Here is a 57,671-nt window from a genome sequence, read left to right as displayed (position 1 = left end):
CCCGATTGTGCAGGCACGCCCAATGCCGGCACAGCTACTGCATCGGCCAGTACGGTTTGTATAGAACCATTTACGATAAATGCAACAGGCATCAGTACCGGTAATGGCATCAGCTACCAATGGGAGCAATCAGCCGACAGCCTTGCCTGGACACCTGTTCCTGGAGCAACCAATATCTCACATACTGTATCGCAGGTAGGCACCCATTGGTACCGCCTGGTCACTACCTGTGCATTGAGCAGCACTTCAGTGAGCTCAATACCGGTAAAAGTAATTTCACCCACACCGGTATCCGGCGTATTTGAGATTGATAATACCCTGCCAACCGGTGGTATCAATTTCAATTCTTTTAATGATGCCTACAACCATATCAAATGCGGCATCAACGGACCGGTAACATTTAATGTAAAAACGGGTACGGGCACCTACAATGAACAGCTGATCATGACGGCAGTGCCAGGCGCCTCGGCGGCCAACACCGTTACCTTTAAAGGGGTGGGCAGTGCCGTGCTTCGCTTTGCTGCTACCAATACGAACGAACGTGCCGTCATAAAACTGAAAGGCACACGCTATATCATTTTCGACAGCCTGAATATAAATGCCAGTCTGGGTACCTATGGTTACGGTGTGCAACTAATGAGTAACACCGATTCCAATGTGATCAGGAACTGCAACATCGTACTGTCTACAGCTTCTACCACCCAGAACTTTGCCGGTATCGTTGTAAATGGTTCCGATGCAGGACCTGTAGCCACCGGGGTGGTATTGAGTGATTACAATGAGTTCAGCGGCAACACCATCACCGGCGGTTATTATGGCATTACCCTGGCCGCCAGTTTCAATAACGGCGCCAACGGCAACAACAGGATCATCAGGAACACTATAAAGGATTTTTATTCCATTGGCATTTATATGGCGGGCAGTTATGCAACGGTCATAGAGAAGAATATGATCAGCCGGCCAACCCGTACCAGTGTGACTGACTTCTATGGCATTTATTTCACCACAGAGAAAAATGCAGGTTGTATTGTATCAAAGAACCGTATTAGCAATCCCTTTGGCGGCGCCCCCACAAGTACAGCTGCTTTCTACGGCATCAATTTCAATAATTCCAGTGGTTCTACCGGTGGTACGAACAATGAGAATATTGTGAGCAATAATCTGGTCTACGAGGTGAATGGGAACGGATTGGCGTATGGAATAATGAATACAGGATCGGGCTATGCCTGGTATTTCCATAATACCATTTCTTTGGATAATATCACATCCACGGCTACTGCAGCCACAAGAGGCTTTTACCAAACAACGACTGCCGGTGGTATCTTCTTCTATAACAACAATATTTCCATAACGCGCGGCGGTACAGGTACAAAGCATTGTATCTACCTGGCTTCGAACCTGCCCGCCGGCGCTGACAACAACAACTATTATATCAATGCAGCGGCCGGTACAAATGCCCTCGGCTTCTTTAATGCAAACCAGGCGCAGATCAACAATTGGAGAACAGCTACCGGTCTGGATGCTAATTCGCTGGCCATTACACCTGCTTTTGTTGATCCTGCTGCCGGCAATTTTACACCCGGTAATGCCGGCATCGATAATAAAGGAACCGGTATTGGAATTACCGATGATATAAACGATCAGCCGCGCAGCGGCACAACACCGGATATCGGCGCCTATGAATTTACGCCATCGCCATGTACTGTTCCGCTGGTAAATGGTACTGTAACCATTACTCCTGATACCATTTGCCAGTACAATCCCGTGTACCTGCATGTGAATATTGGCGCCTTTGGGTCGGGACAAACATTCCAGTGGCAACAGGCGAAATCGTCGGCTGGCCCTTATGTTAACGTGGGTACACCCATGCTGACACCCGATACAACCATTATTGCTGATACCACCAGCTTCTTCCGTGTGCAGATCTCCTGTGGCGTAAATACCGTATATACCGACACGGTGCAGCTGGTAGTGGATCCCGTACTGCCAACAGGCACGTATACGATCAATAAGAATGGACAAAGCTCTTATGTGCCCGGAAAACCAGGTGGTAATTTCCTGTCCTTTGCCGATGCCAAAGCGGCCATGGGTTGCGGTATCGGTGGTGCGATCGTCTTTAACGTTGAACCCGGTTCAGGACCCTATACAGAACAATTGATCCTGGATAGCATACCGGGTACATCGGCTATCAATACCATTACATTCAATGGTAATGGCAACACCATTACCTTTAATGCTACGGCCAACGGTCAGCGGGCGGTTGTTAAACTGAATGGCGCCGACCATATTATATTCGACAGCCTGGTGATTGAAGCCGGAGGCGGCACCTACGGCTATGGGGTGCAGCTGATCAATAACGCCGATTCAAACACCTTCCGCAGGTGTACCATCAATACATCAATTACTTCAACCAGTAACAGCTATGCAGGCATTGTCATAAACGCTTCTCATACCGGCGCGGTTTCAACAGGAACCACGCTCTGTGATGGCAACCTGTTCGACCGCAATACCATTACCGGTGGTTATTATGCAATTACCCTCGTAGGTAATACAACAACAGCCGGTTTCCTCAATAATAACAGTTTCACCAACAATACGGTACAGGACTTTTATAACTATGGCTTGTATGTAACAGGTACCAATTTTACTGCCATAACCAGGAACACATTTACCCGTACTGCCAGAACCAATACCGCTACCAGCGTATATGGCGTTTATATAACAGCAGCGCCGAGCAACCGGTTACATATTTCGAAGAACAGGTTTACGAAGTTCTTTGGCGGCATTAGCGCCAATACCGCTACATTCTATGGGGTGTATCATAATGCAGAAGATGCTGCCAATGCAGATACCGTCAGCAATAACCTGTTCTATGACCTCGATGGCAATGGGCCGGTCTATGCCCTGTACAATACCGGATCGAATAATGTCTGGTACTATCATAACACGATTTCCATAGACAATACGTCGAGCACGGCTGCCGGTGTAAGTGTGGGCTTCTATCAAACGACGACAGCCACCGGTATCCAGTTCGTGGATAATATCGTTACCATTACCCGTGGCGGTAATGGCGCCAAACACGCCATTTACCTGAACGCCCCCAACAGCGAAGTGTTATCTGACAATAACAACCTGTATGTGAGCGGAACCAATGCCCATGTTGGTTTTTATACGGCCAGCCGCACGACGCTGGCCGACTGGGTAGCAGCTTCCGGCGATGACGCCAATTCCCTCAGCGCGAATCCGCTGTATACAGATATGGGTGCCGGCGATTATAAACCGATGTTAGCGGCATTGGACAATAAGGGTATGCCGGTAAATATGGCAACAGATCTCCTGGATGTGGTGCGTTCCACTACTACACCTGATATCGGCGCCTATGAATTTGCACCATTGCCTTGTCAAACACCACCGGTGGCGGGTGCTGCGTTGGTAACACCGTCGAGCGGGTTGTGCCTTGAAATGCCAATCGAATTAACCGTAAATGGTCATTCACCCCTGGGTGCAATTACCTTCCAGTGGCAGTCATCACCGGATGGCGCCACCTGGACAGACATCAGCCCCGTGCAATATTTCCCGGAATACAAAACAAAAGCCGGGTTAAGCACCTGGTACCGTGCGGCGGTAACCTGTAATAACAGTACCGTATATACACCACCGGTACAGGTGACCCTGAGCAATATTTTGCTTGCCGGCACCTATACGATCGATCCGGCAGCTGCACCGTCAGCCACTAATTTTACTTCCTTCCAGGCTGCAGTAGATGCCTTGTTATGTGGCATCACCGGCCCGATCGTATTCAATGTGGCAGCCGGAACTTACAACGAACAGATCAGGATTCCCTATATCCCCAATACATCAGCTGTGAACACGGTGACATTCCAGAGTGCCAACGGCGTAGCCAGTTCGGTGAACCTGACCTTCGACGCAACGGCTACAGCTAATTATACCCTGAAGCTCGACAGTGCCCGTCATTTCATTTTCAAAAACCTGACCATCTCAGGCACGAATGCAACGAATGGCAGGGTAGTGGAACTGGCGAATACGGCTTCTTATGACAGCATCGTGACCTGTATCATTGCAGCGCCGGTAGCTACCAGTGCATCCAATAGTTTATCAGGCATCTATGCCCATCAGTTAAAGGGAACCAATATCGTTATCAGAGGTAATACCATCAATAACGGTTCAACAGGAATTCATTTTACAGGCACCGGAAGCGGCGCCAATCTTACACCCGACCATGTAATAGATAGTAATAGTGTGAGCGGCGCCTGGCAGTATGGTATCTATACGGCCAATATCAAACGCCTGCAGCTTAATAAAAATACGGTGAATGTAAACGGTCCCGTGAACGCCTCCGCCTATGGCATCTATGCAACAGATTGCGATTCGGCTTATACCGTTACCGGCAATCATATCACTATTAAAGATGCTACTACCATTGTGTATGGTTTGGCGCTCCTCAATTGCGACACGTCGACAACCGCACGGGGTAAACTCTTTAATAATATAATTACGGCAGTGACCAATAACGCGGGTACCCTGTATGGCTTGTATCTCTCCGCCTCACCGGGTGTATCAGTAAAAAATAATGTGGTGGCCATCAGTACATCCGGTCCTGGTTCGTATGGAATATATCATAATAATTTCAGCCTGGCCGAATACTTCAATAATACCGTTCACAGTACTTCTGCCACAGCAGCCAATAACTATGCGATGTACCTGTTGAATACAACCGCTACCCGCATTCAGTTGCGCAATAACATCTTCTCGGCAAAAGGCGGCGGTGTGGCTTTGTTTGTAAACAATACGAGTCAATCGCTCACCAGCGAATACAATATGTTGTATACAACCGGCACAACCCTGGTGCAAAGGGCAAATCCTGCTGCAACATTTGCCACGCTGCCCGATTGGATAACGGGTTCATACTGGGATACCTGGTCTATCAGTCATGCGCCTGCTTTTGTAAGCGAATTTGATCTGCGGCCCGATCTAACCAACCCCGATGTGTGGGCCATGCATGGCCGTGGCGTACAGCTGCCAGGTAATGACCGGGATATCGAGGATAATCAAAGACCCGTAACCCTTACTGAAGGTGTGCCCGACCTGGGCGCCTGGGAATTTTACCCAACTGCATTGCCAACGGTGTTGACCGCGATACCGGCTACACCGGCAGCCAATCAGCAGCAAACATTTATGTACGGCACCGATACGGTGATGAAGATCACCTGGGGACCAACCGCGCCCGCTTCCCTGGAAGCACGCCGCTTCTCCGGTGTGGTACCCGCAGGGTTGCAATCACGGCCTGATTCCATGTTCTTCTATACAAAAGTTGATATACCGGGTGGCGGCAATTACGACTACAATATGGAACTGTTCTACCTGGATCCATGGCAGGGATCGATACCTGATCAGCACCAGCTGGGCCTGGGAAAAACAACGGTGTCGAACGCCTGGATAGTAGGGTTCAGCAGCCGCGTGGATGTGCTGAAGCGGAAGATCACGCAAAACCCGGTGAATTATATGGACCGCTTTACCGGACTGATAAATCCATACGCACCACCGGTGCTGCCTGAGAAAGACAGTTCGAACCGCGGCAAACGGTTCTGGGTAGGGTATCAACGAAGCTATGATTTTAACCCTGGTGGTAATTCACAGGAAATGGTGATCTATATGAGCACTACCGATCAGCCGGCCAATGTGCAGATCCGCATCAATGGAACGAACTGGGTGCGTAACTATACCATTCCGCCATTTACGACAAGAGCGTCGGATTTCATGCCTAAAACGGGTTTGGACGATGCCCGCCTGCTGGATGAAGGATTGTACAACCGCGGTATCAGCATCGTAAGCGATGTGCCCATTACAACCTATGCGCATATTTTCGCCAGCGCCAACTCAGGCGCCACCATGTTGTTCCCGGTAGGCGTATGGGGATACGAATACTATTCACTGAACAACCGCCAGAATTACAGCAGCACCGGCGCTTATACAACCATTATGGTGCTGGCCGATAAGAATAACACCGTGGTGGAGATCACGCCTTCCGTTCCTACATTGGGTGGGCGACCTGCCAATGTACCGTTCCAGATAACGCTGAATGCCGGGGAAGTATACCAGGTGCTGGGCGCCATGCAAGGGGGTAGTGAAGGTTACGACCTCACCGGTTCCATCATAAAATCAATTCCAAATGCCAATAACGAATGTCATGCTATAGGGGTGTTCACCGGAAGTTCGCGTACCGGTTTGGGTTGCAACGAGACCGGTTCATCGGGCGACCTCTTCCTGCAACAGACCTTCCCGTATTCAGCCTGGGGTAAAACTTACTTAACTGCACCTACCTCTACCAGCGGCAATATCAGTACACTGATGACGAATATTTACCGGATCCTCGTGAAAGACCCTACGACCGTAGTTAAACGGAACAATATAGCATTCCTGCCAACGCAACTGATCAACAACAGATACTATCAATATGAAAGTAATACAGCAGATATTATTACCGCTGATAAGCCGGTTACCATGGTACAGTATATGTCCTCCTCAGGCAGTTGCCCCAATACCAGCGGCCTGGGTGATCCCGAAAGCAATATCTTAAGTCCGTTGGAACAGGCGATCGATGGGTTCTCCGGCTTTTACAGAAACAACCGCGACGCCATCACGTTGAATTATTTAACGCTCATCGTTCCGGATGCCGGTATGAGCTCGCTCAAGATCGATGGCGTGCCCTGGAGTGCAATACCTGCTGCTGACAAACATAGTTATGCGCATTCGCAACCCGGTTATACAGTTGCCATCAAAAAATGGCCGGCCGGGGCAGGACAAAGCTCCGTTGAAAGTGATTCTGCCTATTTGGGACTGGTATATGGGTTAGGCAGTGTTGAAAGTTATGGGTACAACGTGGGGGCCATGGTGAAGACCCTGCAAGGGCTCGGAACCATTTCCAATACATTGAACAATGGAAACAAAGCAGAATATACCTGCGCAGGAACACCGTTCCGGTTTACCGGTTACCTGCCGTTCATTCCGAATACGCTGACGTGGAGATTCAGTCGCGTGCCTGGCCTGTCGCCCAATGCAGATGTAACGGTGAATACGCCGGTGCCCGGCGACAGCCTGATGATCAACGGCGTTAAGAACTATGTATTCCCGCTGAACCAGGATTACAGGTTTGCCAATCCGGGTGTATATACCATCGAGATCGTGTATGATCACCCGGATATTGAAAGTTGTGATCATACCGGCCGCGACCTCATCTATGTACAGGTGGTGCCGGCGCCGAAAGCCGACTTCGCCGTCAATTTTGCAGGTTGTGTAAATAATGTAGCTGCGTTCACCGGTGAAACTACTGCGCAGAATGGCATTGCCGTGAACCAGTGGAAATGGGAGTTCCATGACGGCAGCAAGGCCAATGGCCAGCAGGTTAGTTTCAACTACAATACGGCAGGTACCTACACGGAGAAATTACAATCCATCACCGCCGACGGTTGTGTGGGTGATACCACCAAAGAGATCGTCGTAAACCCCATACCGCTCGTCACCGTTAATTCTGTAACCGTATGTACCGGTGCCGATACCACGCTACAGGTGCAGAACCCGGCTGCCGGAGTTACCTACACCTGGTATGCATCGCCCAACGGTGGCGCCGCCCTGGGTAGCGGACCATCATTAACACTGACCAATATAACAAGCGGCACAGATTACTATGTGCAGCAAACGTCAACAACCGGATGCAGCTCGGCAATGACCAAAGTATCAGTGGCTGTGCAAAGCGCCATTCTACAGCCGGTGGTATCGGTTGATTCCCTCGCGAGCAACCTCGTGCGGTTCAAGTGGAATGTTGTGCCGGGTGCAACCGGCTACCAGGTTTCACTGGATAATGGTAATAACTGGTCAACGCCAAGTGCAGGCGCTGCAGGTTTGACCCACACTGTAGCCGGCCTGCAACCATTACAAACCGTAACCATCATCGTGAAAGCGGTGAGCGCCTGCGTGGAAAGTGTATCGGCCCCGGTTTCGCAACAGGTATTACCCGATGGTGTATTCATCCCGAACAGCTTTACACCGAATGGCGATGGCCTGAATGATGTGTTAAAAGTATATGGTTACAAGATCAGGGAAATGAAGCTGATGGTGTTTAACCAGTGGGGTGAAAAACTGTTTGAATCCGCTGACCAAAACAGGGGCTGGGATGGAACACACAAAGGTAAACTGCAGCCAAGCGGCGTGTACATGTACGTATGCCGGATGATATTGACAGATGGGACCGTGCTGGATAAGAAGGGGGCAATCAATCTTATAAGATAGGAAAGGCAATTAGCAAATTAGCAAATCCCGGCTAAAGTCGGGACAAGTTGTGCAAATGCAATACACTGCGGCGCGGTGGCAGGAGCGGTCATTAACTAAAAATGTATTAAACACAGGCAATATGGTATGCAATCACGAACATACATTGGGAAGGCGAATGCTGCTGGGATTTGTGATGCTGTTAAGTTGCGTATGGGCCACAGGCCAGGCGATCTCGAACCGGGGCACCGAGTTCTGGGTTGGGTATGGGCATCATCAGTTCATGGAACAGGGATCGAATGACATGAACATGGTGTTGTACCTGAGTGCCGAAGACCAGCCTGCTACGGTTACCGTAACACTCGACAGCAGCGGACCGTTCTTCAACACCTGGTGGCGTAAAACCTATACGATACCGGCCTTCACCGTCATTGCTTCTGACATCATTCCAAAAGGACCGGTGAATGTAGCTGCAGCACCGGGCGATCCGCTCAGTGACCCTAACTATGATGCACGCCTGTTTTCAGATCCGCCACCGGCAGGTACGGGTGGGGCAGGTGTTTTCAGAAAGAAAGGGATACACATCGAAAGCAACGTGCCCATTGTTGCCTATGCGCACATTTATGGTTCTGCTTCCTCAGGCGCTACCATGTTGTTGCCGGTCACCGCCTGGGGTTATTCCTATGTGTCGTTGAACAGCCGGCAAAGTTATGCCAGCAACTGTTATAACTGGCTGTATGTTATCGCCAGCAAAGACAATACGGTCATCCAGGTTACACCTTCTGTGCAAACCCGGGCGCAAAACAGAACAGGCCTGCAGCCCGGCGTTACGTCAACCATTACTTTAATGAAGGGACAGATATACCAGATCGTAGGCGCCAACGACGGCGCCGATGCCAACGGTAATGGCGGTAATTCCGGTACGGGCAAGGAGCTAACGGGCACCATCGTTCGATCCATGGCCAACGGCGCCAACGATTGCAATCCCATCGCGGTATTTGCCGGCAGCAGCCGCACGGGCAATCCCGCTTCCTGTGGCACCGGCGGTGGTGATAATGATAACCAGCAATTGTTTCCACGGCATGCCTGGGGCAAACGGTATTTGACCGCGCCTTTCTCGGGGTCGGGTACGCCTTTGTCGTTTGCAAGGAGTTTGTATAAAGTGGCGGTGAGTGACCCGGCAACCGTAGTACGGGTGAATAACCAGCTGATCACGGCGCCACCGCTCAACGCTACACTGGTGAACGGTAACTATTATGTATATGAAAGCGCTACAGCCGATCTCATTGAAGCAGATAAGCCTATTGAAGTAATGCAATTCATGACTGGCGGTGGTTGCCTGGGTAATGGTGGGCTCGGTGATCCCGAAATGGTAGTACTCAGCCCGCTAGAGCAGGCGATCAAACGTGTGGGCTTCTTCCGCAATAATAAAGAACGGATAGAAGTGAACTATGTAACCGTGGTAGTGCCCACGGCCGGTTTGACCTCTTTGCGGATTGATAACAGCGCTGCGTTCACCTCTTATACACATCCCAATATGCCGGGTTATTCTGTCGCCATAAAAAGATGGGATTGTCCCATTCCGCCGGCAGCGCCCTTAGGGCAATGTATGGTCACCTGCGATTCAGCCTTTACCGGTATTACCTATGGATTGGGCAGTGTGGAAAGTTATGCTTATAATATTGGTACTTACCTGAACAACCTCAATGCCGTGGGTAGTGTACATAATCAACCTGATACCACCAACGGCGGAAAGAACAGCCATCCATTCACCTGTGTAAATACACCGGTGAAATTGTCGGCACTGATCCGTTATCAGCCATTAAAACTGGTTTGGAATATCAGCAGCCTGGGTGCTGTGGTTACGCCCAATGCCGACGTGGTCTTAGATCCCGCCTCAACGGCCTATGACGGTACGGAATCCATCAACGGCATTACCTACTATAAATACACGTTGCCTGGTGACTATATTTTCAATACACCCGGCACTTACACGATACCGATCAGATCAACCAGTTTATCGCTGGATAATTGTAATAATACCGAAGAATTAAAGATCTCCATCGAAGTGAAGCCACGGCCAACCGCCGATTTTACTTTCTCGCATCCGACGGGATGTATAAAAGATGCCGTTGAGTTTACAGGTCCCGCTTCTACGGGAGCCTACACGATCGGGCAATGGCGTTGGACTTTTGCCGACGGCAGCAAAGATGGTGCGCAAAATCCTTCTAAACTGTTGGCCACCGTGGGTACGCAGAACGTACACCTGGAAGTCGTCACCGGCGACGGTTGTGTGGCAGATGTTACCAAAGTTATTACTGTATATGCACCACCGGTAACAACGGTAAGCGCCACACCACTGGCAGATTGTGAAGATGGCACCATTACATTCAGTACAACATCATCGTATGGCGGTCCGGCGCCGGTAAATAGTTGGTATTGGGATTTTGGAAATAATACAACGATCACTGCAACTACCGGTGATCCGCAATCTGTCGCATACCCGGCTTATGGTATGTACACAGCCAGACACGTAGTGAAAGTGAGCAATGCCTGTGTGAGTGACACGGCTCTGGTTCCTGTTACCGTATATGCCAAGCCACAGCCTGGTTTCAGCTATCCGGCCGGCTGTTTGCCCGACAATGGAATTGTTCAGTTTACCGATACGACCAAAGTTCCGGATGGACAAACACTGACCAGCTGGAACTGGAATTTCGGTGATCCGAGTGCAACGCCAGGTAACCCGAACACATCAACGCTCCGGCATCCTGAACACACGTACAGCTTTGGCAACTATTCTATTCAACTAAGTGTAACTACTGCCAATGGCTGTACAAAAGATATTACGGTGCCGGCAAGCTTCAGCTTGCGGCCCCGGTTAAGCTTTTCATCACTGCCGGCCGTTTGCGGCAGCATCGCTTCATCGGTCTCTGTGGCCACAGCCACAGTCACCAATGGTGTTCCCGGCACAGGAGTGTACAGTGGTCCGGGCACCACGGCAACCGGTGGTTTCAATCCTGCCATTGCAGGCCCCGGCACCCATACAATTACATACACATTTACAACTACTGGTGGCTGTACCGAGTCAATCACCAGTTCCATTACGGTATATCCCAAACCGGTGGCTGCCTTTACGGCCAACAGCGATATCTGTTTGAACCAGTCAGCCACGTTCACCGATCAGTCAACCATACCATCAGGCACTATTACATCCTGGCGATGGAATTTCGGTGATGGCAACTGGGTTACGCATACCAACAGTAATGTCTTTACACACACATGGTCATCATACAACACGTATGCTGTAAAGCTGGTAGCAGTGAGCGATCAGGGGTGCATCAGTGATACAGCAACCCGGACAGTAACAGTACATCCGCTGCCGGTAGCTGATTTCAGTTTGCCAGCAGCGGTATGTATGCCGGGTGGAGCGGCCGACTTTAAAAATGCATCTACAGTGGCTGATAATTCGTCGCTTGCTTATACCTGGGATTTCGGTGATAACAGCGCGGTGTCGCATGCTGTTAATGCAAGTCATGTGTATGCAGCCGCCGGCACATACCCCGTGCATCTCAACGCTACTTCTTCCTGGGGCTGTAGCAGCGAGGCTTCTAAAACATTGACCTCATTCTTTGATAAGCCTGTTGCGGCCTTTACGGTAGCGCCTGACACCTTGTGCCAGGGCGCCGATAATGCATTCAACGATGAAAGTATTACCAATAACAGTTCTATTCAACAATGGAACTGGCGTTTTGGTGATGGTAGTTCTTCCACTGTACAGGACCCGGTGAACCGATATAAGCTACCGGGTACCTATACGGTGCAATTACAGGTGACCACCGCTGTTGGTTGCGTTTCGCAACCCTTTACCAAAAACGTGGTGGTCTATCTGCAGCCGGTGATAGATGCCGGTCCATCCTTCACCGTACCACAGGGAACGGTGGTGCAGTTCAATCCGACTGCCAACGACTCAACGGTGCTTAGGTTTAACTGGTCGCCCGGGACCGGCCTGAACAATGCCAATGTATTACGGCCGGTACTGCAGGCGATGGCCGATGAAACGTACACGCTTACGGCGCTGGGCGAGGGTCAGTGCACAGCATCGGATTTCCTGAAAGTCAAAATCCTGAAACCGGTAAAAACACCCAATGCCTTTTCACCGAACGGAGACGGTATTCATGATACCTGGAACATCACCAACCTGAGTGATTATCCCGGCTGCACCGTGGAGGTCTTCAATCGCTATGGACAACGGGTATTTTACTCGGCCGGTTATGGAACACCGTGGGACGGAACTGTGGGAGGTAAGGTATTGCCGATGGCTACATATTACTATGTTATTCATCTGAAGAGTGGGTTCACCCCTCTTACAGGGTCTGTGACTATTGTGAAGTAGGTAGTATGAAGTAGGAAAGGACCCTGCCAGCCATTTGCCGCTAGCCACTAGCCTGTTCACGAAAAGATACTATTGATCATAAACAAAACTATACGTAATGAGAAGAAGTATAATACTGTTAATCGTAGTTTGTTTGGGCGCCCATGTAGTGAAGGCGCAGGTGGATCCGCATTTTTCGCAATACTACGTTTATCCTGCCTGGCTGAACCCGGCCCTTACCGGCGCTTTTGACGGTGATTACCGTATATCGGGCATCTACCGGTCACAGTGGGGAAATATCAGTAGTCCATTCACCACCCCCGGCGTTGCGGTTGATTTTACCACCAACAGGAATTCCAGTTTCGGCGCCAATGTATTGAACCAGACGGCCGGCGATGGCGGCTATAATTATCTTACGGCATACGCCAGTTATGCCTATAACGGAGTTCGTTTCGGACCGCAGGAATATCATCGGGTAGTGATGGGTATGCAAATAGGGGTGATACAACGGCGATTCAACCGGTCGAAGCTCTCCTTTGGCGATCAGTGGAACCCGATCACTGGTTACAATCCCGGTGCTACTTCTGCAGAATCGTTCAGCAGAACATCTTCCACTTCATTCGATGCAGCTGCCGGTATCCTGTATTACGACGCACAGCCGGGTAAGAAATTGAATTTATTTGGCGGGTTCTCGGTTGCCCATCTTACGCGGCCCGATGATCATTTCAGCGCCTCCGGCAATTCGCGCCTGCCCATGCGTTTCACCGGCCATGCAGGGTTGCGAATAACGTTGTCGGATGTACTAAGCCTGACACCGAATATCTTATACCTGAAACAGGGAACAGCTACGGAGAAAATGGTAGGTGCTTATGCCCGCCTCATAGCGGCGCCCGGCACCGATGTAATGCTGGGTGCGAATTACCGCTTTAAAGATGCTTTGTCGCCCTATGTCGGTTTTGCCCATAAAAATATAGTGCTGGGAGTGAGTTATGATGTGAATACTTCCGATCTGGGAAAGATGGCCAATGGGTCGAACAGCTTTGAGATCTCCTTATCCTTTATTGGAAGAAGATCGGTTAAAACACCAGAAGTTGAATTTGTCTGTCCGCGCTTATAGTCATAGGTACACCAATGTCCAGGAAACCGGCGGTTGGTTTCTACCAACCGCTATTTTTTAGAAAAACAATTCCCTGCTATATAGAACACGCGATTGCTGCCTATGAAAACCAGGATTTGTGAATTATCAAACTTATCACATGAAGAAGATCATTGCTACCGGTATTATAGCTTGCTGCATGCTGGCAGCCAAAGCTCAGTTTACATATGATTATTTGCGGGCAGCAGATAATTATTATAAAAAAGCTGATTATTTTTCTGCGGCCCGGTATTACGAGAAATATTTAGGTGCGGCCGACCAAAAATTAAAGAAGGATGAGTATAGTCCGTATTCAGTTCCGTCATCCGCCGCCAAAAAGAATCATGTGCCGGTAAGCAGCCGCCAGCAGGCGTTGTACCGGGTAGCTGAAAGTTACCGCCTGTTGCATGACCATACCAAGGCTGCTACGTATTATGGTAAAACGCTGGAAGCCGGCGCCGGCGAATTTCCGCTGGCCCGTTATTACTATGCTGTTGAACTACGGGCGCTGGCGGATTATGAACAGGCCGAAAAAGAATTCAATCTTTTTCTTGATGAACATACAACCGACGATAACTATACAGAGTCGGCCAGGAAAGAACTGATGAGCCTTCGGTTCATTCAAACCCAGTTAAAAAAGAAAGACCTGAAACTGTACAATGTGCAAAAGGCCGCTGCCCCGGTGAATACGGAAGGCGCCAATTACGCACCGGTATGGTTGAATGAAAATACGTTATTGTTTACCTCCACCCGGGTAGATACTACCGCGGGCAGGAAGCAGTCGCACATCAACCGCGTGTATACAACGGCGGTAAATGAAGGCCTGGCAGGCGAAGTACAACCGCTGCCCTTACCACAGGCCGGCAGTACGCACCAGGGCGTAGTGAGTGTAACGCCTGATGGCAATACACTCTTTCTTACCCGGTGGATGATCTCAAGCGGCAAAAAGGTATCAGGTATTTACAGCAGCCGCAAAAGCGGTAATGGGTGGAGCGAACCGGTACTGTTGGATAGCTTGGTCAATGCTGCCGGTTATAGCACGCAACAGCCTTTCGTAATGCCCGATGGTAAACACCTGTTGTATGCCAGTGACAGGCCCGGCGGATTTGGCGGCTTTGACCTGTGGATCGCCGAACTGGATGAAACCGGTAAACCGGTGCATACCGCTAATCTCGGAGATGTGATCAATTCTGTAGCTGATGAGCAGGCGCCTTATTACCATCTTCCTTCCTCAACGCTTGTATTCTCGGCCAATGGCCGTGTGGGCATGGGCGGCTACGATTTCTTTTACAGCAAGGGTTCGCTGGATAAATGGACAGCGCCCGTCAACTTTGGTTACCCCGTCAATTCCGTAAAAGATGATATTTATTTTGTAAGTAAGGGCGGCGCGCGTAATGTGCTCGAGGATGTATGGTTGAGTTCCGACCGCGAAGCTACCTGTTGCCTGGAACTCTTTTATTTAAAGAAAATACTGCCTAAAAAACAGGTGAGCGGAACGGTTGTATCATGCGACGATAAGACACCGCTTTCCGGTGTTACCATCCACATAATGGATACGATCCAACAAAAAATAGTTCATACCCAAACCACAACCGGCGATGGGGCTTATTCCTTTATGCTGGATGAATTCCAGCCATTGAAAGCAGTGGCATCGGTAAGCGGCTACAGCAATGGTTCATTGCCTTTTTATACGCCGCAGGATAAAGAAGCGGAACTGCTGATCAATCCGGCCATTTGCCTGGTGAAAGAAGTACCGCCCGTGGAAGAAGCCGTTGTGCTTGACAATGTGTATTACGATTTTGACAAAGCCACCCTGAGCGCGACGTCCCATGCTTCGCTGGATAAACTGGTGGCGCTCCTGACCGCTCATCCTGAGATCTCCATTGAGCTCAGCGCACATACCGACAATAAAGGTAGCGAAAGCTATAATCAACGCCTGTCTGAAGCCCGCGCCCGCGCCTGTGTGGCATATCTCATCAGCAAAGGCATTGATAAGGACCGGCTGCAGGCGAAGGGATATGGTTCTTCCCAACCCATTGCGCCCAATACCAATGAGGATGGCAGCGATAACCCGGATGGCAGGCAGTTGAACCGCAGGACGCAGTTTAAGGTATTGAGGGAGTGATTAGAGTTGGGAAGTTAACTAGTTGACTAGTTGACAAGTTAACAAGTTGATAAGTTAATAAGTTAACAAGTTAACTAGTTAACCAGTTAATTGATTGACCATTGACCATTGACCATTGACCATTGACCACTGACCATTGACCACTGACCATTCACCAAACGTAACACATGAAGAAGCTCATAACAATTTGTAGTGTCGTTGCCGCGTGCATTCAGTTGCAGGCTCAACAGAAACCACACTACACCCAGTATATTCTCAATCAGTATATCGTTAACCCGGCGTTGACGGGCATTGAGAATTACACCGATATAAAAGCCAGCCACCGGCATCAATGGGCCGGACTGCAGGATGCGCCGGTAACCTCGTATGTGACTTTACATACGCCCATCAATAAAACAGATTATCGCACGACGGCTACATCTTTTGATGTGCCGGGCGAGAACCCGCGTGGACAACGGTACTGGGAAGAATACACCGCTGCTTCGCCCCATCATGGCGTCGGCTTGCAGGTCATCAATGACCGCACAGGTCCGTTGAACTATTTTTCTGCCTATGGAACCTATGCCTATCATCTGGGCATAAGCGCAAGGACCAGTCTGGCCGCCGGTTTTGGTGCAGGGTTTACGAGCATCAGCTTAAACACCAACAAACTTGATTTTGGCACCGTGCAGGTTGATCCGGCCGTGTATAACAACGGTATGATCAATACCCTGAAGCCCGATTTTATGGCAGGCCTGTACCTCTATTCAGCCGATTATTTTATCGGATTGTCGGCGCAACAGATCATTCCACAGAAACTGAGTTTCTCCGATCATTCGGTCAGGACCACGAATGGCAAAACCATTCCGCATTTGTTTGCCACAGCCGGCTATCGCTTTTTGCTGGGCGAAGATCTTAACCTCATTCCATCGGTGATGGTTAAGTATGTGAATCCGCTGCCCACGCAGCTGGATCTAAATGCCAAGCTCCAGTACCGCGATGTGGCCTGGTTTGGCGCCGGTTACCGGTATAATGACGGGTTTGTGGGTTTGTTAGGCGTGAACATCGGCCACAGGTTTAATATCGGCTATTCTTATGATTATACCACTTCCGGGTTAAATATCGTGAGCAAGGGAACACATGAGATCCTGGTGGGTTTTCTGCTCGGAAATAAATACGATGATGGTTGCCCGAGGAATGTCTGGTGAAAAGAATTCGAAAGTGAACCGCAATCGTCAATCGTCAAACATGAAAGTGTTTCAGGTTACAGGTTGCAGGGGGAGCTCTATATGCAAAGCCCTGAAACCTGGAACCTGTAACTGCCGGATCCGGCAGTTACAGCCAGAAGCCGGTACGATAACGAATCTTAATTTATAACAACTAAAATAAAAAACACGAACATGAAACGCACACATCAATGGAGCCTGCACCATTTCTTTTATTTCATGCTGGCTGTAGCCTTAACGATAAGCGCCTGTAAAAAAGGAGATACGGGTCCGCAGGGTGAAAAAGGCGACAAGGGCGATAAAGGCGACACCGGCCAGACAGGTCAAACAGGTAGTAAAGGTGATCCCGGAACCGCCAATGTATTGTACTCGGCCTGGTTAGACCTTACCTTCACGCTGGATCAAACCAGTAACATATTTTTCACCCAGATCACTGAGCCAAGAATGACAGATGAATTTTTGTCAACCGGTGAAGTAAAAGTGTATGTGAACCTGGGTACATCCGATAATAAGGTAGTATCTGTTTTACCGTTTGTTCAGGGACAGCTGCAAATTGTTCCCATTTACGCACCCAATACCATTGAGCTGGATGCCAATGTAAATGCTTCCACCGTCACCAGTGCCACTACCGGCAGAAAATCATTGCAATACCGCTATATTCTAATTCCTGGCGGCGCTTCGCTGCGCATGGACAAACAGATCGACTGGAATAACTATGAAGCGGTAAAAGCACATTTGAAATTAAAAGATTAAGGCCTGTGGGCTACACGTTAAAACCGGTGGCACCGATAGCGGCGAATTAAGAAAAACTAATGTAACTACGTAACGACATTCAAATTGGTATGGGCAGTGCTTTTTCTCGTGCGTTACGTTTGGCCCCGGCAATATTGTCGGGTTTTTTAGTGCTGGACGTGCTTGAATGTTCAAAGGATCGGTTTTAAACGAATATTCCCCGCACGCATAGGTATTTATATCTAATGTTGTTATAACTTTTATATCTGTTATCGTATCCGATGTTCCTGCGCGTTATTGCTGGTAACCGGACAACCTGGCTGCTAACATAATAAATAACCATAGCATATAGTCAGGTTGTTGCGGTGACAATATCCTTTTGAATGCCGGGTAGTATGTACAACCATGCAATACCTGTTTATTTGAAAATAACTGCTTATGAATCCATTATTCAGAAAGATCAATATCTTTCTCAAGGTTAATGAAAAAACGATTGACAGCTACTTCAATGCCAATGACCCTGCGCCCATTTACAAAAGGCAGCTGAGCCTGGAATTCGAGGAATATATCATGAATCACGCGCCCAGTATAAAACGATATTCAGCCGTTACCTACAAATTGACCTGCGTGAATGAATCAGATAAAAAATTTACAGATCCCCTGGTGCATGCCATTCGCCGGCATTTTTCTTTAAAGAAATCCATCCGCGAAGCAGAGTTTAAGAAGTTCAAACGGCGTAACAGCCCCCGTTGGCAATATGTTGCAGGATGATCGGTAATCGAGCGATGGATCGTATTCGATTAAAAATAAAATATTATAAGAGATTTTGTAGGACAGGTACAAAAAGATCAAGGACAATTTCAGGAGGGCCGCCCCGCTTTGCGGGGTGGCATTTTTTGCCTATGCCGGCCATAGAAAAGAATGAACTATATACACAATAAACAACGCCCCTGCGAAGGGGCGTTGAAGTTAGCATATAGTATTGGTTCGTAAGTAACTTAAATTCCTAACCCGGCCTTCACTTTATCGAAAAAGGATTTTTTGCCCTGTTTCTGGCGGGGGTTATAATATTGTTCTACCCGTTTCATGATCGCGGCCATTTTATCGGGGCTGAAAGAAGATTTCACCACATAACCGAGCGCGCCATATTGCAGCGCTTCCTGGGCTACCTGGCTGTTTTCCTGTCCGGAAATAATGTATACCATAATATGCGAGTCGAATGCCTTGATCTGTTTCAAAACTTCAATGCCATTCATACATTCCATATTATAATCCATAAATACAAGTGCGGGATGTTCTTTGATCTCATCCAGGCATTCGTCCCCGGCGCTATAGGATGTTATGTCGGTATAACCCAGGTTACGCAGGAACTGTTCATACAGGGTAAGACAAAAAATATCATCGTCCACAATATAGATCTTCATTTCAGGATAACTGGCCATGGTTAATTATTTAAAAGCTAAGTTGGTTAGTGTTCGATGGCGGTGGTTACGCCGGCAGCGTAATTAAAAAAACGCGGTTGGTGCGGCGGTATTGCCGTTCTTTCGGGTGGATCTATGAAACTAATACATGTACCGGACGCTTGCTAAGGGTTTGTGCTTACCGGCAGAAACAGGGCAGGAGGGGCATTTTACAGGGGATGTATCCATTAATCAATAACTATCGGTTGTACATAGTGCGTGTCGCCGTACCGGATGGCAACCTTATAAATACCTCTTGGAATATCCCAGGGAAGTTGTATTGTATGCGTAGAATGCAGGTCGGTATGATTCAGAAAGTGTTTAAAAACCTGCTGGCCCGATAGAGAGTACAGGTGTACCGTAAAAACACACTGTTCTATGTTGTACAGCTGCAGCCAGAACTTTTTCTGGGATACCAGGGTAGGGTATACCGTAATACGTTCGAGGCGTTTATTCAAACGGTCAGGTTGAGGCAAGGTGCTCATAGGAGATTAAGGATAATGAATTTGTTGTGCGCGATGAAGTTAACACTTATCTTGATTGATAACAAGCGTATACATACGCGGTTTTTGCACAAATAACGAACCTGCCTGCCTGTTATATTAAAGAAAAATTAGAATACCATTAATTGTTGGTTGCGGAACACCGGTATTTACCATTACCAATAGTTTATTTACTGACGCTATTGCAGAATACCCTTGTTAAAGGGAGTTATTAATTATTTTATAATACGAATTTGCCAGTCGGCAATGTTTTTCTTTAACAGGTATTGTCGAAAACGGGAGATCAATGTTTCGCCACCTGAAAGATAGAACGTAGCGTTCTGCCACGCCAGCCAGCAATTGGGATGCATGTCCTCCATCCAGTGAATAGCATTCAGCGCAGGTTGTCCCGGTATTTCAGGAACGCTATCTACCAGCAATTTTAACATTGACAAAACAGCTTCGTATTCGGGGTGCAGTTCCAATACACCAAAATATTCATGATCGTTTTGCAGGGCCACGGTTTTTAACGCATTGAACAGTTCAACGCTGCTTTCATCGCCTACAAAGAAATGGTGCGTAGCCTGCCTGTTATATAATTGTTTTGATTTTATATAGTGCAATAACTCATTATCGTCTGTAGCCGGCTGATCATTGTTCATGGCTGCTTCCGGCTCGTGACTGATCATTGGCCTGAATATATCAAACATGCTATTCTGTTTTGTTTACGAAAGAGATATTTTACCTTTACAAAAGTAGAAAGGGGTTTCCTGCGCTTTTTTATACAATACGGATAACTTTTTATATCAAACGGATTTTATGGGCGTACATGTGTTTGATGAATATGGAAGGGAATATCATGTAGGGCAAGTGTTTTCAAACGAAACGGTAGAACAGCCGCTTGTTACAGAAAAACGCGAGGTGTATAGCTTTCCTATTGGTAACGCGGAGCTGGTTCAACTGGCTTTTTCCGGTATTTACATTGTGTATGGAGATATGTTCCTGTACAAGACCCAGCGGTTGCGATATGAAATAACCGGTGAAATAGATACCGTGGAAATGCATTTTACCCTGGCCGGCGATGGTCTTATGATGAACCTGGCATCAGGAAAAGAACATCAGTTTAAAGCCAATCACCACAATCTTCATTATACCCCATTATTCAATGGTACGGGGCAGTACGGCGGGATCCTTAACACGTATAAATTCTTCGAAGTACATTTTACCAAACGGTTCTTTTGTGAGCTGGCAAAAAACAGCAGCCCCTCCCTGATGCAGTTCGCCGACCGGATCGCCAGCGGAAAGGAGATCGATCTGAGCCGCGAGAACATGCCTATTTCCTTTGCCATGCACCAGTGCATAAAGGATATTATGAACGCTAACCTCACCGGCGGATTGAAATTGTTGTTCCTGCAATCGAAATGTATTGAGCTGCTCACCCTGCAATCCCAGATGTACGAAGATGCCATGCAGGTAACACCTTCCGCTTCCTGTATCATTAAGCCGGGGCATGATACTGACAGCATCTATTTTGCGCGGGAATACCTGCTGCAACATGCCGCACAACCGCCTTCCTTAACCGAGCTGGCTAAGATTGCCGGGATCAATGAATTTAAACTGAAACAGGGATTTAAAGCATTGTTCAATAATACGGTGTTCGGTTATCTTGCCGATTATAAACTGAACCAGGCAAGGGAACTGATCGTTGGCAATGTCCCTATTAAAGAGGTGGCAGACAAGCTGGGTTATTCTTCCGTACAACATTTCAACAGTGCCTTTCGTAAAAAGTTTGGCGTTCCGCCGGGACAGCTGAGGAAGAATTAGCTAATTTGTTAATTAGCTAATGTGCTAATTAGCTAATGTGCTAATGAAATACCTTTACCTTACATCTCTTCAATTTTATCAAAGTCATGCCTATCGCTTTAAAAAGGATATACGAGCCCATTGAGTCGAAAGATGGTTACCGCATCCTGGTTGACCGTTTATGGCCAAGGGGTATTAAAAAAGAAGAAGCACATATAGATGCCTGGCTAAAAGAAGTAGCGCCATCTACGGAGCTGCGAAAATGGTTTCACAACGGCGAAGGCAGTTTTGCCGATTTTAAAAAGAAATACCTGGCTGAACTGAAAGATAATCCTGCACTGAAAGAGTTGCGAACATTGTTTAAGGAACATAAGAAAATAACCCTGTTATACGCTGCCAAAGACGAGAAAAATAATCATGCGCAAATCCTGGCCGGTGTTTTGAAATCATGAGTTGTTCAGTTATTCAGGTATTCAGGTGTTCAGTTATTCAGTTATTAGTAAAGGACTAGAAGTAACTTAGGAACTTAATAACTTATGAACTTAATAACTCATGAACTTTTGTAAGCGCCAGATCTGGATTTGCGGGAAACAATTACCGGCACAGCAATCACCGGGTTTCTGGTTCACCCGGCCGCAATCGCACCAGAATTGCTGGTTGGCCATCAGCATATAATCATCGAGCCCTCTTGCCATGCCTTTTACGAGCTTCACCGGGCCATTTGCCTGCATCACTTCCCAGCCATATTTGCCAGGTACTTCCTCCAGTTTATTATTCACAAAGAAACGCCAGGGATGTTTATGGGTTTGATCAGCCCAATAGGCCCGTAATTCGGATGTATTCCGGTGATCGAGTGTCAGGAGCGCAGCATGATAGCCATCGCATACCGAAACCAGGAAAACGCTAAAACCCCGCTCTTTGCCCACCCGGGCCAATAAAGTGTTCCATAGACTTTTTTCCATGGCAACCGGCTGCAAACCGCGCGATACAGGATCGGCTTTTGTGATAGGAACCCACTGGCCTTTGCGGATGGCTAAAAAACGAACGGTATCGTAACTGCGGATGTAATTACTGTCTTTGAGCCGTTTGGCCAGTGCCGTAATATCGTTGTTCAGGAAATTACCATTCAACACCGCCCTGCGGCTGTATAAACTGTCGGGTATGCTCGATTCGCCAAATAGCAGATAGTCTAACCCTGCCCGCACCGTATTGATGCATTTATGGCGAAAGCCGGGCCGCCAGTTGGAATCTTTCGGTTGTTCTTTTAAAGAAGCATTGGCGATAAAGAATTGTTTGATGCGTTCAACGTCTTCAGGCGTAAACAAAGGCGTTCGTCGGCTGGGATCTTTTGAGGACGGGTCAGGCTTTATATTGCCGTGGCTGCTTTGGGGCGACAGCATGGCGCCACACAGAACCGCTACTATAACAGGTAACAAAACCAATACACGTAATTTCATAAGGTTATTTGGGTTCGGCATTCTTATCCGGTCACAAGATCATACGGTACAGCGATCCTATAACGTAACGGGCATAAGGATTTGTGCAGGCGCTGCAATAAATTTTTAACGGGTACATGAAACCATTCACCTGCCTGCTGATCACCTTGGTAATGGTAAATGAGGCGCGAAATTAATAACTGTGGCGCGATGGCAAGCAGCGATGCCGGCTATTTTAAGGCAGGCTGTCTATTTTTTCCTGGATGCCCTGTTTTTCTGTTTGTGTTTTGGCCAAAGCCCGGGCTTGCTGGTAATTCAACAATGCTTTCCGGTTATCCAGGTCGCGGTACAATTCACCCATCAGCAGGAAATAAAAATGATTGTTATTGGCCGGCAGTTGCAGGGCTTCCTGTAAGGCCGGTTCTTTTCCTTTGGCCTTATACAAAGCAAAGATTCGGTTGAGGGCAACGACGGGCGAGGGGTTTATCAATATCAACTGATCGTACAAGTGCAGGATGGCCTGCCATTTTTCGGGGATATCTTCCTTGATGCAATGCCAGTAAGCGATACCTGCTTCGAGGTGGTAGGAGCTTATTTCATTGCCCTGCGCAGAATTATTCAGGAACCGGATACCCTGGTTGATGAGTGCGGTATCCCATAGATCGGTATTTTGCTCCTCGTATAATACGAGGGTATCGTTGTTGGTTTCGCGGGCATGGAACCGCGACGCATGAAAGCTCATCAGGGCCAGCAGGGCATTTGTTTTGGGCCGGTTGGTGCGGTCATAAGCAGTTAGCATACCTGCCAGCCGCATCGCTTCTATACAAAAGTCTTTACGCAAAATGGTGTTTTCAGTTTGCGAATAATATCCCTCGCTGAAAAGCAGGTAAATGATGTGCAGCACATTGTCGAGCCGGTTATCCAGTTCCTGGTCAGGCAGGGTATTGTCGATAGGAATGAGCTGTACCTTTTCATTGCGCAGTTTTTCCTTTGCCCTGAAAAGACGTTTGTTAATGGTTTCTTTATTGGTTAAAAATGCTTCGGCAATTTCGTCGATGCCAAAACCGCAAAGGATGCGCAATGCCAGTCCGATCTGGGCTTCGCTGGCAATGACGGGATTGCAAATGGCAAACAGCATTTGGAGCTGACTGTCTTTAATATTCTGCTGGGAAAAATTAACCGGATCGGGATCTGTGTTCACTGGTTGCTGGGCTTTTATTTCAGGAACGACTTTTTGTTCAAAAATTTTGTGCCGCCTGAAATGATACAATGTTTTTTGTTTGGCTACTGCATATAACCATGCGGGCGGGTTGGCCGGCAGCCCGTTCATGCCCCAGGTTTCAGAGGCTGCCAGAAAGGTTTCGCTTACGATATCTTCAGCCAGTTCTATATGTTCCAGTCCGAACTGTTTACTGATCACCGCTACCATTTTGGCAAACTCCTGCTGGAACAACTGTTTTAGTGATTCCTGTTCTTTTTCCATAGTAATTACAATTTAACCGTGCCACCGGTTGAGACTGTGGCACGGTTACAGCGTTGTTCATTGCCACCGCGTCGAAGTGTATTCATTATCACATCATCACATCATCACATTGTCACATTGTCACATCGCCTATTGGTACAATGGCCGCACTTCAACACTGCCATCGGCATCCAGGGCCGGACAACCATGCGCCAGCGTGAGTGCTTCTTCCATGTTCTCTGCCTTAACGGTCATGAAACTGCCAAGGCGTTCTCTGATCTCCACGAACGGACCATCGGTAATTACACCACCTGGTTTCAATACTTTCCCTTCTGTTGCCAGGCGGGCGCCGGTAGCGCCTAATTTTCCCTGGGCGGCAATACCGCCTACCCAGTCCTGCCATTTTTTTGCAAGCGCCTGCATTTCTTTGGGCGAAACATTGCTGTAATCGTAGCTGGGCTGGCGGAATATAAACATGAAATCTTTCATACTATTTGTTTTGTGTCACGCCTGAAAGGGTGACAAGTTAAATTAAAAAGGTGAATCGTGAGTCGTCAATCGTCAATCGTGAATCGTCAATCGGGAGAGGCCTGGAAATACAGGATACAAGGTACAGTTCCTGTTTCTTATACGGGGCAAGCGTTAAGCGTTCGGCGTTAAGCGTTCAGCGTTAAGCGTTTTTCGTTAAGCGTTTTTCGTTAAGCGTGAGCAAACATACCTGGCGTGTACATGCCTACAGCAGCAGGATTGGGGAAGGCAATGTTCACCCGGTTATAGCTGTTGATGGCGATCACGGCAAACGTAAGATCGATCAGTTCTTCTTCGGAAAATTGTTGTCGGGCATTTTCGTAAATGACTTCATCCACGTGACTGCCATTTAACCTTGTCAATGCTTCTGCCCAGGCTAATGCCGCGCGTTCACGTTCGCTATAGAAAGGCGCTTCCCGCCATGCATCCAGTACAAAAAGCCGTTGCGGATTTTCGCCTTCCGCCAGCAGGTCTTTCGAATGCATGTCGAGGCAGAATGCACAACCGTTGACCTGTGATACGCGGAAATAGATCAGGTGTAAAAGTGACTGTTCTATCGGTGATTTCCCCAGGTAGGCGCCCAGGCTGTTTAACGCTTTTAAAGCCCGTTGGCCCTTTTCCATAACATTGATCGGCTGTTTCATTTCGTTCTGTTTTATCATTATTAATGTTTGTTGTATACGTTAATAATGACCGGGACGAACCGGATTGGACAGGTTCGCCGAACTTTTTTTAAATTTTTTTCAGTCTGCTATTTTTCAGCGGTTTATATGATAAAATATATGGCCCCTGTTTCGGAAGCAGGCCAGACGTTGCCGGCAGGCATATTTATGAATCGAGTTCTTCGTTGATAGAAAAGGAATCTACCATCTGGTCGGCTTCCAGCCGGGCAAAATCGGCTTTTTTTACAGCTGCGGTGAAAGTGGTCTGTGTTATCCTGTGACGAACGATGAGCCAGTCAGGCGTATAGTCGGGTACATTAACATGGATCGTTAAGGTCACCTCCCGGTTGTCATTTTCATTATGGAATTGTCGATCGTCCATACCGTAAGTTACAAAAAATGGTGCCATCCCCCCATGTACCGGCGTTTACAATTCTTTCTCCATAAACAAGGCGCCGGGAATTGGGTTGAACCGGTAAGGCTTTATTTCGTAGAAGCCGGCTGACTGGTATAATTTAATGGCCGCATGCATACGCGGTACAGTATCGAGCCGGATGAACCGGTAACCCAAATGGCTGGCTGCTGACAACGCCTGTTGCAGTAATTGCTGACCGAGCTGGCGGCCGCGGTATTGGGGATTTACAAACATCCTTTTCAGTTCCGCAATGGTTGCATCTATCTTGCGAACACCGGCACAGGCGACGGCTTTGTCGCCATCATAGACCAACAACAGTACACCGGTTGGATCGTTGTATTCAGTAGCAATTTCTGCCAGTTCGCGGTCAACGTCCTGGAAATTGAGTTCAAAATCGAGTGACTGAATATATTGAAGAAATAATTGTTTTCCGTTTTCAAAGTCTTGCTGCGAAACTGCTTTCCTGAAGGTAAGTGCCTGGCTGTTGTTCATTGTGTGTGTATTCTTTGGCAAAGATAAAATGAACGGTGAATTGGTTACTGGAGCAGATGGGGGAGAATGGGGTGGATCAGATCAATTAGCAAATAGCAAACGTGCATATGTGCAAATCCCGGCTAAAGCCGGGGACAGGTTGTGCAAATTGGCATATATTTGAAAGGTTGGAACTTTAAGGCATTCGCATAAATATAATTCTCATGCAAATACGGCCACATCCTGCTTTAGCCCATCTGGTGAAACATTATCTGATCCTGGATAGTGTGCGCCGGGCTCAAAGCTTACACCGTTTATTTGCCGATGGTAATACCGGGTTGGTTTTTAACCTGGGAAATGCGGCGCTCGGTTCCGCCGGCACAACAGCTGAAGTAAATGCCTGCTGGTTATACGGACAGGTAAAAACATACCATGATCTTTCGCTTGTCGGTGATATTAACCTCATCGTAGTGGTGCTGCAACCGTATGGCGCTTTTCAGTTGTGGGGCGTGCCTGCCAGTGAGTGGTATAATTGCATTTTTCCGGCAGCTGACGTTGTAGGCGCTCCTGTCAATGATCTTGCCAATACACTGGCAAACACGGCGCAATTGCATGAACGTATCAGGCTGCTGGATGCCTTCTTCCTGCAGCAGGTAGATGGAAGCATGATCCCTGACCCGCTGATCATGCAGGCTGTACAACATATTATAAAACAGCAAGGCCTGTTGACCATAGAATCCCTCACCTCCGTGCTGTCAGTGAACGAGCGAACCCTGGAACGGAAATTCAAATTGCATATTGGACTTACCCCCAAGCGATTTTCTGATATAATCCGGCTCAGTTTAAGTATAAAAAGAATGCAGCGGTTAAAAGAAAATCGTCAGCTCACAGCAATTGCCTATGACAGCGGCTATTTCGATCAGGCGCATTTTATCAAGGAATTTAAAAAATACACCGGTATAACACCCCATCTATACCACACCGCTCAGCCGCTTGCTTTGAATTTTCTGGCGTTATAAGAATGTCGCTTTTTTACAATTCACCGGTACCGGCTGATCGTATTTTTGCTTGATGCAACCGATAAAAATAGCCACCGCCCAGTTTGAACACAGGAGTAATGATAAGGCGTATAACCTCAGCATTATCCGCGAACTTGCCGCACAGGCAAGATCACAGGGAGCGCAGGTGATCGCATTTCATGAATGTTCCATTACAGGATATACATTCGCGCGGCATTTGGATAAGGCGCAATTGACGGCTATTGCGGAATTGATCCCCGAAGGAGAAAGCATACAGGCGCTTATTCAGATAGCAACTGAGTTAAACATTGTTATTCTGGCCGGGTTGTTCGAGAAAACAGCCGACGGAACTTTGCACAAGGCATATGTGTGTGTGAACAGCTCAGGACTGGTGGCCAAATACCGCAAATTGCATCCCTTCATCAATCCCCACCTTACACCCGGCGACTCCTATGTGGTGTTCGAACTCTTTGGCTGGAAATGCGGCATACTGATCTGTTACGATAATAACATTATCGAAAATGTAAGGGCCACCACCTTGTTGGGCGCTGATATTATTTTTATGCCGCACGTTACCATGTGCACGCCATCGCCCCGGCCCGGCGCAGGTTTTGTTGACCCGGCGTTATGGTTCAAAAGGGAAGAAGATCCAACTTCACTGCGGGCCGAATTCGATGGGCTGAAAGGCCGAAGCTGGCTGATGAAATGGTTGCCGGCCCGCGCTTATGATAATGGCGTGTACGTAGTCTTTTCAAATCCTATCGGGATGGATGACGATCAATTGAAGAATGGCTGTTCCATGATCCTCGATCCTTTTGGCGATGTGATCGCTGAATGCCGTGCTTTAGGTAACGAATTTACCATTGCTACGCTGACACCGCAAAAATTAACGCAGGCAGGTGCCTACCGCTATAAAAATGCGCGGCGTCCTGAATTATATGGAGAAATATTAGCCGCATCGCATACCGCGGTTCAAAAAGTGGCGTGGTTGAAGGAAGAATAGCATCGCCTTAACGAACACTATTTTTTTCGCATAAACTTCTTAAGCATGGTTTTCTTTTTGGAAGCTGATGCTTTCAATGGTAGCCTGGCTTTTGCTTTAGGCTTGCGAACTTTCTGTTCATAATAAAACCCGGATGGATATCCTTCTTGCTCCTGCAGATCGAGCTCGAGGAAAACTCCTTCATCGGTATAAGCGCCAATGGTGAAGGCTTCGTACGCAAGCACATGCAGACTGGCCTGTCCGTTTTTTACGGCGGTATACCTTATCTCGTTCGGAAAGCTGTCGTGGATGAAGAATGCTACTTCGCCGTCAAATGGGCATTTGTCTTCTGCTGTCACGGTTATATGTATATTAAACCAACCGGGAGAGAACGTTTTGTTTACTGTAGCATGCATTGTCAGACCTTCATCCGTTTTTTTACCACCCCAGCGGTCTTTTTGCAGATCACTTTTATCTTTTACCGGGTTTGAATTGTATAAGTTCTCCACCATTTTTTTAAAGGAAGGCGTAGGATCATGGTAATAAAAAGCGGCCGGGTATCCCTTTACGGTGTTCAGATCCAGTTCAAGCGTGGTTCCATCTTCTGCATACGCGCCCATTGTGAATGCCTCATAAGCAACCAGGTCGAATGTAACCTGATCATTAACGGCGGTACCATATTCTATTTCATCGGAAAAACTATTGTGCAGGAAGAGGGCAACCTGTCCGCTAAGCGGTTTGCCTGAAATGGTGACAAATATACTATAAAGACCAGGACTGTCTTTAAGCGGTTCTACGCGGGCCTGCAGGCGTTTGCCGTTGTTCGTTGCTTTGCCGCCCCATCGGCCTTTCTGCAAGTCATCCGGTACCTTGATTTGTCTTGATTCGTACAATCGTTTTACGGTTGCTTTGAAAGAATCCTTTTTAGGTTTGGGATTATCGGCTGTTTTCGGGGCTGCCGTCATGACTGAACGCTGTCGATTGACCGGAAATGAAAAATCATTCAGTTTTCCATAATTAATAAACAGATCATAGCCGGGTTCCAGGTCCTTCTTAGTTATTTCCTGCTCTATATACTTCAACGTGTTGGCCAGGGACATTCTTTTCCCATGTTTTTCTATTCTTTTAATGTGAGTAATATAGCGTTGTATTTTATCAAGGATGTCTTGCTCGTCACTGTAATCGTAAATGATCTGACCTTCAATGGGGCCTTTTATAAAGTTTATCAATATCCTGGATGCTGTCATTTGCTCATTGATAAATACAAGTATTCTTTTCTTTCGTTGTAGAGCGAGATTATATTGTTCTTCCAGCGAGGGCATGGGTCTTCCCCCGAAAAAGGTGATCTCATTAATAATGAAAATGACCAGGTCTGCATTTGTAATGTTTGCAGTGTATTCTCTGTGGCTCCATGACGGGTAACCTTCTTTTTGTATCTCTTCCCACAGATAACGTTCCATGTTGTTTGCTGCCGGCGAAGCGGTAACCAGAAAAATTCGGTGGATCTGATCTATTTCCGGAGTATGCCAAATGGTTCTAAAAAAAAGATCAGGGAAAGTTTCGTCATTTACGGATCTGTCGTTCCTGACCGCCACAAAATTTAATGCTCCTTTGTCGGTAAGGTCGATATATGCGGCGCTCTGCATGTGCGGGTTGTTAATCATAAGATTAAGCGGTTTGCCAAAGGCCTCCCAGTATTGATGGATAAGGTCATGCCGCTCAGCGTCAATGCCAAATTGTGGAGAAAGAATATTTTTCTCATCACATAAATAGACAATGGTATGTTTATCGCCGGCTTCGGTATAAATAACCTCAAATAATTCCCGGAGGGTATCCACTTGTGAAAGAAAATGATAATGCACCTTTTCCCTTACAGCTGCAGGCACGGTATCAAAACGGGGTATGGCAGATTCGCTGTGAATTTCCAGGATGGCAAATTCTTTGGTGTGAAACGGCGCAAAATAGGCAGCCAGCGACGCGGGATTCACGGACGTATTCACATTTAACAGTTCCAGTCCATCCCATGTTAACTCCCGGGGTAAGCCGTTTACAAAAAAGCCCACCGGTAAAACCTTTATACGAGTAAAGTCAATCCGCAATCTTTTTAAATTGCTTAGTTCGCCAATAGTCCCTGGCAATCGTTCAATCCTGGTTTCCCTTAGATCCAACTCTTCCAGTAAGAATAAGATGACATTTTCCGGCAGCGATTCAATAGGATTTCTGCTCAGGTTCAGTTTTCGCAACTTGTTTAATTTTCCGACATTCTCCGGTAGTACAGCTATGTTATTATTTGACAGATCAAGGGATATCAATCCTTCCATTTGAAATACGGCCGGTGGAATTTCTTGGAGCGACAAGCCGCTTAGATCTAATTCTTTTGTTTTGCGCGCTTCGCGGATCCGCTGCTCAATGACAGATCCGTCGGCTGCGGGATTTTCCGGCAGCAGGTATTTTTGCATTTTTTCCAGGATAGCAGCTACATTCCGGATCAATTCCTGCATGCCGTCTTCCTGGTTAACTGGTTGCAATGTCAATGGTAACACCCGGTTGTTTATAAAAGGAAGACTACGCCAGTTACATTCCTCTTCAATGACGAAGTATACATTTTTGTTAAGGGATAAAAGTATGATCAATCCCGCGTAAAAATCTTTGCGTTTATTGGTCTCTTCTATCCAGCTGCTATCCACACCGATCAATATCACATGGATCTCATGTAATAATCTTTCATATAATTTGTCATCAACATCGTTCTCAAAGTCCTCAATTGTTTTTACGGTTACCTTGTTCGTGGTTTCTATCTCTCTCTTAAATGCCTGCTTAAGCCTGTCCTGTTGTTCCCGAATTTCGTTTGGTACAGAAACGGAATCAGGGGAAATGTAAAATATCTGGATCAGGCTGCCATTTTTCAACAGGACGGCATTTTGTAATTCCTTCAGCACATCCTCATCTGGAGTCAATCCGTAACGGGTAGTAAAATCCTGCAGCACCTTGCGGTATTGAGATCCCGGTTTGCCGTCTACAAACAAGCTATAGCCGAGGGCCGACAGCAGTTGTTGTATTTGCAGCGTGGGACTTTGCTTTATTGGCGTTAAAAAATAATTATCCAGCCACTCGGGTTGAATGATTATCCGGGGCCAATGCTTTTCAATAGTTACTAAATGGGCAATGATCTCTTTGTAGGTAAGGTTTTGTTTGCTGGCGGCGATCTTCCGCGCGAGCATGGCTATCAGGCCGGGTGGTAATTCCGATGATGCCTTCACATTGTCGTCTGGCGCTATAGTTACCTGATTTGTATAATTGTTGGGCAGCCAATCGAAAGGGGTGCACTTATGGCTATCCAGGATGATTATGATCGCCGGTCGTTTTATAGCATGCTGCCGAACCAGTTCACTGAATGCATCATTTGTTAGCGTTTGTGTTGCAGCGTTGTAACGAATAGTTTCGTGGGCGCCTTCCTCGGATGAATCAGTCAATACTAAATGGATTGTTTTGTCTTCTTTGAATGACTGCCCCTGAAAGCAGAACAATACAGTGTCATCAGCATTGGCCTGGGATAACACGCGGCGGAGTGTATCCATAACAGCTGCATACGTCGCTGCCGAGGCAAAAAATAGATGTATATTCTGCTCTTTGACCAGATTTTTGTTCCTGAGCGCATCAGCAAAAGCGAGATGCATTTGGTGCAATGAAGTGGTGCCTATCACCATCACCGCGTACACCACCCCTTTGTTTGTGGAGTCGTTTTGCCGATATGTTTCTGCTACCCCGGCCTCATACAGTGGCATCAGCGTGTTTGTGAAGGCGGCCGGAACGTCGATGGTGATGCCGGTGCCGGCAGCGGCCGGCATGATCATGATATTTTTATTGGGTATGTCGTCTGCAGCTTCGGCAACTATATCATCAGCTTTTATGTCTTCATACTCCTGTTTTATATCGATTGCCTTCCGCAACATGTCGGCCAGTTCGTGATTCTCTTTTACCAGGGTAGTCAGCAGATTCGTGACGCCAATGGATTGCAGCCGGTCTTTTTCCAGCGTAGATCTTAATGACGTTAAAATATTCATAGCTGCCAGCCTGGGCGCTACTGCCAGCAGGGCTGTCCATTCCTGGGCATCGTAAAAATTTTTAGGAAATGCTGTCGTCTTTTTTTCCTGAATGTATTTGTAAAGGAAAGATGCCAGGTCTTCGATCAGGTGTTCGCCAAAATTTTCCTTTAATACACTCAATAAAAAAGCACGGGTGTCGGAGGCCATTTCATACATTTCCTTGCCGGTGATGCGGAACAGGGGCGAAAGAATACAATCATTCACTACCAGGGGTGGCAATTGATAGGTTTTCCCATTGGTATCTTTCAGCTCCCGGAAATTAGCCCATAACTGGTACAGCAGGTCAATATTAACAGCCACCGGGAAGGCGGCAAGGCAGGCCATCCATAACGGTGCTTCTTCATGCCCTGCATAATGCGGCTTCAGCTTTTGCCAGTAAGCTATTACGCATTGTTCGGCTGCCCGTACGTTTTTGATCAACGGTTCTACCATTTACCTTGTTATTGGCGTTATTAGTTTCGATTTGAAAAGCCGCACGATATTTCCCAGATCATCGGAATAATCATTCCCCGGTTGAAACATGTTTACAAAACCGGCAATAACGGAAGCCGAACTGTTCTTCCATCTTTCTTTGGGTAATGGGTTCAGCCAGGCAATGCGGTGTTTCCTGAGTTGGTGGATCATTAAATAAGTATGCTGGATCCGGTCTTCATCGAACGATCCGCGCGCTGCGCCGCCATCGCTTACGATGAGTATGTTGCGGCGGGCACCATTGGCAACCTCATCGAAGGGAACAGCTAATGTGCGCTGCGGCGTAGTGAACAAAAAATCTCTGGCAATATTGCGGAAGTAAAAAATATCCCCATCATTTTTGATGCTTCCTTTCATGACCGCTTCAGTCATGGTATCCTGCAAACCATGAAAAGCGATCATGGAGCCGCCGCGGTCGAACAGCAGGGTCCACCGGGTAACGAAATCTTCCTCTTCGCTGAATTGCCAGTTATCGAAGTATCCTTTGGCGCCAACATCCTTTACCGTTGCTTCCATATCTATGACCGGTTTGCCGGTCCCTTTCACTTTATACCGCAGCGAACGGATGGTTTGTTCAATGAACCGCGGACTAACAGTGAGGTACGTATAATCGAATTTGAACTTTTTGTCATTAAAATAGGTGCTGTAATCCTGCTGATCCAATGCTTTGCCTTCCCTGCTTTCTTCGATATTGATCACCAGGCTGGTAGTCGTAGCAGCAGGAGTAGGAATTTGCTTTTCAGGTGATCCTTTCTTTTCGGGCCCGTCTTCATTGGGCTTATCCTCAGCTGATTTTTTTGGCTCTATATCACCCCGGTTGTTAAGGGGATCAAGATCTCCATCTGATTTCAATGACGCATCTGTCGCCTTATTTCTTTTCTTTTTCGTAACCGTTTCATATGCGTGCAGATTGTCGTTGATGATATTTTCCATTACCTGTTCGTTGATGGCGGCATTGCCGGTATGGAACGGTTTCAACCAAAGTTTTTTACAAAAGAAAAGCAGTTCGTCCTTTGAATTCAATGCATAACCTTGATGTAAGACGTCTATGAGTTGCAGGTAGGAGCCCGGATCGATGCCTTTATTGGGCTGATCTTTTTCCAGCTGCATCAGTTGTATGAACGCGTTGTATAAAGGAAGTTCTATGTTGGTGTTCTTTGCCATTTCTAAACTGTTTGCATATCGAGCAGTGATTTGGTGGTTTTGAATAACGCATTGCCAAACGGAATGCGGGTTGTTCCCTGGTCATTCAGCCATCTTTTGAGGTCGGCACTCAGGGCAGGAACGGCTTTATCTTCTGCACACTGCTTCAGTACGGAGAACCAGTCGAGGAATTCGCTGGTAGAAACGGTTTTCCGGTAGCTCAATACATCGTTGTTCATTCGTTGCCGGAAGTCAATAAACGCGTTAATGGCCTTGCTGATCATTGGGTCAGCGTTTTCCTGCCCGTTGTAATACCTGGCTTTGATGATCTTTTCCAGCCATAATTTAGGCGCATTGGTTTTGAGTTTATCTGCAGAAAACAGGTTGATGTGATGAAATACGCAACGGCGCAGGAATGCATCAGAAAGGTCTTTTTCAGAATTGCTGGTTATTACAATAAAAGGTTTATGCGGATTCGTTCTCGTTTCACCGGTTTCCGTTATGGTAAATGTATTCTGCTCCAGTTCATTCAGCAGATCGTTGGAGAAATCGATATCCGCTTTGTCGATCTCGTCGATCAGCAAAACCGCCTTTTCTTTTTCAGTGGAAGCTTCCATTGCTTTCGCCAGCGGGCCTAACCGCACAAAATTGGCCGGGTCCTTGGCCTTTGCGTCCCGCGCATTGGCTGCATGCAAACGGCCGAGATAATCGAAATCATACAAACCTTCTTTGGCTTTGGAAGTTGATTTGATCGGCCATTCGTAGAATTTTTTGTCGAGCAGCATGTTTTCACCGTACCAGTTAAAAGCTATATCGCGGGCCAGTAACGATTTGCCGCAACCGGGTTCGCCCATGATCAGCAGCGGCCGGTTGATCAACAGGGCTACATTTACGGCCTTTACAAGATCAGCATCAGGGAAATAAGGCTGCAGCAGCTCTGATGTTACGATCTGCTTCCCCTTGCGTTGCGTTGGTATTAGCACGGGTGTTGTTCCCGGGTCACCCTCTTTTTTGCCCAAATAGGGTTTGTGCATCATCTGGTAAAATTTTTAATGTATGAAAAAGTTCATGTTCTTTCAGGTCGCATTTCCTTTTTACCGATTCAAGTACCTTCTTTATTTTTCCATTGTCACTTTCAGAGTAAATTTCTTCCGCCATTGCCAGATTAAGGCCCACTCTGTCCAAAGCATGGTTATCGATCCAGTTTTCAATCTCCTGCTGTTTTAACGGTTCTACCCAGGGTATTGGGTCCAGCTTGGTTTCGAGCTGTTCATTAATGGTTTGGGTCATGTTCTTCAGCTCGGTGAGTTGTTCAGCGGTGCCACCTTCATGTATCAGCATTACAACGATCTTATGCCGGATCCTGGCAGGATTTTCAAATGCCGGGATGGCTGAACATACTTTTTTAACGTTGGTCCAGAAATCGTATACCAGCGTTGGAATATTTTTAAGATCAACCAGGTTGAATTTTATTTTAAGGAAAATATGTTTTTGACTGATAGATTGATTACTGAAAAGAAAGTGTTTTGTTATCAAAGCTCTTGTTATCTGCTCAGGAGAGCTGGTATCGTTTTCTCCCACCTCCCAGGCCAGTGCAGGCCAAAAATCCTTGCTTACATTTGAATGATAGCTGAGCTCCGGATCAAACAGGTTGTCGCGTCTGAAACCATACTCTTCCTGCATTTTTAACAATAACAGATCGATGAGTGTGTTTTCATCTCCTACAACGGCATAACAGGCAAATTTGCATTTATTCCCCTGTGCATAGATCTCGCGCTGCCGCTTATAATTGATGTTTTTGATCGCATTGGTAAAATCCTCGTTCAGTTTACGCTTATTGGCTTCTTTTTCTTCGTCCAGCTGTTTCTCAAGCAATTCCACTCTTTCCATTTCAAGCTTTTGTATCTCTGCTTTCAGGTCGTTTACAATGATCAGCTGTGCTTCATAGTCCTGCTTCAATTCTTCGTCATCCTTAAATTTCGTCAGTCTGTTCAGTTTCTTTTCCGCTTCCTGTAACTCCTTTTTTTTACTGTCCAATTCATTTCCTTTCAATTCCAGGTTGGAAGAGCCTATAGTTAAAATACTGTCAATGGTAATATTGCGGTAGGAGTCGTCTTTATAAAATAAGCCCCATTGAAATTTGTCCGCCTGTTCATCCGGAAAACCTTGAGTCGGGAAGGTGAGGTCCCGTTTACTCATATTAAATCCTTTCTCGTGTAGCACATAATCCTGGTAACCATTCCGGATGTTCACAAAGGATTTGTACAACGTATTGTTCTCCCGGATAAATGAGATGTAGAAGTCCTTTGACAACCGGGCGGCCAATTTATCACCTACTTTCGAGTAGGTCACAATGGCAGCGATAATGCTGTCTACTTTAAACAGCTCTTCGAGGAAGCCATGGGTGCAGCAACCATTCAGGAAAACGATCCTGGTCTTTATAGCATGCAAAACACTGCAGAGGGTGGCAATATTTGCCTGGCCGCCAGGGAACAGTAATGCATGTTCATTCGCATGCCCCGAAAAATGAAAGAAACTGGCTGTATAGCCCTGGAAGGCCGCGGTCCTGTTGATCACGTCCATCACGCTTTTATTTTTATGGTGGTGGTAATCGAAGCTCCGTTTGCTTTTATGTTTTGCATATTCCAGAATATCTGTTACCGCAGCCAGTTCTTCATTAATTCCATTCAGGTCGCTCAACGGATCGGAAAATACCAGTAATATATTGGGAATATCAGCCATTAATTTAACAGTGTTTTGAAATATTGTATAGGTTCATCCAGTTCAAAGTAATTCAGGTGATGACCAGGTATTTCTTTTTGTGTAGCGTTTATGCCGGGGGGTATGGAAAAGATGCTGTCGACGCCTACGGCGATATCATTCTTCACCGGTGGTTTGTACAGCAGTTCACCCACCTGGCGTTTTATCTTCTCCATGATCTTTTTGAACCGGTCACTGTCTTCGGCCGGTACAAAGGTCAATACATTTCCGGCTATGATATGATATTGAGTAGTCACGGGATGGCGCGGTTGCGCATTCAGCAACGCCAGGAATTTGCTGTTAATCGCCATTTGTTCCAGGCTGTTGGTGGCCACTTTGGTTGCTGCCAGCGCTTTATTTACGGCCGACAGTACAGGAGCTGCTGCGCCCAGTAAGGCGCCGCCATAATTGCAGGCGAGGGTAAGGATCGTTACCGTCCAGTCGCGGATCGTGGGAATATCGCCGAGCACCGAACCCGCATTGGGCGTACCAAACATGAACAGGCGGTTCACCCAGCCTGCGGTGCCTTCAATGCGTTCTATCATATAACGGCTTACCAGTCCGCCCATGCTATGGCTGATGATATCAACCGGGGCATCTTTACTTACGCCGGCTTCTTCCAGTAATTCTTTAAGCGTAACGGCCATCTCATCTATTTCCTTATTCAGGTTCTCATAATCAAAGGCCAGGATGGCATCGTACTGCTTTTCGGTTTGTAAGAATTGCATGGCGGTTGCTATGCCTTTTGTATTACCGATGATGCCGTGAATGCATACGGCTACTTTCATGCCTGGTTTGACAAATTTTGGCGGAACTGGATCATATCCTACTTTGCCATTCATATAAGTTACCAGACGCAGCTTACTAAGGTCTTTGCGCAACACTACTTTTACAAAGCAGAACCAGGCAGCGCGCGCCAGGTTTTTTTGGCGCTGCTCGTCTTCTGGCAAAGCGGTTATAGCAATGGAATAATTACCTGCTTGTTTATCCGGAACGCCCAGGCCTATTACCTGGATGATCCCGTCTTCAACGGTCATGGCGAGCAGGCTTTCTTCATCGGCTGGTTGCTCCTGTAAGGTGATCTGCAACGGGTTTTCTTTTGTTACCTGGCCTTCTATGCCATCGACCCAGACCACGGAAGGCAGATTCACTGTTTTGGCAGCATCCAGCTGCACCAGCTCGAAGCCGTTCTCCTGCACAAATTGTTGTAAGATGCCGGCGGGATGTACGCTTTTGGCGTGGGTGGCGACAGGTGATAAACTTGCTCTCGCATTTACGGTAGTATGCGGTTGTATGGTTAGTTTGCCTGCAGCAAAGCTATTGGTGGTATCTATCCTGCCCGAGCGGCGGATCAGTTTTATAGAAAGCGTTTGCACATACCAGTCCTGGTCAATCTTTCCGGGGATCATGAGTGGCCGGGCATCACCAAAAAATTCGTCATTGGCATCGGAAAATCCACCAAAATTCTGGATCAGAAAATCATTGAATGGTTCCTTGCTCACGATCAGCTTAATATAATCGGTAATTTCATCTGCATCACTCAGTATCCGTAATTCGCCACCCTCTGCAATTGTTTGCGGCTGCTGGCTGGTAACCCGTGCTTCGGCAGCCGGGTTGGATAGCGTTTGTATGCCAAAACGGTTGTCCATGTAATATACACCACAATACCATCCATCAACAGAACCGGTTCTCAATCTTATGCGTACAGGTATTTTCTGTTTTTGTTCATCCAGGTAAAGCACGATGTCATTGGGTTGTAGTTCCCATTCACCGGTAGCTTCATTTTGCAGTTCCACTCCAAAATCTATTTTAAATTTCTTCTTGTATTCGGCATCTGTTATGGCATGGTTCTGCATGGCCAGCAGCTGGTGCCAGTCGCAGATCTTGTTGCAGCATTGCATGATATAGTCAAATGCTTTGCCTGATGTGTCTGCAATTTCCTTAATGATCTTTCCGGTGCCTGCCTGGGTGAGCACCAGGCGGTCGCTCTCCAGCTGCAGCACATAGTCGTGGTGTTGGGATGGGGAATTAACAAAAGAAAGCGTTTCATTTTTCAATGGGTTTACATGTGGGATCGTTGGGTCGTCTCCCTGTCTTTTTTGTTTTTCCAGTTGCTGCCACGCTGCCAGATGGGGGGCCGTGCCCGTTACATACATGCAAACTGCCGGCGGCAGGTTCAAAATGGTAGCATGATACACCATATGCGATAATGCTACCGGTTGCAGGCCCGACTTATCCAAACCAACGGCACTGATCTTCACGGTTTGAACCGTGGTGTCGGGATGGTCTTTGTCGTAAAGCCGTACGGCTACGGTTTGCATACTTTGCGCATCGTTGCGCATGCCATGCAGGGCGCCGCAATTCACGGTAATATTTCCATCTGCATCTTTTACTACTTCGTAAACCGGTTCACCCTTTTCTATTTTTGTATCCAGCACTATAGTATTGGCGTCAAAACCGCCTGATACGGCCAGTTGCGGCGTTTGTTTCCGGGCCTTCCGCTTAAGTAAGGTATATACGTGCTCGTACAGGCGGGCATAATTCATATTCACCGGTCCGGCCTGCAGGGCTTCCAGCAACATAGCGGTGAACATGCCTTCGGGGCTGTAATTGCTTTCATAGGCCAGCTCCGTTCTGTCGCAGGCAGATAATGTGAGGCAGCGCACAGGCGGCATTTTCGCTTTGCCATTGGCATCCAGCAATTGTTCGTACCCCTGGCCATTGACAGTAAGATATGCCGACAGCTCCCTGCCCGGATCATCGGCCCGGGCCGGTTCATGTTTGGCGCGGCCCAGCAATGCCTGGTCAAACGCATCAACATTACGGGTAATGGAACCCGAGTGGCAGGAGTCTACGATAACGGTGATATGGGTTTCCGCCGGAACGCGGCTCAGTAACAGGCGCAGTTCTTTATCTGCCAGGTCGAAGCCGCCCTTGCAGCGGCTGTCATACAATACCAGTGTTTCATCCCGGCCTTCGCTGTCCCAGGTTGAAAATGCCGGGTTAGATCTGGCATAAGAACCATGACCACTGAAATAAAATAATACCAGATCGCCTGGTTGAATACCGGGATTGTTGATGAGATGTTTGATAAAATTATCAATCACGTTCTGCCGGGTCGCCTGCTCATTCACTAGTTTTACGACGTGCAGGTCAGTTTCGGCAAATCGTTTTTTCAGCAGTGCTTCTACATTGTTTACATCGTTTACACAACCTCTAAGCGATCGTACCAACGATTGTGGATGATAATCTTTAACACCCGTAAGCAGGGCGAATAAGCGTGGCATAACCGGTTGTTTTTTCAGGTTAAAGAATAGGTGTTGACTGTTTCAGGCGGTGATGCTGTTTACGTGTTGTAACATATCGCCGATGGTAATGGGGGCATCTTTTGTTTTAAGCAGGTTCTTTACCACCGTATTCTCCATATTCTTCTCGGCATTGATCAAAGATTCGAAGACCTTGCCAGAGCTCAATCCGGGCACTGCTTCCGCTGCCTGGTTGAAGAGCTGGGTGGCCTCTTTATTCTTTTTTTCGCCCCTGGCTATTTGTTCAGCTTTAAGCAGGGCCGACTTCAATAACTGCAGTTTATCGTGCCCGATCTCACTGGCATAGGTCGTAATTGATTCCACCACTTCATGTACATAGTTGGAGGTTAATGCATCCCGCACCAGCTTGTCCTGGCCTATTATTGAAGACCTGGCCTTTTGTTCATGGGAACTGCCGTGGTCGCTGGCTGCAATTTCAATATAGCCAAAGTCGAAATCGTCGCCTGCTTCTTTTACCGCTTCGATGGTATGGAACTCTTTAAAACAAACATGTTTGTTGGCTGTAAGCGTTAATGCTTTCGCATTGTTATAAGCATCCCGGTAGGTGCCCGGCTGGCCGATCTGTTTAAACAGCAAAGTGGCGAAATGTTCGGCAATAAATGAGTTGATCTGCTTTTTGCACGAGATCAAAACAAGTGGAGCAGCGGGCGTATTTCTTCTTTTTATTATTTCCTGCGCGAGTGTAAACGTTTCACAAGCATTAAAGAAGACCAGTCCGGCATTCTTGAGATTGGTGTTTACCAGGTCGGCCATCTGCCAGCATTCCAGTTTGTGATTACCCGTTAGTTGCAGACATCCGTCTTCCCCATGCCCGGAATAATAGAAGATATCGATGCGCCTCCCATGTTTATCAAAATTCAGCATGAGCCGTTGCAGGTCGAATATCTCGTCCTTGATATAATACAGTTTGTCGCTGAACACCAGGTCCTGTATAAGGTCTGAGATCTTCATGGCTTCTTCCGACAGGTTGGGAATGCTGTTTTCCATGCTGTTGCAAAACGCGGTATAAATCGTGGGCTTTGCCATTGTGTTGATTTTATTATAATAATGCCTTCAGGGTAGTGGACGCATACGAAGAGGCCTTGATCGCATTTCTGAACTTATCCATGGCGGCAGGGCGGTTGAAATAATCCTGGTCGGCGCCATCGAGGTCGAGGGTGTCGAGGTAATCAAACAAGGCCGGATCTTTATACATCACCTGCATGATCTCAACCGAAAGCATATCCTGTAACTGTTTATCATCGGGTTGCATGGCGGCGGGCATACCCTCTTTGGTGGGCATACTACGGAACCATTGCGAAACGAATTTGCCAATGCCCAGGAAACTGACCGACGCTTCTTCGGCGGGTTGCAGTTCAAGCGCAAGGATCTCATCCGACATATCGAGGGCCGCACTGGCTTTGAGGGAACCATTACCGTAATATTTTTTATAACCGGGATAGTCGATGCCGCCGCTGCGGAACAGTGCCTGCCGCACTGCTTCTGCCTGCTTCCAGGTGCCTTTGTATTTTTTCTCCTGTAGCTGTTCGCGGTTAAATAAGATCCACAACGCCGCTGCTGCCGCAATTTGCGGGGTGGCCGAGGATGTGCCGCCGCCGGTGCGCGAGAAACGGTATTTGTAGTCGGGATTGTTATTCGCCCAGGCCAGGTTGGGCGTATAAGCTGCGAGGGCTGTTTGCATGGCCCGTTCGGGTCCCCAGTTGCCCTGCATGGTATCACCGCCTTCCGAGCGTAGTTTCATTTCTTCTTCGTTGGCGGCAAGATCATAGGGCTTTTCATTGTAGCACACCCCACAGGCAGCAATGACCCGGTCGAACCGCGCAGGATACATTACGGCTTTGGGCGTTAGTTTGCTGATGCCTCTTGTCCAGTTATTACCGGCTGCCGTAACCACTACTACGCCGGCTTCATAGGCTTTATTCACTGCCTGGGCTACGCGCCGCGTGGGATAACCGGCCATTGACATGGTGATCACTTCGCAGCCCATTTCCAGGGCATATTCTATGCCGCTGGCCACATCATTTGCATTAAAGGAATTGTACACCGTATCGCAGATGCGTATAGGAACAATTCTGGCAAAAGGAATGGCGCCAAAGAACCCTTCGTATGCGGCATACGAATCCGCTTTTTGAATATAATTGCCTGCCAGGATGGCCAGGGTAGCAGAGCCATGCCCATCCTGCTCCAATGGTTTTATGCGGTTACGCGGCACATCCGTTCCTTTATTATCGGCTTCGCCGTTCACGAAGCTCGTTCCGGCATCGGCCATGATATATTTTGGCGTGGCGGGATGGGTGGGAATATAACCCGTATCAATATGGGCAATTCTGATCATGTCGTGCGGCACATTGTTCAGCTCGTGTGTTAATTTCAGTTTCTCCCTTACCCGTTCTGCTGCAGCCTTTAATTGGGAATGATTGTCATCGAGGTGCCAGATAAATTCATCGATGCCCAGGGTGGCCGGCGGTTTGGGCCAGCCCGACATATAATTGTTATCGCCGGCTGATTTTGACAGCGGTGTTTCTTTCAGGTATTTGCTTTTTATATCGGGCTCAACAAATACCTGTGGGTGCGCCGCTTTCAGTTCAAAGTATTCTTTGTAGGCGCTATCCCACGCCGTAGATGGATCATCCGGCGTTTTTGTTAAATAAATGGAAGTATTGGCTGTTTCGTCGCGTTTCATTCGTACGGCCGGTTCATAGGTTGCCTTTACGGCTGGCTGGCTTTTTCCAAAGTCAATAATGATATTTTCTGCAGCAGCCGGTTGTGCCGTATGATGGTCAGGGATGAAAAAGCTGAACTGGCTTTTGATAGCGCCGGTCTGTAAGATCTTTTCTTTCAGGAAAAGGTCAGCGCCATAGCCATACGCCCTGATCGTGGGGTGTTGTATCTTGGGGATCAGCTTCAGGATCTTGTCATGCCAGTCTTCATAGCTGGTGATCTGTTTGTTCATGGACAACACCTTTCTAAGGGTGCTCGTGAATAAACCAAAGCCATCCCATTCGCAGGCTTTTTCTTCATCGCGGCAGGCCGCCATTAACAGTACACTGGCCGCCACATCTTCTTTTATCACCAGCGGTTTGTGTGTGGCCGTATAATATTCCTGTTTATGTTTGTGCGCGGTGGGAAATGTAATTTCCTTGGGGGCGTAACGCTGCACCAGCTGCATTTTATTGAAGACCTCGGTCATTAACCGTTCCATTTCTGCATCTTTTTCTGAATCAATGACCCGCACCGCCGATTCACTATGGCAGCTATCCGCGATCACCAGGATGCGGACCCCTTTTTCAAACTGGCTGAAATGTTCCCACAGCTCGTCATCAACATACTGCCGGTCGTACAGGCACCAGGTTTCGTCTACTTCATCAGGTTCATCAAAATTCAGGTCCCTGATCTGGCCGCCATGTCCTGAATAAGTGATCAGAAGGAAATCGCCGCTTTTTAAGTTCTTTTTGTAATGTTTAAGGTGTTTGTCGAGGTTGGCCGAGGTGGGCATTTCTGAATTGGGACTGCCTGAAGACAATAATAGTTTCCGATCGGTGATACCGGCTTTTTCAGCCATTTCGCTATAGAACAGCGCATCATTTTCGCAGCAGAACAATTGGCCGTTCCAGCCTGAATAATGATTGGGGTCTACTTTGTTCAGGCCAATATGAAGGGAGCAGGCATTAGGCATGTGTTATTGTATTAATGGTTAAAAAATTTGCTGATCTCAAAAGTGGTGAGACCAGGCGGGCAGATTAGTGAATAAAAAAAACTCAGATAAAAAGTGCTTGCCGAATAGCGGGATTTGAACTATCGAGATTACAAAGATTTGTGTGTATAAAATCAGGTGTTTTTCACGTATTTTTCAATGCCTTATTTTAGTAAACGGGTTGGCGAAGAAAAGTTTATTTAATATATAGTACGATGCCTTACCAGGCCACCAGGAAGTGGCACAGCTGTTCAGCAGGCAGGATACCACAGGCTGGTTGGTTGAATGGGATGGTGTAATATCGGTTGGTAAAGTGATGACCAACAATTGAATTCAGTTTTATTATAATTTTCGACGGGCGCTTAACCGAATGTTTGCCAGATATGAATGTTTGCTATCGCTATTGGTTGTTCGTATTATTAACGATCCCCTGTGTGTCAGCGGCGCAGAGGTTTTCATTCACTGATAAAGAAAAAGGTTTACAAATAGTATATAGCCGGGATGGCCCCAGGCTCGATTCCATTGCAGCGCATCTGCTGGCGAATGATATCAAGCTCGTAACGGGTCGTCAGCCGGCGGTGATCACTCACATGGCAGATGCAAAAGGCAATGTGATCGTTATTGGAAATATAGCTTCTGCGCTTGTACAACAATTCACAGGAAAACAATCTTCGCTGGTTAGGTCACTGCAGGGCAAATGGGAAAGTTTTGCATTGAAAGTGATTGATCAACCAACTGAAGATATTTCGAAAGCTTTTGTAATAGCCGGCAGTGATGCCCGCGGAACGGCCTATGGCGTATTTACCCTGGCGGAAAAAATAGGGGTATCGCCCTGGTATTGGTGGGCCGATGTGCCGGTAAAAAAACAAAAGACATTTACTATTGAACAACAGGAATACATATCTGCTGCACCAGCCGTACAATTCCGCGGTATATTTATCAATGATGAAGACTGGGGATTGCAGCCCTGGGCGGCCAAAACCTTTGAACCGGAGACGGGTGATATTGGTCCGAAGACTTACGCCAGGGTATTTGAACTGTTGCTGCGGTTAAAAGCCAATCTTATCTGGCCGGCCATGCATCCCAGCACAAAAGCGTTCTTTCATTATCCGGAAAACAAAAAGGTTGCAGAAGACTATGCCATTGTGATTGGTACTTCCCATGCAGAACCGATGTTACGCAATAATGTTGATGAATGGGATGAAAAGACCATGGGACCCTTTAATTATATCACCAACAAAGAAAAGGTCTACAACTACTGGGAGCGCCGCGTTAAGGAATCAACTACCATCGATGCATTGTATACCATGGGCATGCGGGGCGTGCACGACAGTGGTATGGAAGGCGTGAAGAGTAATAAAGAAGCCGTACCGTTACTGGAGCGGATCATAAAAGACCAGCGAGGTCTGCTGGAGAAACACCTCGCAAAAAAAGCTGATAGTATTCCTCAGGTGTTTACGGCTTATAAAGAGGTGCTGGACATTTATGACAATGGATTGAAGCTGCCTGATGACATTACGCTGGTGTGGCCTGATGATAATTATGGGTACATCCATCGATTAAATAATGAGAAAGAGGCGAAACGCGCCGGCCGTTCAGGAGTATATTATCATGCTTCTTATTGGGGCAGGCCACATGATTATCTTTGGTTGTCTTCGCTGCATCCGGGCCTGATGGCAGCAGAAATGACGAAGGCCTGGCAAACCGGCGCCAACAGGTTATGGGTAATCAATGCAGGCGATATCAAACCGCTGGAATATAATGTGCAGCTGTTCCTCGATATGGCTATGGATCCGGAAAGATTTGCCCCGAGCGCAGCCGTTAAACGACACCTCGGCAATTGGGTAAGCAGCCAGTTTGGCTATGAACAGGCAGCAGCAATTACGAATGTGTTGTGGCAGTATTATCAGTTGGCTTTTGAAAGAAGACCCGAGTTTATGGGCTGGAGCCGCACGGAGCCAACGACAGAAACGACACATACGGAATACAATCATTTTTATTTTGGAGATGAAGCACAACAGCGTATCAACAGATATGAAGCGCTGGAAGGAGTCGTTAAAAGCATCCGGAAAAAAATGCAGGGCGACAAAGCGGATGCCTTCTATCAACTGGTATATTACCCGGTGATGGGCGCCGCCTGGATGAATAAGAAATTTTTGTACCGGGATAAAGCTGTATTCTATGCCCAACAGAACCGGTTAAGCGCACATGATTATGCCGCCAGGTCAAAAGCCGCTTACGACAGTATTGTAAACGAAACAGATTATTATAACAGCCAGATGGCAGGCGGTAAATGGAAAAACATGATGTCGATGAGACCGCGCGATCTGCCGGTCTATAAGGCGCCGGTGATACCGGAAATTGCTATTGATGCATCGGGCGGCTGGAGCATTGCACCGGAAGGTTTTGTTACAAAAGATTCTTCCCTGGTTGATTCAGCCCATGCGATGGCCTTGCCTGCTTTTGATAATTTGAATCAGCAACGATACTTCATAGATGTGTTTTTAAGTGATAAGAAGCCGGTAGCCTGGAAAGCGGTTGCATCCGAAAAATGCATCCGCCTTTCAGCAAATAACGGAACATTGGAGGCTGCACCCGGAAAAAACGAACTGCGCATCTGGGTAGATATCGCATGGAACAAGACGGCTGAAAATGCATTTACAGGTAGTATTGTTTTTGAAGGGAATGGCAGGCAGGTGGAAGTGAAGGTACAAGGTCAACGGTTGAAGGAGCCGGGACAGTTGAATGACCTTACAGCAATAGAAAACAATGGTTTTGTGTCAATGCATGCCAAAAGCGCTGTTACTTCCACGGGAAGAGCCGGATATGGCTGGACTCGCCATCAGGAGGAGCTGGGCTATACCGGACAGCTGCTGGAGACGGAACATGCCGGCATGTATTCCAAACCGGCGTTTACTCATCCGGATACGATAAAAATGAAAGCGCATTATGCGGCGTATGATTTTTATACTTTTACGACGGCAGCCCCAAAAATCATTGTGCATACATTGCCTACCCATCCGATCAATAACCTGTACAGTTTGCGATATGGGGTATCAATCGATGATGGCCCCGTAACAGTTGTTGATCTTAAAACGGTGGGGCGAAGTGAAGAATGGAAACGGAATGTATTAAGCAACCGGGCAGTACGCGAGATCTCGTTTCCTTTATTGCAAAAAGGACGTCATACATTACGGATTTACGCAGTTGACCCGGCCGTACTTGTTGACGAGATCCGGATCGATCTGGGTGGTTTAAAAAAGGCATACAGTACCTTGCCGGAAACAATCCCTGCCGGTAAAAAAAAGAAATAACTGCTGAATTAAATATATGAAGATGCTACGATTAGTCTGTCTGTTGCTCATTGGTTCAATCCTGCTTTTTTCTTTTAATAAAGAAAAGGGACCCGTAGTTATCAAAGAAATAAAAGTAAAAGCGCCATACGGAACGGTCACACTCAGTGTGCCCGATTTCAGTAAGTGCATCCGCATCAACATTGCAGAACTGGGCGCTGTAAAGGGTGATAAGGAAAAAACATCCGCCGCCATTGCCGCTGCTATTGATAAGGCCAGTAAAGCCAGAGGTGGGGTAGTGGTGATACCTGAAGGAGAATGGCTCACCAAAAAGATCCATTTTAAAAGTAATGTTAACCTGCATCTCGATAAAGGGGCAGTGCTGGTGTTCAGTGAAGACCCGAAAGATTATCTGCCGGCTGTGCATTCCACCTGGGAGGGTATGGAGTGTATGAATTATTCACCGCTGGTATATGCGTATCAATGTAAGAATATTGCCATTACCGGTGAAGGTGAGCTGAAAGCTACCATGAATGTATGGAGCAAATGGTTCCCCCGGCCAAAAGCGCATATGGAAAGTATCAAGCGCCTGTATGATCTGGCCTGGAACCGGGCGCCGCTAAAGGACCGGCAAATGGTGAATGATACCGCCAACCTGCGGCCGCAGTTCATTCAGTTCAACAGAAGCGAGAACGTTTTGTTAGAAGGAGTTACTATTACTAACAGTCCGTTCTGGACAATTCACCCTTACCTGGCAAAAAATGTGGTGATCCGTAATATTAACGTGTATGCACATGGACATAACAACGATGGGGTAGACCCGGAGATGAGCCAGAACGTATTGATTGAAAATTGCACCTTCGACCAGGGCGATGACGCCATTGCCATTAAATCGGGTCGAAATCCCGAAGGCTGGATCCTGAAAACGCCATCAAAGAATATTGTGATCCGCAACCTTACGGTAAAGAATGGGCATCAGTTAGTGGCCATAGGCAGTGAGCTGTCGGGCGGTATTGAAAATGTGTTTATCGACAGTTGTACGGTAGTGGAAGGCGCCAAGTTATACCATTTACTTTTCATCAAGACCAATGAGCGTATGGGTGGTTACGTGAATAATATCTATGCTACGAATATCAGGTCTGGCAAGATCGACCTAGGCGTCTTAGGCATCGAGACGGACGTATTGTACCAGTGGCGCAACCTGGTGCCTACCTATGAAAAAAGGTTGACGCCCATAAAGAATGTGTTTCTTGAAAATGTTGCAGCCGGCGACGTCAAATTCGTAGCCCGGATACTGGGGCAAAAGGAGTTACCGGTAGAGAACATATCGCTAAAAAATGTGACAACAGGCGCCATTCTCGAAAAAGAATATATTCAGGAGAATATTGTGAAATTTAGTAGGAAGTAAAATATAGTTACAGCTTAGTTAAGCGTTAGCCCGATGAAGTATGTATTATGATGAAATCTTATTGAGCACAAACTGCACCCGTTCCGCAACAGTGACCAATGGAAGAAGGATGATCTCATAGCCAAGTTTTGCATATAATTCCGACATCGCATGAAAGGTAGCTATGGCTTCCTGCAGCGATTGTTTACGCTCGGTATCCTGGGTATAGATCTCTGGCCAGGGCGGCGCCAGGAACACCAGTTGGTTATACCGGAAAGAATGAGCAGCCTTTTCGATATGCGGCGGCACAGGCAGTTTGTTCAGAAGCAGGTAGCCCATGACATCGGGAATGCCCCTGTCGAACAGGATGGGCCCTTGCATCAGCTGCGCTTCACGGTAGGAACGCATATCCCAGCAGAGCATGAGTTCTGCAAAGGCGGGCGGGTTTTGCCAGGGCAGGGCTGTGCCACCAATGGCCAGCTGATCCTGGATGATGGAGCGGCCGGCTTCGGGCATGCATGTAAGACCGTGGTTGCTGAGCGCTTGTAAGAGCGCCGTTTTGCCGGAGCCGGGGCCACCGGAGATGATGTATAAGTTATTGGAAGGCATTTCGACTGTAATATGCTGATTTTTAATGGTTCTATTGGATTTTGGCGGGCAGAAAGTTAAAAAGGTATAGTTGACACCAGGAATATGGAGGAAAACGGGATGCCGGCTACTTTGCTTGCTTCAAGATTTAACCAATAGGTAATGCCAGTTATAATTTCATTGATTTTGACGTGTATTTCTACGCGCGGATATTACTTCAAAATATTGAATTAAAAATGGTTATGTAGAAAAAATATTCAAACTAAATTTTTCAGATTTTTTTGTCAGTTTAATTGCTACCCCTATTTTTGCCCCGGAGAGATGGCAGAGCGGTCGAATGCGGCGGTCTTGAAAACCGTTGACTGTAACAGGTCCGGGGGTTCGAATCCCTCTCTCTCCGCAAAAATCAATTACAAAAGATACTAAAAGCCTGCAAATTCTTGATTTGCAGGCTTTTTTGTTTTTCGGCGATTTCAAAACGTAGCAAAACATGTCAAACTCCTAGTGAGTGATCCAGTGAGTGGCGAAATCCGTCGAAAAAATCACTCACTGAGCGTTTAGTAACTTGTTGATAATTAAGTTGTACTACTATTAGACATCTTGACTTTTCTTCAACGCAATTAGATATTTGATAACGTTTTAAATGTTGAGTGATGTTGGAAAAAAGTGTAGCATTTCTTTTCTTTTTAAGAAAACCAAGCCCATTTAGAAAAGGACCATGGCTGGTAATGCTTCGGATCACCGTTGATGGTATTTCAAAAGAATTGTCTTTGAAACGTACCTGGGAAACTAGTAGATGGGATAGCGGAAAACAACGAGCCGCAGGTACAAAGGAAGATGCAAAAGCACTTAACGTCTACCTTGATCTGATACTTGCCAAAGCACAAGCAGCAAGGACGAAAATGATAGAAAAGGACCAGCACATTACAGCTCAGGGAATTAAAGATGTACTTTCAGGTTCAGCGGAACGCCGCAGAATGTTCGGACTGGTTTTCCAGGATCATAACAAGGAAATGGCGGAACTGATAACAAAAGGGGAATATAGTCCTGCAACGCTGGAACGATTTGAGACCGCTAAAAAATTCTTCTTTGACTTTTTACTGTTCAAATATAATATAGGCGATGTCAACATTCATTCGCTTAACCTGGAAATGGTAAAAGCTTTTTATATATGGCTCAGATCAAAGCGTAACTGCAGCCATAATACCGCCACCAAATATATTACTAACGTAAAAAAAATAGTGCTTTTGTGTGTGAAACATGGATGGCTTCAAAATGATCCATGGGCGCTTTTTGACATGACCTTAGAGGAAGTGGATACAAAGTTTTTGACGAAAGAACAACTGGAAAGGATCATTCACAAAGAAATGCCTGGTGAAAGATTATCTGTTGTTAGAGACGTATTTGTGTTCTGTTGCTTGACTGGTCTTGCATACAAGGATCTAGCAGCATTAAAATCTACTGAACTAAGTATTGGTGTTGATGGCAAGATCTGGATTCAAAAGCGCAGGAAAAAATCTACAACTGCTTTTAAAGTCCCACTGCTTCCCTGGACATTGGAAATTATTGGTAAATATAAGAATCACCCCCGTTGTATTGCAACTGGAGCTGTGCTTCCTGTGCTCAGCAACTCTAAATACAACGATTATCTGAAGGAGGTTGCGGCGATCTGTGGCATTGATATAGAGTTGACAACGCATGTTGCCCGTCATACATTTGCAACAACCGTCGCACTTCTTAATGGCATTACTCTAATCGCCTTACGGGATATGCTTGGTCATAAGAAAGTTTCTCAAACGGAACATTATGCGAAGGTATTGCCAATCATGATCAGCACCGAAATGAACGAACTCGAAAAGAAGTTGGAGAACGAACTATTTAATTGTGAAAAGAGAACCATGACAAAAAATTATTGAAAACAAGGATTGGTTGTGCCCAGGACTGGATTCTTTATGTACTGGACGTCAATATCTTAAAGCTGCTGCTTGTCAAATGTTTGTCAGAGACTTCTAAAAGAGCAATTAGGCGTGCTGGTCTTTGTTCTTTTTTGCCACTTTCTGCCTGTCAAGCCAAAAGTAAAGAATTATTAAAAGTAAACGAGTCATTACTCAACAATTTCTTTCCGGGATCGCATGTTCGTCTTTTACTTTGGATAATGAATGACCGTTATCACCGTTTAATATGTTTTTTGGTAGTTTTTTTAGTATTATATGCAAGATGTTTTGACGACTGAATTCCTGATCAGACAATTTTTATTACCCTCACCGTTAATGTATGAAAAGAAATAAAAAGGCAAATTTACGCTTACGAAAAACGAAGAACGGTGGTGAAACGGCGTGCTACTTATATCAAAAAATATCAAAGAATATCAAATCTCCGGCGAGTAATTCGGTGAGTTCAAATTGGCACTTCTTTTGAAGTCACCAAATATATCGTAACTTATTGACAGTCAAATAAATGAAATTTTTTTGACTTTTTTTGATAGGATTCGAAATGTTTTCGAACCTGCGGACTGAGGGAAATGATACCAAATTATGGAAAGCGACTGGTGATTTAAATAATCAGGTAACTGTTCTGGATCAGGTTAATAAAACAGTTGATAAGTATATAACTATGGAAGGGGGATTGAAGACAGTCAATGCATTTAATAATGGTCAGTTTACTAGGGATGATTTGGTGAATTTTGTGTTTGATGGTTCGCTTCCAGGAGGTACAAGTGTCAATGATATGTTCAATTCAACGGCGATTTTAAAAAATCTAAATATTATGTTTTATGGTATGCAAATAATTAATGGCAGCGAAGGGAGAATAAATGGAAGGCCTGGAGAGCCTTGGGACAATACCATTCATACTGTTAAAGTAAGTAGTCAAACGGTAAATACTTATAATCAATTTTTAGATACCTATAAAACTATAAACCCGGTAAATAAAAATAATTTAAGTAATAGTGGGGATAGTAAGCAGTAATTAATGAAGGCCAAGGGGTAAATTGTCAGGATAATTTAAAGAATTATAGTTATGAAAAGAGATAGGTTGATTGTTATTGAAATTTTGTGTTTAATATTTGCATTTGAAATGACTAACGCACAATCTCAACAGGTATACTTTAAGTCAGTGACAAAAAAGCTAATGAGTTGCTTAATTAAGAATGATACTGCAGGTATACATAGTTTATTTGATGAGGATAAACGTTATTACGAGCTAAAAGATGATATTAAAAAAGATGGTGAACTTATAAAAACGATTATTAAGAAATACGGTAATGGCATATTAGACAGTGTGCATTTGGAAAAGGGAAAGAATAATGAAAATGTTGTAGTGGTAACGCTCTTAAATGTGCCGGATTCTTCCATGAATCTCAAAAAGTGTGAATTGGTTGTATTCTTCTATCCCGATAGGTTTTTGCCTTATTCCAAAAAAATACTAAACTATATAATTGCAAAAACTTTATTAAATGAGCCCAAGCCGACACTTATTAAAGCGCCGTTTTAATGATGAAGTGGTACGGTAAATTGCCCCTGAAGTCATTGATAAAAACTTAGTCCAACCACTAAAATACCATAAACTTTATAATAAAAGAATTCTATTCCTCCTGACGCTCTTGTGCCTGCAAAAACATCTATAATGTCACAAACATCTGCTTGCGCTAGGTCGTAATGTGGCAATTTTACTGATAACAGTAATAATAATATATGATAACTACTAAAGGAAGTCTTAGCGGGCTTCCTTTTTTATTTTACCCCATTAAAATGCTTTACATGACAACGGAACTCAATACTGAAAATCGGGAATATATATATATCACTTGGCAGTACCAACAGCTCAATTTTGGCCTTCTGGGTGGGCTTAGGTTGAAGGGCTGGAAAGAATGCGGGTAACCCTGAAAGTAGAATACAAACAACAGGCAATACGGCATAACCTGGATTTGTATAACAACGAAAGCCTGGATAAACTGGTACGCCGGTGTGCTGAAAGGTTTGCACTAGGTACAGCTTACCTGGCCGCTGCGTTTGCCACCCTGATGAACGTACCGGCTGGATCAACTGAAGTTACTGGCGAAAGAAAAAGAACCGTTAAAGCAACTTTCTGAGGCAGAAAAAAAGGAAGCAGTAGAATTTTTGAAGCAACCAGCACTTTTGCAAAGTACCAATCAATTAATTGGGCAAAGTGGGGTAATTGGGGAAGAAAATAACAGGTTACTGATGTACCTGATATTTACCAGCAGGAACAGTGAAGAACCACTGCATGTTATCAGCCTGGGGAGTAGTGGTACAGGTAAAACCCATTTGCAGGAGAAAGTAGGGGAGCTTATGCCGGTGGAAGATGTAATCCAAATCACCAGCCTGTCAGAAAATGCATTATATTATTTCGGTAAACAGGAGCTGAAACACAAACTGATCCTGATTGAGGATCTGGATGGAGCAGGAGAGGTGTTATACCCACTCAGGGAACTGCAAAGCAAAAAGGTGATCACCAAAACAGTGTTATACAAAAATCAGGCAGGAGAAGCACAAACTGTTCACTTACCGGTGGAAGGTCCTGTTTGTGTGGCAGGTTGCACTACAAAAGAATCGGTTTATGAGGATAACAGTAATAGGAGTTTCCTGGTACACCTGGATGAAAGCCATGAGCAGGATGAAAAGATCATGCATTATCAGCGAATAAAGAGTGCTGGTAAAATTGATTTCAAGGAGCAGGCAAGGGTTAAACAGCTTTTACAGAATGTGCAACGGGTGTTATTACATATTACAGTAAGAAATCCCCATGCAGAACTGTTGCAACTACCACCCACTGTTTTCAAACCAAGAAGAACTAATGCCCATTACCTGGCATTTATTGAAGTAATCACGTTTTTCCACCAGTATCAACGTGAACAAAAGAAAGATGAATCTGAAATTACCGTGACAGATATTAAAGAAGCTAACCAGCTAATGAGTGAAGTATTACTGCATAAGAGCGATGAACTACTAGGTGTCTGTAGGAACTACTATGAAGGATTAAAACAGCATCTACAGGAGCAACTAAAGGATAGTTTTACCAACAGGATGATCAGTAAAGAGGTGCGAATGCCTATTAGCACAATAAAACGCCATAACTTTATGTTGACCGGATTGGTAAAACCGTGGTGAAAGCAGGATCGATGATAATGGAGTTTACTACCTATTCTTAAATCGACAAAATAAATCATATGTTTTGTAGGTCTATATAGCGGGCAAAGATTTTCGGATGGTGAATTTGTTAATATCGATAAGCGAATTATTGAATGCTAAACTGATTGATAGCGGTTATGTGGAAATGAATGGATATTCAATAGAACTTCGAGCAAATGAAGATTACGATAATGATATATCAAAAGTTTTTCCTGACGGCTTTTTACACTTCCCCTTTTGTCTGGAAATAGATATATCGGAGAGTGTTAGTGAAAAAGAGGCTTCGAGAGTAGTGTCCCAAATTTTAGTTTTTTTATGGAAAAATAATTGGTCAGCGATTGCATCTTGTGACTTCGAAAATTTGTTGCCTGAAAATGGTGGTTATATGAGTAGAAATACCATGGATTAGCTAGCTGTGAATTGATTAATAGAAATTAATTGAAAAGAATGGAATGCTTTGATAAAAACATTAGTATTATCATAGCTTATAAATCATTTTTGAAACAAATTCTTTTTAACCTGGTCCTAGTAATGGCGCAAATGTCCGCTTGTACCAAGATGCCAAGTGCTGGTGACCAGGACTATTCTCGATGGCGGCAAAAACCAGGTGCACTGTTGGCTAATCGTAGTAATGTTTTGTTATTAGCGACAATAATTTTCTGTTCAAGCAGTTCTTCCCACAGATCGCCTTTTTTTTCGCAACCTGGCGCTTATGCTGTCCATGGTAAAAGCATAGCGGTCTAGTCCTTTTTTTACTTCTTTCCATTCCAGCGGCGTACTTACCAAGGGTTGATGAGAAGGCCGGATGGAGTAGGGCGCCGCCAACGTATCTGCATAATCATTCTGACCGGCATCAATATATACTTTATCGCCGCGGTTACTGATGGATTCCTGCCGGGTACTGATGCGGGGAACAAGTTCATGTATTTCGTCGGCCAGTTTGTAAGCCAGGGCACGAGCCTGCTGAAAGGACATGCCACTGCAGGGAATATAAATATGTAAACCGGTCTTGCCACTGGTTTTTATAAAACCGGTCAGTTTTCGTTTATCCAGTACCTTTTTTGCCGGCGATGGCCACTTCAATAGCCCTGGCAAAGCCGTTGGTTTCTGCTTTTAAAAGCGCTTCTTTCTTTAATGCTGGTTCAATGGTTGGGTCCAGGTCAAGCCATAAATAATCGGGCTCTTCAATATTGCTTGTTTGTGATACCCATACATTTACATCTACACAACCCAGGTTAACCAGGTAGATCAGGGTCTCCAGGTTGTTGCATACCAGGTAATCAATTTGACTGCGTTTGCCGGCTTTTTTCACGCGCCGGCGATCTGTATAAATAGCGGCGCAATCCAGCTGCCGGTTCTCCATGTCTTTGATAAAAGTGCGCGGCCCGCCGGCATGGGTGAGTTTCAGGTTTAGTGACTGGGGACGGTCTTTCAGGTAGGGCAGAATATAACCGGCCATCTGGCTGTAGTAGATCAACAGTTTTCCCTTTGGAACGCCTTCCGATAGTTCCCGCTCGAGGTTGTGAACAGGGATGGTACAATGGGGCATTTCAAAAGGCTGCCAGCTGGTGCCTGCCTGTTCTTTATCCACTTTGTCCCAGCCACTGTCTTTATTGAGGTAAGGGTGCTTTTTTGAGGTGGCGGCTTGCCGGGGCTTTTCTATTTCGCTGTTTTGCTTTTTGCAGGTATTGTTTTAGCGGCTGCGGCTGACGCGGTTTCATTTTTTGAGCGCTTTTACCACCGGGATAATAACGTCCTTTGGATCCTTATCTTCCCGGAAACCCTTACAGGTGGCTGGTTTGCGGATCCTGCCCGATTCGGTCATTTCGGAATACTCGAAATTGGCCACCAACTCGGGTTTCACCGAGTGATCACGGCTCCTTTTGTATCGAGCACTTTATTAACAAAGGGTGAGTTTTCGATCTCCCGGGCTTTTAACTGCTTTAAAATGCCCGGCATTTCCTTTTCCTTAAAACCGCCGCCGCTGCGGCCTAACCATGTCAACTTTCCCTTGTCAGGGCCTTTACCAGCAAGGGATAGCGGTTGGTATAGTTCAATCCGCCCACGACTCGAGGCGCACCTTGGTCTTTTGCACATAGGCGGTGATCCGGTACCCATCCCATTTCACTTCGTAGAGGTATTGCTCATTATTTATAACGCCTTCAGACAGCGTAGCCAGCATGGACCGGATGGAATGGGGCATGGCCGCTTTTTTGCCTCGTTTGATTAAATGATTAATTGGTTCGCGACTTCTTTGAAGCGAACGCTTCTTTTTGTGTTGGGACCGTGCCATATATGTCAGATACTAAAAAAATGCGACAGGGGTTGACAGGAGTCTTTGCGTGGTGTTTGTTGTTCGAATTAAACATTCGAAGGCAATTAGGGCATATAAATTCATTCAAAGGAAACTAATCAAATACAAACTGTACTTATTCAATTTTATATTAAGGAAGTTCTTTATATTCGGAAACGACTGTAAAAAGTATTTGCCCCCTCTGGGTTTATATTTTGACCTGGCTGTAGAGCCAGGTTTTTTTCTGGGTGACCATCTCAACGACTTGCGACGTATTGGCGAGAGTTTCCAGCCAATACACTACTTATAGGCTAGGGCAGTAAATCTTGTTTAATCGCCGCTGCATAGATCATAAACGGCTATAATAAACAATCGATACTACGATTACTAATAACAGCCATGAATTTAATTATTTTCATATCCATAGGCACGGCATACTCTGGCACTGGAAATCTCGACTTTGTTATTAGATTTAGAGCGCTGGTTTATCAATTACTCTATTATTTGCTCGACTTCGATGACTTCTTGCCAGCGGATGCGGTTTTTGAACCGGACTTACCAGCGGCTTCTAATATTGAGATAAGCAGGCTATTTAACTTGTTTGCCGAGCTCCTCTTGCTACATGGAAAGGACGAGCGGCTTTCCGCGTTATTGTCCGGGGCTGCTTATAGAATGAGAGGGGTTCAGGCCGAGTTAGTGAATATGAAGGAAAGTGAGCTCCGAGATCTGTTTCGCCCAGAAATTGTGAAGTTTATTAAGGAAATTAAAGAAAGTGATAACATTGTTATACAACTGACTGTCTAATACGGAAGTCAATGGGCCACCCATTACGGAGGATAGCGGGCCAGCCAAAACGGCGCATGCTGGGCCAACCGCAATAAGCTT

At 46.3% G+C, this 57,671-nt stretch carries 41 protein-coding genes and 1 tRNA gene (1 of these 42 running past the window's edge); 20 read left to right on the top strand and 22 right to left on the bottom strand.

The annotated features are described in order from the left end of the window. The 7 genes from JUB15_RS26735 to JUB15_RS26705 form a co-directional block, all read left to right on the top strand. Positions 1-8,307 carry the 3' portion of a DUF8696 domain-containing protein gene (locus JUB15_RS26735; protein WP_207515731.1) on the top strand. It extends 3,957 nt beyond the left edge of the window, so 8,307 of the gene's 12,264 nt are visible here — the last part of the coding sequence; its start codon lies off the left edge, out of view; its stop codon occupies positions 8,305-8,307. A gap of 121 nt (positions 8,308-8,428) precedes the next feature. Next, positions 8,429-12,679, top strand: a complete 4,251-nt coding sequence (locus JUB15_RS26730; protein ID WP_242696531.1) for a PKD domain-containing protein — start codon at positions 8,429-8,431, stop codon at positions 12,677-12,679. 97 nt (positions 12,680-12,776) lie between these two features. Beyond that, a complete protein-coding gene (locus tag JUB15_RS26725) occupies positions 12,777-13,775 on the top strand; it encodes a PorP/SprF family type IX secretion system membrane protein (RefSeq protein WP_207515730.1) in 999 nt (332 codons plus the stop codon). A 139-nt stretch (positions 13,776-13,914) separates the two neighbouring features. Next, positions 13,915-15,918: an OmpA family protein gene (locus tag JUB15_RS26720; RefSeq protein WP_207515729.1), complete on the top strand. Its 2,004-nt coding sequence runs from the start codon at positions 13,915-13,917 to the stop codon at positions 15,916-15,918. 167 nt (positions 15,919-16,085) lie between these two features. After that, the gene (locus JUB15_RS26715; protein ID WP_207515728.1) at positions 16,086-17,105 is read left to right on the top strand and encodes a PorP/SprF family type IX secretion system membrane protein; all 1,020 of its coding nucleotides are present in this window, start codon (positions 16,086-16,088) and stop codon (positions 17,103-17,105) included. 192 nt (positions 17,106-17,297) lie between these two features. Next, complete coding sequence (locus JUB15_RS26710) at positions 17,298-17,876, top strand: collagen-like triple helix repeat-containing protein (protein WP_207515727.1); 579 nt, start codon at positions 17,298-17,300, stop codon at positions 17,874-17,876. A gap of 417 nt (positions 17,877-18,293) precedes the next feature. Beyond that, positions 18,294-18,626 carry a hypothetical protein gene (locus JUB15_RS26705; RefSeq protein WP_207515726.1) on the top strand — a complete coding sequence of 111 codons (333 nt, stop codon included), beginning with the start codon at positions 18,294-18,296 and terminating at the stop codon, positions 18,624-18,626. Between the two features lie 227 nt (positions 18,627-18,853). Here JUB15_RS26705 and JUB15_RS26700 read toward each other — a convergent pair whose 3' ends face one another. From JUB15_RS26700 to JUB15_RS26690, 3 genes are all read right to left on the bottom strand, one after another. Then, positions 18,854-19,297, bottom strand: coding sequence for a response regulator (locus JUB15_RS26700; RefSeq protein WP_207515725.1), 444 nt, complete (start codon positions 19,295-19,297; stop codon positions 18,854-18,856). 206 nt (positions 19,298-19,503) lie between these two features. Next, a complete protein-coding gene (locus JUB15_RS26695; RefSeq protein ID WP_207515724.1) occupies positions 19,504-19,800 on the bottom strand; it encodes a T9SS type A sorting domain-containing protein in 297 nt (98 codons plus the stop codon). A gap of 233 nt (positions 19,801-20,033) precedes the next feature. Beyond that, the gene (locus tag JUB15_RS26690) at positions 20,034-20,507 is read right to left on the bottom strand and encodes a hypothetical protein (protein WP_207515723.1); all 474 of its coding nucleotides are present in this window, start codon (positions 20,505-20,507) and stop codon (positions 20,034-20,036) included. Positions 20,508-20,616: 109 nt separating this feature from the next. Between JUB15_RS26690 and JUB15_RS26685 the strand changes: the two genes are divergently transcribed. Both JUB15_RS26685 and JUB15_RS26680 read left to right on the top strand, forming a co-directional pair. Next, a complete protein-coding gene (locus JUB15_RS26685; protein ID WP_207515722.1) occupies positions 20,617-21,621 on the top strand; it encodes a helix-turn-helix transcriptional regulator in 1,005 nt (334 codons plus the stop codon). Positions 21,622-21,707: 86 nt separating this feature from the next. Then, on the top strand, positions 21,708-22,052 hold the full coding sequence (locus JUB15_RS26680; RefSeq protein ID WP_207515721.1) for a DUF488 domain-containing protein: 345 nt from the start codon (positions 21,708-21,710) through the stop codon (positions 22,050-22,052). A gap of 90 nt (positions 22,053-22,142) precedes the next feature. Here JUB15_RS26680 and JUB15_RS26675 read toward each other — a convergent pair whose 3' ends face one another. The 6 genes from JUB15_RS26675 to JUB15_RS26650 all read right to left on the bottom strand — a co-directional run bounded on the left by JUB15_RS26675 (position 22,143) and on the right by JUB15_RS26650 (position 26,595). Further along, positions 22,143-23,057 (bottom strand): hypothetical protein, encoded by a 915-nt coding sequence (locus JUB15_RS26675; RefSeq protein WP_207515720.1) that lies wholly within the window; start codon positions 23,055-23,057, stop codon positions 22,143-22,145. 214 nt (positions 23,058-23,271) lie between these two features. Then, positions 23,272-24,519 carry an RNA polymerase sigma factor gene (locus JUB15_RS26670; RefSeq protein WP_207515719.1) on the bottom strand — a complete coding sequence of 416 codons (1,248 nt, stop codon included), beginning with the start codon at positions 24,517-24,519 and terminating at the stop codon, positions 23,272-23,274. A 129-nt stretch (positions 24,520-24,648) separates the two neighbouring features. Beyond that, a complete protein-coding gene (locus JUB15_RS26665; RefSeq protein ID WP_207515718.1) occupies positions 24,649-24,987 on the bottom strand; it encodes a YciI family protein in 339 nt (112 codons plus the stop codon). Between the two features lie 209 nt (positions 24,988-25,196). Next, positions 25,197-25,670, bottom strand: coding sequence for a carboxymuconolactone decarboxylase family protein (locus JUB15_RS26660; RefSeq protein ID WP_207515717.1), 474 nt, complete (start codon positions 25,668-25,670; stop codon positions 25,197-25,199). A gap of 184 nt (positions 25,671-25,854) precedes the next feature. Next, positions 25,855-26,070: a hypothetical protein gene (locus JUB15_RS26655; RefSeq protein ID WP_207515716.1), complete on the bottom strand. Its 216-nt coding sequence runs from the start codon at positions 26,068-26,070 to the stop codon at positions 25,855-25,857. 45 nt (positions 26,071-26,115) lie between these two features. Continuing rightward, positions 26,116-26,595, bottom strand: coding sequence for a GNAT family N-acetyltransferase (locus tag JUB15_RS26650; protein ID WP_207515715.1), 480 nt, complete (start codon positions 26,593-26,595; stop codon positions 26,116-26,118). A 203-nt stretch (positions 26,596-26,798) separates the two neighbouring features. Here JUB15_RS26650 and JUB15_RS26645 point away from each other — a divergent pair, with 203 nt between their 5' ends. Continuing rightward, entirely contained in the window at positions 26,799-27,593 is a 795-nt protein-coding gene (locus JUB15_RS26645; protein ID WP_207515714.1) for a helix-turn-helix transcriptional regulator, read from the top strand. A 52-nt stretch (positions 27,594-27,645) separates the two neighbouring features. Then, positions 27,646-28,596 carry a nitrilase family protein gene (locus tag JUB15_RS26640; protein WP_207515713.1) on the top strand — a complete coding sequence of 317 codons (951 nt, stop codon included), beginning with the start codon at positions 27,646-27,648 and terminating at the stop codon, positions 28,594-28,596. Positions 28,597-28,613: 17 nt separating this feature from the next. Here JUB15_RS26640 and JUB15_RS26635 read toward each other — a convergent pair whose 3' ends face one another. Genes JUB15_RS26635 through JUB15_RS26605 form a run of 7 tightly spaced genes read right to left on the bottom strand, consistent with a single transcriptional unit; the run spans position 28,614 to position 44,057 of the window. After that, positions 28,614-33,113, bottom strand: coding sequence for a leucine-rich repeat domain-containing protein (locus tag JUB15_RS26635; RefSeq protein ID WP_207515712.1), 4,500 nt, complete (start codon positions 33,111-33,113; stop codon positions 28,614-28,616). After that, complete coding sequence (locus tag JUB15_RS26630; protein WP_207515711.1) at positions 33,114-34,316, bottom strand: hypothetical protein; 1,203 nt, start codon at positions 34,314-34,316, stop codon at positions 33,114-33,116. It abuts the gene before it with no gap. Between the two features lie 2 nt (positions 34,317-34,318). Next, a complete protein-coding gene (locus tag JUB15_RS26625; RefSeq protein ID WP_207515710.1) occupies positions 34,319-35,332 on the bottom strand; it encodes an AAA family ATPase in 1,014 nt (337 codons plus the stop codon). Continuing rightward, entirely contained in the window at positions 35,295-37,037 is a 1,743-nt protein-coding gene (locus JUB15_RS26620) for a coiled-coil domain-containing protein (protein ID WP_207515709.1), read from the bottom strand. The genes JUB15_RS26625 and JUB15_RS26620 overlap by 38 nt, the downstream gene beginning before the upstream one ends. Continuing rightward, entirely contained in the window at positions 37,037-40,342 is a 3,306-nt protein-coding gene (locus tag JUB15_RS26615; protein ID WP_207515708.1) for a DUF7379 domain-containing protein, read from the bottom strand. Before JUB15_RS26615 ends, JUB15_RS26620 begins: the two co-directional genes overlap by 1 nt. Before the next feature lie 42 nt (positions 40,343-40,384). Beyond that, the gene (locus tag JUB15_RS26610; RefSeq protein ID WP_207515707.1) at positions 40,385-41,407 is read right to left on the bottom strand and encodes a hypothetical protein; all 1,023 of its coding nucleotides are present in this window, start codon (positions 41,405-41,407) and stop codon (positions 40,385-40,387) included. 13 nt (positions 41,408-41,420) lie between these two features. Next, on the bottom strand, positions 41,421-44,057 hold the full coding sequence (locus JUB15_RS26605) for a S8 family serine peptidase (RefSeq protein WP_207515706.1): 2,637 nt from the start codon (positions 44,055-44,057) through the stop codon (positions 41,421-41,423). Between the two features lie 401 nt (positions 44,058-44,458). Between JUB15_RS26605 and JUB15_RS26600 the strand changes: the two genes are divergently transcribed. Both JUB15_RS26600 and JUB15_RS26595 read left to right on the top strand, forming a co-directional pair. After that, the gene (locus tag JUB15_RS26600) at positions 44,459-47,389 is read left to right on the top strand and encodes a glycosyl hydrolase 115 family protein (RefSeq protein WP_207515705.1); all 2,931 of its coding nucleotides are present in this window, start codon (positions 44,459-44,461) and stop codon (positions 47,387-47,389) included. Positions 47,390-47,411: 22 nt separating this feature from the next. Beyond that, positions 47,412-48,776, top strand: coding sequence for a glycoside hydrolase family 28 protein (locus JUB15_RS26595; protein ID WP_242696530.1), 1,365 nt, complete (start codon positions 47,412-47,414; stop codon positions 48,774-48,776). A 45-nt stretch (positions 48,777-48,821) separates the two neighbouring features. On the opposite strand, the gene JUB15_RS26590 is transcribed toward JUB15_RS26595, so the two are convergent. Continuing rightward, positions 48,822-49,364 (bottom strand): AAA family ATPase, encoded by a 543-nt coding sequence (locus JUB15_RS26590; protein ID WP_207515703.1) that lies wholly within the window; start codon positions 49,362-49,364, stop codon positions 48,822-48,824. 294 nt (positions 49,365-49,658) lie between these two features. On the opposite strand from JUB15_RS26590, the gene JUB15_RS26585 reads away from it, so the two are divergent. The 6 genes from JUB15_RS26585 (at position 49,659) to JUB15_RS26560 (ending at position 54,902) form a co-directional block, all read left to right on the top strand. After that, positions 49,659-49,743: transfer RNA gene (locus tag JUB15_RS26585), tRNA-Ser, on the top strand. 253 nt (positions 49,744-49,996) lie between these two features. After that, positions 49,997-51,259 (top strand): site-specific integrase, encoded by a 1,263-nt coding sequence (locus JUB15_RS26580; protein ID WP_207515702.1) that lies wholly within the window; start codon positions 49,997-49,999, stop codon positions 51,257-51,259. A gap of 562 nt (positions 51,260-51,821) precedes the next feature. Next, on the top strand, positions 51,822-52,310 hold the full coding sequence (locus JUB15_RS26575) for a hypothetical protein (RefSeq protein WP_207515701.1): 489 nt from the start codon (positions 51,822-51,824) through the stop codon (positions 52,308-52,310). A 51-nt stretch (positions 52,311-52,361) separates the two neighbouring features. After that, on the top strand, positions 52,362-52,835 hold the full coding sequence (locus JUB15_RS26570) for a hypothetical protein (protein ID WP_207515700.1): 474 nt from the start codon (positions 52,362-52,364) through the stop codon (positions 52,833-52,835). 542 nt (positions 52,836-53,377) lie between these two features. Beyond that, entirely contained in the window at positions 53,378-54,472 is a 1,095-nt protein-coding gene (locus tag JUB15_RS26565) for an MTBMA_p00010-related P-loop-containing protein (RefSeq protein WP_500778638.1), read from the top strand. Positions 54,473-54,602: 130 nt separating this feature from the next. Beyond that, entirely contained in the window at positions 54,603-54,902 is a 300-nt protein-coding gene (locus JUB15_RS26560) for a hypothetical protein (RefSeq protein ID WP_207515698.1), read from the top strand. A 254-nt stretch (positions 54,903-55,156) separates the two neighbouring features. On the opposite strand, the gene ligD (JUB15_RS26555) is transcribed toward JUB15_RS26560, so the two are convergent. The 5 genes from ligD (JUB15_RS26555) to JUB15_RS26535 all read right to left on the bottom strand — a co-directional run bounded on the left by ligD (JUB15_RS26555) (position 55,157) and on the right by JUB15_RS26535 (position 56,696). Further along, positions 55,157-55,588: a non-homologous end-joining DNA ligase LigD gene (ligD, locus tag JUB15_RS26555; protein WP_207515697.1), complete on the bottom strand. Its 432-nt coding sequence runs from the start codon at positions 55,586-55,588 to the stop codon at positions 55,157-55,159. Then, the gene (gene ligD / locus JUB15_RS26550; RefSeq protein ID WP_207515696.1) at positions 55,539-56,084 is read right to left on the bottom strand and encodes a non-homologous end-joining DNA ligase LigD; all 546 of its coding nucleotides are present in this window, start codon (positions 56,082-56,084) and stop codon (positions 55,539-55,541) included. Before ligD (JUB15_RS26550) ends, ligD (JUB15_RS26555) begins: the two co-directional genes overlap by 50 nt. A gap of 126 nt (positions 56,085-56,210) precedes the next feature. Further along, a complete protein-coding gene (locus JUB15_RS26545; RefSeq protein ID WP_207515695.1) occupies positions 56,211-56,357 on the bottom strand; it encodes a hypothetical protein in 147 nt (48 codons plus the stop codon). Further along, positions 56,354-56,497, bottom strand: coding sequence for a hypothetical protein (locus JUB15_RS26540; protein ID WP_207515694.1), 144 nt, complete (start codon positions 56,495-56,497; stop codon positions 56,354-56,356). Before JUB15_RS26540 ends, JUB15_RS26545 begins: the two co-directional genes overlap by 4 nt. Positions 56,498-56,546: 49 nt before the next feature. Continuing rightward, entirely contained in the window at positions 56,547-56,696 is a 150-nt protein-coding gene (locus JUB15_RS26535) for a DNA ligase-like domain-containing protein (protein WP_207515693.1), read from the bottom strand. A gap of 489 nt (positions 56,697-57,185) precedes the next feature. Between JUB15_RS26535 and JUB15_RS26530 the strand changes: the two genes are divergently transcribed. After that, a complete protein-coding gene (locus tag JUB15_RS26530; protein WP_207515692.1) occupies positions 57,186-57,590 on the top strand; it encodes a hypothetical protein in 405 nt (134 codons plus the stop codon). The last annotated feature ends 81 nt before the right edge of the window (positions 57,591-57,671 follow it).

The organism is Longitalea luteola, from assembly GCF_017356035.1.
GTDB classification, from domain to species: Bacteria; Bacteroidota; Bacteroidia; order Chitinophagales; family Chitinophagaceae; genus Niastella; species Niastella luteola.
This window is presented reverse-complemented; position numbering and strand designations above follow the sequence as displayed.

What these genes read in the sequence shown, in the direction of transcription:
- JUB15_RS26730 (WP_242696531.1), top strand. Translation starts at nt 8,429, where the DNA reads ATGGTATGCAATCACGAACATACATTGGGAAGGCGAATGCTGCTGGGA.
- JUB15_RS26725 (WP_207515730.1), top strand. Translation starts at nt 12,777, where the DNA reads ATGAGAAGAAGTATAATACTGTTAATCGTAGTTTGTTTGGGCGCCCAT.
- JUB15_RS26720 (WP_207515729.1), top strand. Translation starts at nt 13,915, where the DNA reads ATGAAGAAGATCATTGCTACCGGTATTATAGCTTGCTGCATGCTGGCA.
- JUB15_RS26715 (WP_207515728.1), top strand. Translation starts at nt 16,086, where the DNA reads ATGAAGAAGCTCATAACAATTTGTAGTGTCGTTGCCGCGTGCATTCAG.
- JUB15_RS26710 (WP_207515727.1), top strand. Translation starts at nt 17,298, where the DNA reads ATGAAACGCACACATCAATGGAGCCTGCACCATTTCTTTTATTTCATG.
- JUB15_RS26705 (WP_207515726.1), top strand. Translation starts at nt 18,294, where the DNA reads ATGAATCCATTATTCAGAAAGATCAATATCTTTCTCAAGGTTAATGAA.
- JUB15_RS26700 (WP_207515725.1), bottom strand. Translation starts at nt 19,297, where the DNA reads ATGGCCAGTTATCCTGAAATGAAGATCTATATTGTGGACGATGATATT.
- JUB15_RS26695 (WP_207515724.1), bottom strand. Translation starts at nt 19,800, where the DNA reads ATGAGCACCTTGCCTCAACCTGACCGTTTGAATAAACGCCTCGAACGT.
- JUB15_RS26690 (WP_207515723.1), bottom strand. Translation starts at nt 20,507, where the DNA reads ATGTTTGATATATTCAGGCCAATGATCAGTCACGAGCCGGAAGCAGCC.
- JUB15_RS26685 (WP_207515722.1), top strand. Translation starts at nt 20,617, where the DNA reads ATGGGCGTACATGTGTTTGATGAATATGGAAGGGAATATCATGTAGGG.
- JUB15_RS26680 (WP_207515721.1), top strand. Translation starts at nt 21,708, where the DNA reads ATGCCTATCGCTTTAAAAAGGATATACGAGCCCATTGAGTCGAAAGAT.
- JUB15_RS26675 (WP_207515720.1), bottom strand. Translation starts at nt 23,057, where the DNA reads ATGAAATTACGTGTATTGGTTTTGTTACCTGTTATAGTAGCGGTTCTG.
- JUB15_RS26670 (WP_207515719.1), bottom strand. Translation starts at nt 24,519, where the DNA reads ATGGAAAAAGAACAGGAATCACTAAAACAGTTGTTCCAGCAGGAGTTT.
- JUB15_RS26665 (WP_207515718.1), bottom strand. Translation starts at nt 24,987, where the DNA reads ATGAAAGATTTCATGTTTATATTCCGCCAGCCCAGCTACGATTACAGC.
- JUB15_RS26660 (WP_207515717.1), bottom strand. Translation starts at nt 25,670, where the DNA reads ATGAAACAGCCGATCAATGTTATGGAAAAGGGCCAACGGGCTTTAAAA.
- JUB15_RS26655 (WP_207515716.1), bottom strand. Translation starts at nt 26,070, where the DNA reads ATGGACGATCGACAATTCCATAATGAAAATGACAACCGGGAGGTGACC.
- JUB15_RS26650 (WP_207515715.1), bottom strand. Translation starts at nt 26,595, where the DNA reads ATGAACAACAGCCAGGCACTTACCTTCAGGAAAGCAGTTTCGCAGCAA.
- JUB15_RS26645 (WP_207515714.1), top strand. Translation starts at nt 26,799, where the DNA reads ATGCAAATACGGCCACATCCTGCTTTAGCCCATCTGGTGAAACATTAT.
- JUB15_RS26640 (WP_207515713.1), top strand. Translation starts at nt 27,646, where the DNA reads ATGCAACCGATAAAAATAGCCACCGCCCAGTTTGAACACAGGAGTAAT.
- JUB15_RS26635 (WP_207515712.1), bottom strand. Translation starts at nt 33,113, where the DNA reads ATGGTAGAACCGTTGATCAAAAACGTACGGGCAGCCGAACAATGCGTA.
- JUB15_RS26630 (WP_207515711.1), bottom strand. Translation starts at nt 34,316, where the DNA reads ATGGCAAAGAACACCAACATAGAACTTCCTTTATACAACGCGTTCATA.
- JUB15_RS26625 (WP_207515710.1), bottom strand. Translation starts at nt 35,332, where the DNA reads ATGATGCACAAACCCTATTTGGGCAAAAAAGAGGGTGACCCGGGAACA.
- JUB15_RS26620 (WP_207515709.1), bottom strand. Translation starts at nt 37,037, where the DNA reads ATGGCTGATATTCCCAATATATTACTGGTATTTTCCGATCCGTTGAGC.
- JUB15_RS26615 (WP_207515708.1), bottom strand. Translation starts at nt 40,342, where the DNA reads ATGCCACGCTTATTCGCCCTGCTTACGGGTGTTAAAGATTATCATCCA.
- JUB15_RS26610 (WP_207515707.1), bottom strand. Translation starts at nt 41,407, where the DNA reads ATGGCAAAGCCCACGATTTATACCGCGTTTTGCAACAGCATGGAAAAC.
- JUB15_RS26605 (WP_207515706.1), bottom strand. Translation starts at nt 44,057, where the DNA reads ATGCCTAATGCCTGCTCCCTTCATATTGGCCTGAACAAAGTAGACCCC.
- JUB15_RS26600 (WP_207515705.1), top strand. Translation starts at nt 44,459, where the DNA reads ATGAATGTTTGCTATCGCTATTGGTTGTTCGTATTATTAACGATCCCC.
- JUB15_RS26595 (WP_242696530.1), top strand. Translation starts at nt 47,412, where the DNA reads ATGCTACGATTAGTCTGTCTGTTGCTCATTGGTTCAATCCTGCTTTTT.
- JUB15_RS26590 (WP_207515703.1), bottom strand. Translation starts at nt 49,364, where the DNA reads ATGCCTTCCAATAACTTATACATCATCTCCGGTGGCCCCGGCTCCGGC.
- JUB15_RS26580 (WP_207515702.1), top strand. Translation starts at nt 49,997, where the DNA reads ATGTTGGAAAAAAGTGTAGCATTTCTTTTCTTTTTAAGAAAACCAAGC.
- JUB15_RS26570 (WP_207515700.1), top strand. Translation starts at nt 52,362, where the DNA reads ATGAAAAGAGATAGGTTGATTGTTATTGAAATTTTGTGTTTAATATTT.
- JUB15_RS26535 (WP_207515693.1), bottom strand. Translation starts at nt 56,696, where the DNA reads ATGCCCCATTCCATCCGGTCCATGCTGGCTACGCTGTCTGAAGGCGTT.
- JUB15_RS26530 (WP_207515692.1), top strand. Translation starts at nt 57,186, where the DNA reads ATGAATTTAATTATTTTCATATCCATAGGCACGGCATACTCTGGCACT.